Origin of the sequence: Pseudomonas fluorescens (genome assembly GCF_902498065.1) — a bacterium.
Classification (GTDB): Bacteria; Pseudomonadota; Gammaproteobacteria; order Pseudomonadales; family Pseudomonadaceae; genus Aquipseudomonas; species Aquipseudomonas fluorescens_BJ.
In genome coordinates this window covers 455160-512031 of record NZ_CABVIR010000003.1, presented here as the reverse complement: position 1 = coordinate 512031, position 56872 = coordinate 455160, and the positions used below count along the sequence as shown (strand labels likewise).

Below are 56872 nucleotides of genomic sequence, written 5' to 3'. Positions count from 1 at the left end.
GGTCGGACGACTGGTGGTGCTGCGTGCCTACCCGCGCTCGGAACTGGTGCGGATCATGGGCTTCATCACCATTCCCGGCCTGCTCGGCCCGTTGATCGGCCCGACCATGGGTGGCTGGATGGTCGAATACCTGACGTGGCACTGGATCTTCCTGATCAACCTGCCGGTCGGCGCCGTCGGTTGCTACGCGGTGTGGAAATTCATCCCCGACCTTCGCGGCACTGAACGCACGCGGTTCGATAGCCTCGGTTTCTTGCTGTTTGGCGCGGCGATGGTGCTGATCACCGTCGCCATGGAAGGCCTCGGCGAACTGCACCTGCCGCACCTGCGCGTGATGTTGCTGTTGTTCGGCGGCATGGCGTGCCTCGCGGCGTACTGGCTGCGCGCCGGGCACATCGATAATCCGCTGTTTGCACCGTCGCTGTTCAAGACCCGAACGTTTGCCGTGGGCATTCTCGGCAACCTGTTCGCCCGCCTGGGCAGCGGCGCCTTGCCGTTCCTGGTGCCGTTGCTGCTGCAAGTGGCGTTGGGCTACTCACCCTCTCAGGCGGGGATGAGCATGTTGCCGCTGGCCGCTGCGGCGATGGTTGCCAAGTCCGTGGCGCGGCCGCTGATCGAGCGCCTCGGTTATCGCATCGTGCTGACCGGCAACACATTGGCGCTGGGGTTGATGCTGGCAAGCATGGGGCTGGTCAGCGAGCAGACGCCCTATTGGCTGCTGCTGGGCATGCTGGCGGTTCTCGGCGCAATCAACTCCTTGCAGTTCACCGCGATGAACACCGTGACCCTGATCGACCTCGACGACGCCAGCGCCAGCAGCGGCAACAGCCTGCTGTCGGTGGTCGCGCAATTGTCCTTGAGCCTGGGCGTTGCGTGCGCCGGTGCGCTGCTTGGCGGGTTCACGGCAGAGGTCGGAAACGATGGCGTGGACACGGTGCTGGGCGCGTTCCAACTGACCTTCGTGACGGTCGGAATCATGGCGATGCTGGCTGCAACGATCTTCTCGCAGCTGTCAAAGGAAGACGGACGGCGTGTCAAACGTCCGGAAGAACACATCGAACCTTAGGGCCAATGGCCACGGGACTGATACACTGCGCGACATTTTGTTTTGCAGGCCCGTCCCGTGACCACCATCGCCACCGCTTTTAATACTTTGCCGCTGTCCGCTGCCATGCTGGCTAACCTCGACTCTTTGGGTTATGCCGAGATGACGCCGATCCAGGCGCAAAGCTTGCCGGTGATCCTGAAAGGGATGGACCTGATCGCCCAGGCCAAGACCGGCAGCGGCAAGACCGCGGCCTTCGGTATCGGCCTGCTGAACCCGATCAATCCGCGCTTCTTCGGTTGCCAGGCACTGGTCATCTGCCCGACTCGCGAGCTGGCGGACCAGGTCGCCAAGGAACTCCGTCGTCTGGCCCGCGCCGAAGACAACATCAAGATCCTGACCCTGTGCGGCGGCGTAGCGTTCGGCCCGCAGATCGGCTCGCTGGAGCACGGCGCGCATATCATCGTCGGCACGCCGGGTCGCATCCAACAGCACCTGCGCAAGGGCTCGCTGATCCTTCACGGCTTGAACACCCTGATTCTCGACGAAGCCGACCGTATGCTCGACATGGGTTTCTACGATTCCATCGAAGAAATCATTGCGCAGTGCCCGGAACGCCGCCAGACCCTGCTGTTCTCCGCCACGTACCCGGTGGGCATCAAGCAGTTGGCCTCCAAGTTCATGCGCAACCCGCAGCAAGTGAAAGCCGAGGCGTTCCACGACGACACGCAGATCGAGCAGCGCTTCTACGAGATTTCCCCGGAAGAGCGCATGGACGCCGTGGTCAAGGTCCTCGCACATCATCGTCCGGCATCCTGCGTGGCCTTCTGCTTCACCAAGCAGCAGGTTCAGGAAACCGTTGATCACCTGACCGCCAAAGGCATCTCCGCCGTCGGCCTGCACGGCGATCTGGAACAGCGTGATCGTGACCAGGTGCTGGCGATGTTCGCCAACCGCAGCACTTCGGTACTGGTCGCCACCGACGTCGCCGCTCGCGGTCTGGACATCGATGCGCTGGACATGGTGATCAACGTCGAACTGGCCCGTGATTCGGAAATCCACATTCACCGCGTTGGCCGTACCGGTCGTGCGGGTGAGAAAGGCATTGCAATCAGCCTGGTCGCCCCGTCCGAAGCGCACCGCGCCCAAGCCATCGAGCAACTGCAGAAGTCGCCGTTGAGCTGGGATCAGCTGGACAACCTCAAGTCCCAGGGCGGCGGTCCGTTGCTGCCGCAGATGAGCACGCTGGTTATCGGCGCCGGCCGTAAAGACAAGGTGCGTCCGGGTGACATCCTCGGTGCATTGACCGGCGATGCCGGCATTCCGGGTGCGCAGGTTGGCAAGATTGCGATTTTCGATTTCCAGGCGTACGTGGCCGTGGAACGCGGGATCGCCAAGCAAGCCTTGCAGCGCCTGAATGACGGCAAGATCAAAGGCCGTTCGCTGCGCGTTCGCATCCTCTAAGAACGCCGCGCCCCGTGTGGGAGCTGGCCTGCCAGCGATGGCATCGACTCGGTCTGACGGGTAAACCGAGTGGATGCCATCGCTGGCAGGCCAGCTCCCACATTTGATTGCATTCCAGATCAGCTCTTGTGTGAGGACACCGTTTTGCGCTCTACCGAAGTCGTGATCATTGGCGCTGGCGCCGCAGGGTTGATGTGTGCACTGACCGCCGCCGGGCGCGGGCGCAAGGTGATGTTGCTCGACCACGCGAACAAGGCCGGCAAGAAAATCCTGATGTCGGGCGGTGGCCGCTGCAATTTCACCAACATGTACACCGAACCGGGCAATTTCCTCTCGCAGAACGAACATTTCTGCAAATCCGCACTGGCGCGCTACACGCAGTGGGACTTCATTGGCATGGTCGCCAAGCACGGCGTGCCGTACCACGAGAAGAAACTCGGCCAACTGTTCTGCGATAACAAATCCAGCGACATCCTCGAGATGCTGCTCAGCGAATGCGCTCAGGTCGGTGTCAGCCTGCACCTGGACACCTCGATCCAGACCATCGAGAAGCTGGAGAGCGGTTACCTGCTGGATACCACGCTGGACCAGATCACCTGTGAATCCTTGGTGATCGCCACCGGCGGTCTGTCGATCCCGACCTTGGGCGCCACCGGTTTCGGTTATCAGGTCGCCAAGCAGTTTGGCCACGAACTGTTGCCAACCCGCGCCGGCCTGGTGCCGTTCACCATCACCGATCAGCTCAAGGAGCTTTGCACCGAGCTGTCCGGTACGTCGGTCGATTGCCTGGTGAGCTGCAACGACCAGAGTTTTCGCGAGAACATCCTGTTTACCCATCGCGGCCTCAGCGGCCCGGCGATTTTGCAGATTTCCTCGTTCTGGGAATCCGGCGACGCGGTAGAGATCAACCTGATGCCGGATCACGACGTGCCGAGCTGGCTGCAAGAGCAGCAAGCCGAACGTCCGAACAGCGAACTGAAAACCCTGCTTGGCGAGATCTTCACCAAGAAGATGGCCAACCTTTTGGCGGACAACTGGTTCGTCTCCAAACCGATGAAGCAATACACCCACGCGGAAATTGCCGACATCGCGGAGAAACTGGCGAGCTGGAAAGTGGTGCCGGCCGGAACCGAAGGCTATCGCACGGCGGAAGTGACCTTGGGCGGCGTCGATACCAACGAGGTGTCGTCCAAGACCATGGAGTCGCTGAAAAGCCCTGGTTTGTACTTCATCGGCGAAGTGCTGGATGTCACCGGGCATCTGGGTGGTTTCAACTTCCAGTGGGCCTGGGCATCGGGTTACGCCGCCGCGCAGTACGTCTGATACACACACATCAAAATGTGGGAGCCTGCTCGCGATAGCGGTGTGTCAGTCAACATAAATGCCATCTAATCCACCGCTATCGCGAGCAGGCTCGCGCCCACATTTTGATTTGTGTAGGTTTTGAAGGAACAGATTTTGCTGTCAGATGTGATCGGCGCCATTGCGTCGGCGTCATTACTGGCTCAATTTAGCGTCATTGCCTCGGAAGGCCTTCGCACTTCATGCCATCGACCCCTTTTCATCAGTCTCTGCGCCGTCTCTGGGCGCTGGATAAATTCAGTTACAGCGTGCGGGTGTTCATCGCCCTGACCGGCAGCATGGCGTTGTGTTGGTATCAGGATGAAATGGGGCTGCTGATCCCGTTGTTCCTGGGGATCATCGCCAGCGCCCTGGCCGAAACCGACGACAGTTGGCAGGGCCGCCTCAATTCACTGGCCGTGACGCTGGTGTGCTTCATCGTCGCGGCCCTGTCCGTCGAACTGCTCTTCCCCTACCCCATCCTCTTCATCATCGCTTTCGCGTTGGCAAGTTTCTGCCTGACCATGCTCGGTGCGCTCGGCGAACGTTATGGCGCGATTGCCTCGGCGACGTTGATTCTGTCGGTCTACACCATGATCGGCGTGGACCAGCGCGGCGGCGCGGTGACCGATTTCTGGCACGAACCGGTGCTGCTGGTGGCCGGCGCGGCGTGGTACGGCTTGCTCTCGGTGTTGTGGCAGGCGATGTTTTCCAATCAGCCGGTGCAGCAGAGCCTGGCGCGGCTATTCCGTGAATTGGGCTTTTACCTGAAGCTGAAGTCGTCGCTGTTCGAGCCGATCCGGCAGATGGACGTGGAAGCGCGGCGGCTGGAACTGGCCCAGCAGAACGGTCGGGTCGTCGCGGCCCTGAACGCCGCCAAGGAAATCATTCTGCACCGGGTCGGCAACGGTCGACCGGGCTCGAAAGTCAGCCGCTACCTGAAGCTCTACTTTCTCGCTCAGGACATCCACGAACGCGCCAGTTCCTCGCACTACCCGTACAACGCGCTGGCCGACGCCTTTTTCCACAGCGACGTGCTGTTCCGCTGTCAGCGCCTGCTACGCCAGCAGGGCAAGGCTTGCCGGGCGCTGGCGGAATCGATCCAGATGCGCCAGCCGTTCATCTATGACGCCAGTTTCGCCGAAGCCCTCAGCGACCTGCACGCGTCCCTTGAACATCTGCGCATCCAGAGCAATCCAGCCTGGCGCGGACTGCTGCGATCCTTGCGCGCACTGGCCGCCAACCTTGGCACGCTTGACCGCTTGCTCAGCGACGCGAGCAACCCCGACGCCCTCGCCGACGCCACCGACAGCAGCCTGCTCGACCGTTCGCCACGCAGCCTCAAGGATGTCTGGATTCGCTTGCGCACGCAGCTGACGCCGACCTCGCTGCTGTTCCGCCACGCCCTGCGCTTGCCCCTGGCGTTGAGCATCGGCTACGGCATGGTGCATTTGATTCACCCCTCGCAAGGTTACTGGATCATCCTCACCACGCTGTTCGTCTGCCAACCGAACTACGGCGCGACCCGCCGCAAGCTCGGTCAGCGGATCATCGGCACCGCCATCGGCCTGACCGTGGCGTGGGCGCTGTTCGATCTGTTCCCGAATCCGCTGATCCAGTCGTGTTTCGCCATCGCCGCCGGCGTGGTGTTCTTTATCAACCGCACCACCCGCTACACCCTGGCCACGGCCGCGATCACGCTGATGGTGCTGTTCTGCTTCAATCAGGTCGGCGATGGTTATGGGCTGTTCCTGCCGCGACTGTTCGATACCTTGCTCGGCAGCCTGATCGCCGGCCTGGCGGTGTTCCTGTTTCTGCCGGACTGGCAGGGCCGACGCCTGAACAAGGTGCTGGCCAACACCCTGACCTGCAACAGCATTTACCTGCGCCAGATCATGCAGCAATACGCTGCCGGCAAGAGCGACGACCTGGCTTATCGCCTGGCCCGACGCAACGCGCACAACGCCGATGCGGCGCTGTCGACGACGCTCGCCAACATGCTGATGGAGCCGGGGCATTTCCGTAAGGAAGCGGATGTCGGGTTCCGTTTCCTGGTGCTGTCGCACACCTTGCTCAGCTATTTGTCAGGACTGGGTGCACACCGTGAAACCCAGTTGCCGGCGGAGGTGCGCGAACACTTGATCGAAGGGGCCGGCGTGAAACTGGCGACCAGCATCGATGAGATCGCTCAAGGGTTGGCGAGCAAACTGCCGATTGCGATTCAGAGCGATGAAGAAGAGGCACTGGCCAATGAGCTGGAACAAATGCCGGACGAGATCGACGAGGGGCAGCGATTGGTGCAGACGCAGTTGGCGTTGATCTGCCGGCAGTTGGGGCCATTACGGACGTTGGCGGCGCATCTCATCAAGGACACCAGCGAGGATTGAAATCTGTGGTGGCTGGCGGGCCTCATCGCTGGCAAGCCGCCAGCTGCCACAGGGGCACATGTGCTGTGTCCGGAATTGCATGCACGCCATGAATCCATTGTGGGAGCCGGCCTGCCCGCGATGAGGCCATCAGCAACAGCGCAAAATCCGGATCAGCCCACTCACATCCCATGCTCCTTCATCAACCGCTCATAACTGCCATCCGCCTTCATCTCGGCAATCTCCCGATCAAAACCCGCCACGATCTGTTCGTGATGCGGATGTTTCAGGCTGACCAGAATGTGCAGGCTGTTCTCGCTCAACGGCTTGGGCAGGAATTCCACGGCATTGCGCACCTTGGCTGGCTCCCGAGCCAGGTAGTAACGCGCGACGTATTCGTCCTCCAGCGTCAGCTTGACCCGATCGGCAGCGAGCATGCGCACGGCCATGGCGAAACTGTGCACCGGGACTTTCTGTAGCGAGACGTCCTCATCGAACGCCGGTGAATAGGCGTAACCGCGCACCACTGCAATCGGGTAAGTGTGCAGTTGTTGCAGGTTGTTGTATTCGATTGGTGCGTCTTTGCGCTTGAGGAAACGCACGCGGTTGAGCAAGTACTCGCCGGAAAACTGGCCGAGCTTGGTGCGTTCTTCGGTATACCAGGCATTCACCAGCACATCGTAACGACCCTCGCCCACACCCAGCAGGGCGCGCGCCCAGGGCACCTGTTCAAAGTCACTGGCATAGCCGGCCCGCGCCAGCGCGGTACTGACGATGTCTGTGGCCAGCCCGCCGTTGACCAGTGTGGCGTCGGAAAAGGGTGGCCATGAATCGGCGACCAATCGCAGCTTTTCCGCTGCGGCACTCTGAGTCAGCAACAGCAATCCGATCAAGGCCAAAGCTCGATGCACTCGCGGCATGCTCGAAAATCCTTAGCGGGCGGCTGCCCGACGTTTCAGCCAAAACTCCCAGGCCCCGTACCGGCGAAACCCAAGTACTGACATTAGCTCATCAAAGCCACTGCGCAGCGCTTCATCCCAGATTACACAAAGAAGACAACGCCGCGCGAAATGAATGATGGCATTTTGGCCTTTCTCACAGACTCCCCAGCCTTACAGACATCTTCCGTCCAGGCGATTAGTATCGAATCGACTTGGTCAACGGAATGTGAAGATGACAATCGATTGGATCTGCAAGCACCACAGCGATCTGGGCAAAGAGCAGCTGTACGCCATTCTGCAGCTACGCGCAGAGGTCTTCGTTGTGGAGCAGAAATGCGTCTATCAGGACGTGGACGGCCAGGATCTGGAGGGTGACACCTGCCACTTGATGGCCTGGAACGGTGATCGGCTGGTGGCGTACCTGCGCTTGCTCGACCCGGAACTACAGGGCGGCGATGTAGTGATCGGCCGGGTACTTACTGCCCCGGAGGCGCGCGGCAAAGGGTTGGGTCATGAACTGATCGCCCAGGCGTTGAAGCAGGCGGAAAAACGCTGGCCTGAGGTGCCGGTTTATTTGTCGGCCCAGGCGCATTTGCAGGGGTATTACGGGCGGTACGGATTTGTCGTCGCGGGTGAGGAATACCTCGAGGATGGTATTCCGCATATCGGGATGCGTCGTCCTTGAGGGCCCTATCGCGGGCAAGCCAGCTCCTGCAGGATTTGCGTGGCCGCCGGATTTGCACACGGCGCATCCCTTGCAGGAGCGGGCTTGCCCGCGATGGCGTCATAACTGGCACCGCAAATTTCAGGGATACTCCAACACCGCTTTGATCTGCCGCAGATTGCGCTCGATCCACCCCCGATCAATCGCTCCCCACTCGCGAATCCGATAACGCCCGGCATGATTGCGCGCGCCCTCTTCCTGCTCGAACTCGCAAATAATGTCCAGATCCGCCAACGCCGCAATGGTGTCCTGCGCCGTGCGCCGGGGCATGCCGGTCGCTTCGGTCAATGCCGGAACGCTGCTGGCCAGCCCGCTGTCGATCAGGTACGCCACGTATAACCGGCGATAGAAGCTGCTTTTGGTCTTGCTCACGTCCATCCATACACTCCTTCGGCTACTGCATATCCCGCCACGTCAGGTACACCCGCAAATCGAATTCGACCTGGTGATACCCCGGCAACATGTGTTCGCACAATTTGTAGAACGCCTTGTTGTGATCCGATTCCTTGAAGTGCGCCAGCTCATGCACCACGATCATTTTCAGAAACTCGCAAGGCGCTTCCTTGAACAGCGAAGCCACGCGAATTTCCTTCTTGGCCTTGAGTTTGCCGCCCTGCACTCGCGAGATGGTGGTGTGCAGACCGAGGGCACGGTGGGTCAGGTCCAGACGGTTGTCGAACAACACTTTGTCGATGGCCGGGGCGTTACGCAGGTATTCCTGCTTGAGGTCGAGGGCAAAGGCATAGAGCGCCTTGTCACTCTGAACGTCGTGCTTTTGCGGGTATCGCTTATCCAGGTAATCGCCCAGCCGACCTTCGGTGATCAGCCCGCGCACCTGGTCCTGCAATTCAACGGGATAGGCCTGGAGGTATTTCAACGCAGTCATCGGAGCGGGCAACATCAATTATTGAAAGGCCGCCAGTGTAGCGAATTCAGTCGATCAACGCGCTCCAGTCGAACGGCTGCAAAAAGTCTGCGACGTCCTCAGCCATCATCGGCCGAGCGACCAGGAAACCTTGCACATACTCGCAACCATTGGCTTGCAGCCATTCATATTGCTCGACCGTCTCAACCCCTTCAGCGATCACCAGCATTCCGTATTGTTTGCACAGGTCGATCACACTGCGCACCAGTGCCGCATCCCGTGAAGACGCTGGCAAGCGAGCGATGAGATGGCGATCAAGCTTGAGCGTGTCCAGCTCCAGGTCCCGCAGATGTGACAACGAGCACGGCCCGGAACCGAAATCGTCCAGCGCCACCCGCACCCCCAGATTACGCAGCAGGCGTAGTTGTTTGCGGGTTTCCTCGGGGTTATGCATCAAGGCCTCTTCCGTGACCTCGACTTCCAGATGCCGCGCCTGCAAGCCATGGCGCTCCAGCACCTGACGCAACTCGGTGACCAGGTTGGGCATGCCGAACTGTGTACTGCTCAAACTGACGCCCAGCACCAAGTCCTCGGCAAACAAGGTTTCCCAGGCTTTGCGTTGCCCGGCGCCGCGATGATAAATCCAGCTGCCCAGACGACTGATCAACCGCGCCTCTTCCAGCAACGGCAAAAACAGCCCGGGCGGCACGTCGCCGACACTTGGATGCTGCCAGCGCAGCAGTGCCTCGAACCCGCGAATCTGCCCTCCGGCAATGGCTACCTGCGGCTGATACACCAGATTGAAATCGCGGTTTTCGATGGCGGTGCGCACACTTTCTTCGAGCATCAACCGTGAACGCGCCCGGCCGTTCATTTCATGGTCATAGAAGCGATATTGCTGACGCCCGGCACGCTTGGCTTCGTACATCGCGATGTCGGACGCTCGCAGCAAACCATCGAGATTAGCCCCGCAATCCGGAAACGTGGCAATTCCGATACTGGCGCCAAGGGCGATGTCCAGACCCTCAATCTGCTGACAGATCGACACCCGTTCAATCAGCTTCTCGGCAATCTTCGCCGCTTGCTCGGGAAACTCCAGATCGAGCAGCGCCGTGAACTCATCGCCGCCCATGCGCGCCAGAATGTCGAACGGCCGCAAACACGCCTTCAACTGCTCGGAGACCCAGCGCAACACGCGGTCGCCGGCATCGTGGCCGAGGGAATCGTTGACCCGCTTGAACCCGTCGAGATCGAGGTACAACAACACCCACGCGCTGTCGGAACGTTCGCCGCGCAGCAGCAGGTTCTCCACGGTCTGATAAAACCCCCGGCGGTTGAGCAACCCGGTCAAAGGGTCGGTCACCGCCTGGAATTCCAGTTGCTGATGCAGGTGGCGCACCACCGACATGTCCAGCACCGTCACCACCATCGCACATTGTTCGGTGGGCAGCGGTGCGCAAGACAGCGCCACGGGCACCTGCTGGCCGGGAGCCGTACGCAACAGCGCATCATGCAGGCGCAAGGTTTCGCCGCGCTTGTAGCCGGCGAGTAGCTCGGAATCGGCCCAGATCGGTATATGTGGCTTTTGCAGGTAATCCAGAAACTCTTTGCCTTGCAGGTCTTGCAGTTTGGCATTGAGCAGCCGCGACATCGCCGGGTTGGCAAAGCGGATCAGCCCGTCCTCGCCGACGACCAGGATGCCTTCGGCGGCGTTATCCAGCACCGACGCATTAAAGGCGCGCGCGACCTCCAGATCGTGGCTCAGACGCTGCAACGCCCGACGATTGCGCTGATGCTCGAGCAGTGCCTGGACTTTGGGCTTGAGAATTTGCGGATCGAACGGTTTGAACAGGTAATCCACCGCACCGCTGGCATAGCCCTTGATCACGGCGTCCTGGGACTGTTCATTGGCGGTAAGGAAAATGATCGGCGTCAGGCAGGTGCGCTGGCTGCCGCGCATCAGGCGCGCGACTTCAAAGCCGTCCATGCCCGGCATCTGCACATCCAGCAGCACCAGGTCGATATCGTGCTCGAGTAAAAGGCTGAGGGCTTCGAAACCGGACGCAGCAGTGATGACCTGCCAGTCCTGGCGCTGCAGCAACGCGCGCATGCTGATCAGGTTTTCAGGGTAATCATCGACGATTAAAAGGGTTGAGCTGCCTTCGGCTGGCGGGGGTTGCGCGCATTCCATGCTGCTTCTCTATGTCGGGGCGTCAGGCCGGTTTCTCGTGAAAACCGGACAAGTAACAAGCCTTCACTCTAGACCGGGATCTGCAAAAGCAGAAGGTGTCAGTACGCCATCATTTAACCAAAGGGTTCATTTGCCGACTAACGGTCGCCTCTACAGCCCGCTAAAACCGGGAAAGATGGCCTTTTAACAGGATTTTGACGTCATCCATCTGTCAGACAGACGTTAACAAAATGGCCTTCTACGCTTATAAAGACCGCCCTCCAAGGCGCGTGCTAGAGCTTCTGGTACGTCCGTGCTGCAAAAATCCGTGGAAGCTTTGCCTATGATCGATCTCGCATCCTGGAACCTCAGTGTTCCCGTCGGCAACCCGCCGTACACCGTTGAAACAGCCAAACTGGTGAATGGTTTCAAGGATCAATACTTCAATTCCGACACCGGCACCCTGTTTTTCTGGTCCCCAGTGACCGGTACGAAAACCGAAAACGCGAAATATCCGCGCACCGAACTGCGGGAAACCTACAGTAACGGCACCCTGAAAAACTGGTATTACCCGGACGCCGACAATTCCTTGCGTGCCACCCTGGCGGTGAACCAGGTGCCGAGCTCGGGCAAAATCGTCATTGGCCAGATCCACGCCTATGAAAGCCAGAAGCCCATGGTCAAGGTCGAGTACCAGTACAAGACCAGCAGCAAGACCGGCAACATCGTCGCCAAAGTGCGCATGCACCCTGATGATGATGAAGGCCGGGTGATCACCATCGCCACCGGCGTGAAGCTGGACCACGAATTTTCCTACCTCATCCACCTGAGCCCCGGCGGGGCGCTGGGCATCAGTGCCGCCGGTTACCAATGGGACACCAACATCAGCGCGACGTGGCGGGTCAAACCGCTGTACTTCAAGGCCGGGGTGTATGTGCAGGACAACACCGGGTACACCAGTGAAGGCGGGAAAGTGACGTTCAGCAAGCTGGATATTGATCACGATAAATAGCATCACCCACAAAAAACCCGCCTGTCTCGGCGGGTTTTTTGTGCAACTCAAACGCTGAAGGCTTAGTTGACCTTGGCGTTCAACTCACCTTTCAGATAACGCTGATACATCGCTTCCAGCGAGATCGGCTTGATCTTCGAAGCGTTGCCGGCGGTACCGAAGGCTTCGTAGCGAGCGATACACACATCACGCATCGCCGTTACAGTCGCGCCGAAGAACTTACGCGGGTCGAACTCGCTCGGGTTAGTGGCCATCAGGCGACGCATCGCACCGGTGGATGCCAAGCGCAGGTCGGTGTCGATATTGACCTTGCGCACGCCGTGCTTGATGCCTTCGACGATTTCTTCAACCGGCACACCGTAGGTTTCTTTGATGTCGCCGCCGTACTGGTTGATGATCGCCAGCCAGTCTTGCGGAACCGAAGACGAACCGTGCATCACCAGATGGGTATTCGGGATGCGCTTGTGGATCTCTTTGATGCGGTCGATGGCCAGCACGTCGCCGGTAGGCGGCTTGGTGAACTTGTACGCGCCGTGGCTGGTGCCGATGGCGATGGCCAGGGCGTCGACCTGGGTGCGCTTGACGAAGTCAGCGGCTTCTTCCGGGTCGGTCAGCATCTGGCTGTGATCCAGAACGCCTTCGGCGCCGATGCCGTCTTCTTCACCGGCCATGCCGGTTTCCAGCGAACCCAGGCAGCCCAGCTCGCCTTCTACCGAGACGCCGCAAGCGTGCGCCAAGGCCACGGTTTGTTGGGTAACGCGGATGTTGTAGTCGTAGTCGGTCGGGGTCTTGCCGTCTTCGCCCAGGGAACCGTCCATCATGACCGAGCTGAAGCCCAGTTGGATGGAGCGCTGGCAGACGTCAGGGCTGGTGCCGTGGTCCTGGTGCATGCACACCGGGATGTGCGGGAATTCTTCGATTGCCGCGAGGATCAGGTGACGCAGGAACGGCGCGCCGGCGTATTTGCGAGCACCGGCCGAAGCCTGGACGATCACCGGGGAGTCAGTCTTGTCAGCGGCTTCCATGATGGCGCGCATCTGCTCAAGGTTGTTGACGTTGAAGGCTGGAACGCCGTAACCGAATTCGGCTGCGTGGTCCAACATCTGGCGCATGCTGATAAGTGCCATTGTGTGTGTCTCTCCCGGTTTGGGTCGTTAATCGTGCCAGCCTGCCGGAGCGGCGGCGGCTATTCAAGTTATTGCAGATCGGGGGTTAGGCCCGGGCTGCGAATTCGGTGTTGCCTGAATCTGAGAACTGCCCGGAACCCTTGTGGGAGCGAGCCTGCTCGCGATAGCGATCTTGCAGTCACCAGTGCAGCGGCTGTGAGACTGCTATCGCGAGCAGGCTCGCTCCCACATTAGGACCGTGGCGTGTCAATTACTGCGCTTTACAACCGCGGCCGATCAAATCGTTGGTGGCTACCCAGTAAACCAGGCCTTCCTCACCTTTTATGTGAAGCGCCAGCATGTCGTTGCTGTACAGCGAACCTTCGGCGCCCGGCTCGAGCTTCAAGCGATAGACCTGATCGGCCCCGCCGAGGCGCACGTCGACGGCCTTGCGGGTGTCGTCGGTGTAGCGCCAAACCACTTTGGCCTGACTGTCGCAGGTCCAGGTGATCCAGCTGTCCGTCGATTCGGCCGGCTTGAACAGGTTGAAATTCGAGCAACCTGCCAGCAGAGCCAGCGCCGTAATGGCGATAAAACCTTTCATCCGTGTTCCTCGACCGACGGCGCACGCTGTCAGCCCTGAGTAAGGAGTCAGACCCGTCAAGGGCAACCACGTTCCTTGGCGGGGGTCTGTGTTTCGTATTTGTCCAGTCCATCAGGCCCGGAACGCTTGTTGAGCACCGGATTGGTTTCCGCTTGCCAGTCAGCCTGGTAGCAGCCTTTCTCCACCGACTGCGGCGCAGGGTCCGGCTTGGCTTTCGGGTTACTCCCGCAAGCGGCCAGGGACCCCGCAACGATCAACAGCGCTAGCGTCTTGACCATGTGAACACTCCCTTGCCTGGCCAAATCAGCGACCTCAGGCCTTGGCCCGACTTTCCAGGACTTCAACCGCCGGCAACACCTTACCTTCGACGAATTCTAGGAATGCGCCGCCACCGGTAGAAATGTAGGAGATCTGATCCGCAACGCCATATTTGTCGATGGCCGCCAGGGTGTCGCCGCCGCCCGCGATGGAGAACGCCGAGCTTTCGGCAATGGCCTGGGCCAGCACTTTGGTGCCGTTACCGAACTGGTCGAATTCGAACACGCCGACCGGGCCGTTCCACAGGATGGTCTTGGACGACTTCAGCAGCTCGGCGAAATTCGCCGCAGTCTGCGGGCCGATGTCCAGGATCATGTCGTCTGCCGCGACGTCGGCGATCAGCTTGACGGTCGCAGTGGCGCTTTCAGCGAATTCCTTGGCAACGACAACGTCCACCGGCAGAGGCACGCTGACTTTCGCAGCGATTTCGCGGGCGGTGTCCAGCAGGTCCGGCTCGTACAGGGATTTACCGACTGGATGACCGGCAGCGGCCAGGAAGGTGTTGGCAATGCCGCCGCCGACGATCAGCTGATTGCAGATCTGGCTCAGGCTGTTCAGCACGTCGAGTTTGGTCGAGACCTTGGAACCGGCAACGATGGCCGCCATTGGCTGGGCCGGGGCGCCGAGGGCTTTGCCCAGTGCGTCCAGTTCAGCGGCCAGCAGCGGGCCAGCGGCGGCGACTTTGGCGAACTTGGCGACGCCATGGGTCGAACCCTCGGCGCGGTGCGCGGTGCCGAAGGCGTCCATCACGAACACGTCGCACAGGGCGGCGTATTGCTGGGCCAGTTCGTCAGCGTTCTTTTTCTCGCCTTTGTTGAAGCGCACGTTTTCGAACAGGACGATGTCGCCGGCCTTCACGTCAACGCCGCCCAGGTAATCGGCCACCAGCGGCACTTCACGGCCCAGAGCCTTGCTCAGGTAGTCGGCGACTGGCTTGAGGCTGTTCTCGGCCGAGAACTCGCCTTCGGTCGGGCGGCCAAGGTGCGAGCAGACCATCACGGCCGCGCCTTTTTCCAGGGCCAGCTTGATGGTCGGCAGCGAGGCCAGGATTCGCGCATCGCTGGTGACAACACCGTCCTTGACTGGGACGTTGAGGTCTTCGCGGATCAGTACGCGCTTACCTTGCAGATCGAGGTCGGTCATCTTCAACACGGTCATGGGTCGCATTTCCTACTGTTTTGGAGAGGCAGCTGTTTGCAGATAGTGTTCTGCAACGTCCAGCATTCGGTTGGCAAAACCCCATTCGTTGTCGAACCAGGCCAGGATGTTCACCAGCCGCGGGCCGGAAACTCGAGTCTGACTGGCATCGACGATCGCCGAATGTGGATCATGGTTGAAATCGCAACTGGCGTGAGGCAACTCGGTGTAGGCCAGCAGGCCTTTGAGCGGGCCGCTGGTGGCAGCCTCGCGCAGAATCCGGTTGACCTCGGTGGCGTCGGTGTCGCTCACGGTCTGCATCGTAATGTCGAGGCAAGACACGTTAACCGTCGGCACCCGCACGGCTTTGGCCTGAATTCTCCCGGCAAGTTCCGGCAACAGGCGCTCGATGCCACGCGCCAGACCAGTGGACACCGGAATCACCGATTGAAACGCCGAACGCGTGCGGCGCAGGTCTTCGTGATGATAGGCGTCAATGACAGGCTGATCGTTCATCGCCGAGTGGATGGTGGTGATCGACACGTATTCCAGACCAATGGCCTGATCCAGCAGGCGCAACAGCGGCACGCCGCAGTTGGTGGTGCAGGACGCATTCGACACCAGCAACTCGTCGCCGGTCAGGCAATCCTGGTTAACGCCGTAGACGATGGTGGCGTCGACATCCGCCTCGCTGGCCATCGGCTGGGAAAACAACACGCGCGGCGCACCGGCGTCGAGGAAGCGCTGGCCATCTTCGCGGGTGTGGTAAGCGCCGGAGCACTCCAGCACCAGATCGACGCCAAGCGACGCCCAATCGATGCCTTCGGGGGTGGCACTGCGCAGGACCTTCACGCAGTCGCCATTAATATGCAGACAATCGCCGTCGACCTTCACTTCGCCGGGAAAGCGCCCGTGCGTGGAGTCGAAGCGTGTCAGGTATTCGATGCTGGCCATGTCGGCGAGATCGTTGATCGCGACAATTTCAAACCCGGCCGCCGAGCCTCGCTCAAACAACGCACGCAAGACGCAACGACCAATCCGGCCGTAGCCGTTGAGTGCAACTTTGTAGGGACGCGGTTGAGGCATGGGGTTCTCGATTACCGTGGTGAATCCATTATTGCAGCGCTGCCTGAACTACCGCTATCGCGGGCAAGCCCGCTCCCACAGGGATCTACATCATCCGTGTGGGAGCGGGCTTGCCCGCGATGGCGTCAGTTCAGACGACACATTTTCCGGATCAGTCTTCCAGCAGCTCTTCAGCCTGACCCAGGATGTTCTCCAGGGTGAAGCCGAATTCTTCGAACAAGGCTGGCGCAGGCGCCGACTCGCCGTAGGTGGTCATGCCGATCACGCGGCCTTCCAGGCCCACGTACTTGTACCAGTAGTCCGCGTGAGCGGCTTCGATGGCGATACGGGCGCTGACTTGCAACGGCAGAACCGCTTGCTTGTAACCGGCGTCCTGAGCATCGAACACGCTGGTGCAAGGCATCGAAACAACGCGCACCTTGCGACCTTGCTCGGTCAGCTTGTCATAAGCCTGAACCGCCAGACCGACTTCCGAACCGGTGGAGATCAGGATCAGCTCAGGCTCGCCTTCACAGTCCTTCAACACATAACCGCCACGGGCGATGTCAGCGATCTGCAGCGCGCTGCGCTCCTGATGCTGCAGGTTCTGACGCGAGAAGATCAGCGCCGAAGGGCCGTCCTTGCGCTCGATGGCTTCTTTCCAGCAAACCGCCGATTCAACGGCATCGGCTGGACGCCAGGTGTCGAGGTTCGGCGTGCTGCGCAGGCTGGTCAGTTGTTCGATCGGCTGGTGAGTCGGGCCGTCTTCGCCCAGGCCGATGGAATCGTGGGTGTAGACGAACACCACGCGTTTCTTCATCAACGAGGCCATGCGCACAGCGTTGCGTGCATATTCCATGAACATCAGGAAGGTCGCGCCGTAAGGCACCAGGCCGCCGTGCAGGGACACGCCGTTCATGATCGCGCTCATGCCGAACTCGCGAACGCCGTAGTACACGTAGTTGCCGCTGGCGTCTTCGGCGGTGACACCTTTGCAACCTTTCCACAGGGTCAGGTTGGAGCCGGCCAGGTCAGCGGAGCCGCCGAGGAATTCCGGCAACAGTGGGCCGAACGCATTCAGGGCGTTCTGGCTGGCTTTACGGCTGGCGATGGTTTCGCCCTTGGCCGCGACTTCAGCAATATAAGCCGAGGCTTTTTCAGCGAAGTCAGCCGGCAGTTCGCCGCTCAGACGACGGACCAGTTCGTTGGCCAGCTCAGGGAAAGCCGCGGAGTAGTCAGCGAAACGCTGATCCCACTCGGCTTCGGCCGCACGGCCGGCTTCCTTGGCGTCCCATTCGGCGTAGATGTCGGCCGGGATTTCGAACGGGCCGTGGTTCCACTTCAGCGCAGCACGGGTCAGTGCGATTTCCGCGTCACCCAATGGAGCGCCGTGGCAATCCTCTTTACCTTGCTTGTTCGGCGAACCGAAACCGATGGTGGTCTTGCAGCAGATCAGGGTCGGCTGTTCGCTTTTGCGAGCCGTCTCGATGGCAATCTTGATCTCTTCAGGATCATGACCGTCGACGTTGCGGATCACCTGCCAGTTGTAGGCTTCGAAACGCTTAGGGGTGTCATCGGTGAACCAGCCTTCGACTTCGCCGTCGATGGAGATGCCGTTGTCATCGTAGAAGGCGATCAGTTTGCCCAGACCCAAAGTACCGGCCAGAGAGCCGACTTCGTGGGAAATGCCTTCCATCATGCAGCCATCACCCAGGAACACGTAGGTGTGGTGATCGACAACGTTGTGGCCCGGACGGTTGAACTGCGCCGCCAGGACTTTTTCTGCCAGGGCAAAACCAACCGCGTTGGCCAGACCCTGGCCCAGTGGACCGGTGGTGGTCTCGACGCCAGGGGTGTAGCCGAATTCCGGGTGACCCGGGGTGCGGCTGTGCAGCTGGCGGAAGTTTTTCAGGTCATCGATCGACAGGTCGTAGCCGGTCAGGTGCAGCAGCGAGTAGATCAGCATCGAGCCATGGCCGTTGGACAGCACGAAGCGGTCACGGTCGGCGAACGATGGATTGCTCGGGTTGTGCTTCAGGTAGTCACGCCAAAGTACTTCGGCGATATCCGCCATACCCATCGGGGCACCGGGATGGCCGCTGTTGGCTTTTTGCACGGCATCCATGCTGAGGGCACGAATGGCGTTGGCACGCTCACGACGGCTGGGCATCGCTGATCTCCTAGGGTTTGAATAAAACGAAACGGAAAAAAGGCGAGCATTTTCCCTCACCGACCCGCCTCGGGGCAATGACAGATAGTCATTCGAAGGCGTTTTTCCGGTGGATAAAGGCGCATTCGCCTGGTGAAACCTTTCCGCTGACGATTTGTAGAGTGACCCTTTCCCCGAGAAGTGCCATCTATCGAGCAATATCAAAACTTTTTGATATTGCTCTTGCAGTCATTTCTGACCGTCACTAGACTGCTGGCCTTATGAATTTACGCGTGCCTTCCATTCAACATGACGATTGCGATGAGCTGGCAGCCTTGTGCAAGGCTGGCGGCGATCCTCTGCGTCTGAATGTATTGCGCGCGCTGGCCAACGACTCGTTTGGCGTACTGGAGCTGGCGCAGATTTTCGGCATCGGTCAGTCCGGGATGAGTCACCACCTCAAGGTGCTGGCCCAGGCGGAGCTGGTAGCGACCCGCCGCGAAGGCAATGCGATTTTCTACCGTCGCGCCCTGCCCCACACCGAGCTGCTGGGTGGCCAGCTGCATGCCGCGCTGCTCGATGAAGTGGACAACCTGACCCTGCCTGCCGATGTGCAGTCGCGGATCGGTCAGGTCCACGGGCAACGAGCAGCGGCCAGCCAGGACTTTTTCTCACGGGTCGCGGAGAAGTTTCGCGCCCAGCAAGACCTGATTGCCGGCCTGCCGCAGTACCGTGAAAGCGTGGTGACGCTGCTCGACAAGCTGGGCTTCAGTGAAGGTGCCACAGCCATCGAAGTCGGCCCCGGCGACGGCGCTTTTCTGCCGGAACTGGCGCGCCGCTTCACGCACGTCACGGCGCTGGACAATAGCCAGGCGATGCTCGAACTGGCGCGTCAGGTCTGTGATCGTGAATCCCTGACTAACGTCAGCCTGCAACTGGCCGATGCATTGAACGGTGTAAGCCTTCAGGCCGATTGCGTTGTACTGAACATGGTGCTGCACCATTTTGCCGCGCCGGCCGATGCCCTCAAGCACATGGCCGGTTTGCTGCAACCAGGCGGTAGCCTGCTTGTGACAGAGTTATGTAGCCACAACCAGAGTTGGGCCAGGGAGGCCTGCGGTGATCTCTGGTTGGGGTTTGAACAGGACGATCTGGCCCGTTGGGCCACCGCTGCGGGACTCGTTCCCGGGGAAAGCCTCTATGTAGGCTTACGTAATGGTTTCCAGATTCAGGTCCGCCATTTTCAGCGACCGGCTGGCGACACTCACCATCGGTAAATTCAGGAAAAAATCGAGATGAGCGAATACTCCCTCTTCACCTCCGAGTCCGTGTCCGAAGGGCACCCGGACAAAATCGCCGACCAGATTTCCGATGCGGTGCTGGACGCCATCATTGCTGAAGACAAGTTCGCCCGTGTGGCGTGCGAGACGCTGGTAAAAACCGGCGTGGCAATCATCGCAGGTGAAGTCACCACGTCGGCCTGGGTCGACCTGGAAGAAATCGTCCGTAACGTCATTCTGGACATCGGCTACAACAGCTCCGATGTCGGCTTCGACGGCGCAACATGCGGTGTGATGAACATCATCGGCAAGCAATCCCCTGACATCAACCAGGGTGTTGACCGTGCCAAGCCTGAAGATCAGGGCGCCGGCGACCAGGGCCTGATGTTCGGCTACGCCAGCAACGAAACCGACGTGCTGATGCCAGCACCGATCACCTTCTCGCACCAACTGGTGCAGCGTCAGGCCGAAGCCCGTAAATCCGGCCTGCTGCCTTGGCTGCGCCCGGACGCCAAGTCGCAAGTGACTTGCCGTTACGAAGGCGGCAAGGTTGTGGGTATCGACGCTGTTGTACTGTCGACCCAGCACAACCCTGAAGTGTCGTACAAAGACCTGCGCGAAGGCGTGATGGAGCTGATCGTCAAGCACGTGCTGCCTGCCGAACTGCTGACCAAAGACACCCAGTTCCACATCAACCCGACCGGCCAGTTCATCATCGGTGGCCCGGTAGGTGACTGCGGTCTGACTGGTCGCAAGATCATCGTCGACAGCTACGGCGGCATGGCCCGTCACGGCGGCGGCGCGTTCTCCGGCAAGGATCCATCGAAGGTTGACCGTTCGGCTGCCTACGCCGGTCGTTACGTGGCGAAGAACATCGTCGCTGCCGGCCTGGCCGAGCGTTGCGAGATTCAGGTTTCCTACGCGATCGGTGTTGCTCAACCGACTTCGATCTCGTTGAACACCTTCGGCACCGGCAAAATCAGCGACGACAAAATCGTCAAACTGGTTCGCGAAGTGTTCGACCTGCGTCCATACGCAATCACCACCATGCTCGACCTGCTGCACCCGATGTACCAGGAAACCGCAGCGTACGGCCACTTCGGCCGCACCCCGGCGACCAAAACCGTGGGCGAAGACACCTTCACCACGTTCACCTGGGAAAAAACCGACCGCGCCGACGACCTGCGTCTGGCTGCCGGCCTGTAAGACTTCCCCGGCGGTACCAAAAGCCCCGCACGGTTCGCCGTGCGGGGCTTTTTATTGTCTTTCGCTTGGGACTCTGTCGGCGATGAGGCCAACCCAGTCACCCGGAAACACAAGGCAAAACACCCACCCTTCCCGCCTGACAATAAGTGACTAGCCTTCAAGTATTCCAATTGAGCAAGGACGCTCAGCATGCTTCTGCGCCTGTTTACTATTTTCGCCCTGACCTTGCTCTGCTCGATCTCAAACGCAGCCGATTGCCCCGACTGGTCACCCGTACGGGCGCTGGACGAAATCACCGCCCTGCAAAAACAAATCGACATTTGGGACGACAGCTATCACCGCCGCGGCCACTCATTAATCACCGACGAACTCTACGATCAGTCCCGTGCACGGCTGACCGAATGGCGAAAGTGTTTTGACCTGGATCTGGCCCCCGAACCCTTGCGTACCGCTGGCGGCAAGGTCACTCACCCTGTCGCCCACACCGGCCTGGAAAAAGTTCGGGATAGGCATGCGGTCGAAAACTGGCTGCGCAGCCGCGAGGACATCTGGATACAACCCAAGGTCGACGGCGTAGCCGTGACGCTGATCTATCGCAATGGCGTGCTGCATCAGGCGATCAGTCGCGGTGACGGCGTGAATGGGCAAGACTGGACGACCTCGGCGCGACTGATCCCCGCCATCCCCCTACAACTGGCGCAACCCGTGGATTTGCTCGTGCAAGGCGAACTCTACTGGCGCCTGATCGACCATGTACAAGCCAAGGCCGGAAGCCTCAATGCGCGCGCCACCGTGGCCGGTTTGATGGCGCGCAAGGAAGTCAGCCCTGAGCAGGCCGCCGGTATCGGCTTGTTTATCTGGGAATGGCCACAAGGCCCGGCCGGTTTGCCCGCTCGCATCGCCGCGCTGGATGCGCTGGGTTTGCCGAGCATCGCGCCTTACAGTCAGCCGGTGCAGACGTTTGCCGATGCCGAACACTGGCGCGATCACTGGTATCGCTCGCCCCTGCCCTTTGCCAGTGACGGTGTCGTCCTGCGCCAGAGCCAACGCCCTTCGGCCGAACGCTGGCAAGTGAAAACACCCTACTGGGCGGTCGCCTGGAAATACCCCTTCGCCCAGGCATTGGCTGAAGTGCGCAAAGTCGACTTCAAGGTCGGTCGCACCGGACGAATCACCCCCGTGCTGGACCTGAAACCGGTGACGCTCGATGACCGGCAGATCAAGCGTGTCAGCGTCAGCTCCCTGCGCCGCTGGGTGGACCTGGACATCCGGCCCGGGGACCAGGTGTCCATCAGCCTTGCGGGGCTGACCATTCCCCGGCTCGATGGCGTCGTTTTGCGAGCCACCGAACGCCCGGCGTTGAACGCGCCGCTGCCAGCCGACTTCCATCATTTGAGTTGTTGGCAACCGACGCCCGGCTGCGAAAGCCAATTTCTCGCGCGACTGACCTGGCTCAGCGGCAAGCAAGGGTTGGCCTTGCCTCATGTTGGCCCAGGAACATGGGAGAAACTTTTCGAAACAGGCCACCTGAATGGCCTGCTGGATTGGTTGACCCTCGACGCTCAAGAGCTTGCTAACATTAACGGCTTCGGCGAGAACAGCAGTACGCGCCTTCTAAACAGTTTCAACAGCGCCCGCCAACGCCCTTTTTCTCGCTGGCTCAAAGCCCTGGGTTTACCACCGACCGGTCAGGCCCGCCTCGCCGGCTCCTGGCAGGAACTGGCACAACGAAACACCGAACAATGGCAGGCCGAAGCTGGCATCGGTCCGGGACGCGCGGCGCAATTGAGCGCATTTTTCCGCGACCCGCAGGTCCTGGCCTTGAGCGACACATTACGTGCGGCGGGGATCGACGGTTTTTAGCGACCGCAGATGCTCGCCCACCTGGGAACCCAAAGTTGCCGATGGGCTCAAACGCCCATCGCCCTATCGACCCGATTGCACCTGACCTTGCACATGGAGCTTTTATGAAATTTCTTTCACCGCTCGCCCTGCTGGCCCTTTGCGGTGTGATGGCCGCTCCACTGATGGCCGCCGAAGAGGCCCCGGGGCTGACCGGTTGTGCCGCCAAGAAGCAAGGCATCATCAACCAGATCGAGCTGGCCAAATCCCACGGCAATGCCGATCAGCAGGCGGGCCTGGAAACAGCACTGAGCGAAGTCACCGCGCATTGCACCGATGCTTCGTTGAAGAAGGAGCGGGAAAACAAGGCCCTCGACGCCAAGCATGAAGTGAGCAAACGCCAGGCCGATCTCGACAAAGCCATGAAGAAAGGCGATCCCGAGAAGATCAACAAGCGCAAAGACAAACTGGCCGAGTCGCGCAAGGAACTGCAGGACGCGCTGGATGAGCTGGATAAGTAAAAGCGAAAATGATCAAAGATTTTCTGCTGCTCTTGCTCGCGAAGATGTCAGAGGGAACACCGCCAATCAATGATCCCGAAACTCTTTATGGCACGCACTGCAGGCATCCTCGACCTTCTGCACCGCCGGCCCAAGATTGCTGGCCTTGTAAGGCTGAACCTTGCTGGCAATCACCAATTCACCGGTGGCGGCTTCAAGAGTGCGGGCCATTTCCTGAAAGCGTGCCTGTTTCTGCCAGACATCGCCCTTGGCGCTGGTGTGATCTTCTTCGCGCACCTGCGGAAAATGCTTCCACGGCTCATGGGACAGAGCATCGAGCTTCACCGCGCCGTCAGCGAATTTCGGGCCGTCGAATGGAATGCGACCACGCAACATGCCGCCCAGGTCTTCGCCGGTCTTGAGCATTTGTTTGAAGATGGCCTTGCGCTGACCCAGTGGCGAATTCGGATCGACACCGCCGCAGGCGGACAAGGTCAGGCAGGCCAGCAATACAATAGAAAGTCTTTTGAGGGTCATGGTGGCTTCAGATCACGGAAAACGGCGGCCAGTATCCTCGCGTGATCGGCAAAGACCAATAGCCCTATTATCAATACGGGTTGTTTGAGCGCATGGAGCACTCACGCAACCGACAAAGGAATTACTCCATGAACAGCCGTTTCAAGGCATGGCGTCATCGCCTCGCCTGGACCCTCCCGATAGTGGCCGTGCTCGCAGGCTGCACTGGCGGTGACAACAACACACCGAAAACCCACGCGCTGGCGACTTATTCCAGCGCCACCTGGGAGGCCCTGCCGACAGTCTCCGATAACGACCTGGTCGCCGGTTTCGGCTCATGGCGCAGCGCCTGCACCCGACTCAAGGCAGACCCGGTCTGGGGCTCGACCTGCGCCGCTGCCGCCAACGTGCCGCAAACCGCCAATGACATTCGCGGCTTCCTCAAACAGAACCTCGACGTCTACGGCCTGCGCGCCGCCAACGATAACCCCAACGGCTTGATCACCGGCTACTACGAACCGGTCTACCCCGGCAGCCTGACCCAGACTGCCGTGGCGAACATCCCGGTGTACGGGGTTCCAGAAGACATGATCATCGTCTCCCTGGACAGCATCTACCCGGAGCTCAAAGGCAAACGCCTGCGCGGACGGCTTGAAGGCCGCGTGCTCAAACCTTACGACGATGCAGCAACGATCGAGACCAAAGGCGTCAAGGCACCGGTTGTGGCATGGCTGACCGACCCGATGAACCTGCAATTCCTGCAAATCCAGGGCTCGGGTCGCATTCAACTCGACGACGGTCGTCAGTTGCGAATCGCGTACGCCGACCAGAACGGCCATCCGTATCGCCCCATCGGCCGCTGGCTGGTGGAGCAAGGCGAACTGAAGAAAGAAGACGTGACCATGGGCGCAATCAGCAACTGGGCCAAGGCCAATCCGGCACGCATTCCGCAATTGCTTGGCAGCAACCCGAGCTATGTGTTCTTCACCCGCAACCCGGACAGCAATGAAGGCCCTCGTGGCTCGCTGAACGTGCCGCTGACTGCAGGTTACAGCGCGGCAGTGGATCGCAAAGTGATTCCGCTGGGCAGTCTGTTGTGGTTATCCACGACGCGGCCGGACGGCACCGCACTGGTACGCCCGGTGGCAGCTCAAGACACTGGCGGCGCGATTGCTGGCGAAGTCCGTGCGGACTTGTTCTGGGGCACCGGCGAAGCAGCCGGGCAATTGGCAGGTGACATGAAACAGCAGGGGCAGATCTGGATGCTCTGGCCCAAAGGCGCGGCGTTGCCGCAAGTGCCTCAGGTGGCTGATGCGGTTAAAGCCAATCCTTGAGTTCTGCTTCGGCTGATAGATAGTAATCGCGGGCAAGCCCGCTCCCACAGATTAGTTGTCTAACCACTCTATCGTGATCGACATAAATCCCTGTTGGAGCGGGCTTGCCCGCGATGAGGCCAGCAAAAACGCCCGGTTGTTATCAGACAGAAACCACAAAGAAACTGACGATCAACCCAATCCCCACAAACCACACCAGCGACCGCAGAATCGCCCAGTCCGCCAGGTAGCAAATGATGTACAGCAGACGGCTGGTGATGAACAACACCGACAGCACATTGATCGTCACCAGCTCGGCGTTGCCGGCCAGGTGGGCCACGATCACCGCCGCCGCGAACGCCGGGGTCACTTCGAAACTGTTCAATTGCGCCGCATATGCGCGCCGGCCAAAACCATTCAGTGACTCGAGAAAATCTCGGGGGTCATGATTGTCTTTCAGTCCAAAACGGCCACTGGCCTTGGCAATACCCACGCAGAGATAGGGCAGAAAAAACGCGATCAAAATGCACCACAGAGCAACCGTCATAAAGCAGTCCTTTCTTCAGTTTTAAAATGTTGAGCACCCGTCAAAACTTCATCACCAACATGCCGATCAACACCAGCCCACAGGCTAAGAGCCGTGGCCGACCGAAAGGTTCTTTCAGGTAGCGCATACCGAACAGCACCACCAGAATCACGCTGATCTCGCGCAAGGCCGCCGCCTCGGCAATCGACCCCAGTTGCATCGCCCACAGCACCAGAGCGTAGCTGAACAGCACGCAAAACCCGACCGCCAACCCCAAGCGCCACTGTTCACGCCAGAACAGCATGAACGCCGGTCGCTTGCGCACCAACGCGAGCAAGGGAAACGGCCAGGCGCTGAACAACGTCACCCAGACCAGGTAATCCAGCGGATGCGACCAGCGCCGCAACGCCTGGCCATCGATAAAGGTGTAGCAGCCAATACACAGGCCAATCAGCGCCACCACCGGCAGCATCGACCATGGCAAGCGCGCACCGCCACCGCCCTGCCACAGCAGGCACAACATACCGAAGGGGATGAGTAGAATTCCAAAGATCTGCTGATTCGTCAGCACCTCCCCGGCAAAGATCAGCGTCAGGGCCAGCACCACTAACGGCGACAAGCCACGCATCAGCGGGTACACCAGACCGAGATCACCGACCCGATAGGCCTGAATCAGCAGATAACGATAGAGCAATTCGAACGCTGCCGATGCGAGAATCCATGGCCAGATTTCAATGGGTGGCAACGCCACGAACGGCAGCATCAGCGCGACAAAAAGCATCGCCACGCTGTCCATGCAGGCCACGACCAACAACCGTTCCGCACTGAATTTGATCAGGGTGTTCCACGCCGCGTGCAACAGCGCCGCCACCAACACCAACGCCGTCGCAAGCACGGCACACTCCTTTTTTATTGATTCCCCTCCCGCGTAGGAGCGAAGGGGAGAATTGATTCGCCATATGTCAGCAGCTGTTTATACTGCAAGCGACCACGCCGCACTCAGTTGCGCACAGACTAATTCCAATAATTCCTGCCATGGCCCGCTCTCCTTCGAGAACGGTCGTCGGCCCGCGTATGCCTGATCACAGCGTCAAGACTACCGACAGAGACCTTGCGCATGCCACTCGCTTTGCTTGCCCTCGCTGTTGCCGCGTTCGGCATCGGCACCACTGAATTCGTCATCATGGGCTTGCTGCCCGACGTCGCTCGCGACCTTGCCGTGAGCATTCCCCACGCCGGTCTGTTGATTACCGGTTACGCCCTGGGCGTGGTGTTCGGCGCGCCGATCCTCGCCATCGGCACCGCCAATATGCCGCGCAAAGCCACACTGCTGGGCATGACGCTGATGTTCATCCTCGGCAACGTGCTGTGCGCGTTGGCGCCAAACTACGCCACGCTGATGGCCGCGCGAGTCGTCACCGCGTTGTGCCACGGAGCGTTCTTCGGCATTGGTTCGGTGGTCGCGGCCGGCCTGGTCGCGCCGAACAAGCGGGCGCAGGCGATTGCCATGATGTTCACCGGCCTGACCCTGGCCAACGTGCTCGGCGTGCCATTGGGCACTGCGCTCGGCCAGTACGCGGGTTGGCGCTCGACGTTCTGGGCGGTGTCGGTGATCGGTGTGATCGCCGCGATTGCGCAGTGGGCCTGGTTGCCGAAAGACATCGCCATGGACAAGGCCAATCTCGCCAGCGAGTTCAAGGTGCTGGGCAAGGTCAACGTGCTGTTGGCTTTGGGCATGAGCGTGCTGGCGTCGACCAGCCTGTTCAGCGTGTTCACCTACATCGCGCCCATTCTTCAAGACATCACTGGGGTCAGCCCGCACGGTGTGACGATTATGCTGCTGTTGTTCGGCGCGGGCTTGACGGCGGGCAGCATGCTCGGCGGCCGTCTGGCCGACAGTCGTCTGCTGCCTTCGCTGGTGGGCATGGCGCTGGCGGTGGTGGTCGTGCTGGCCGCCTTCACGCAGACCAGTCACTCGGTGATTCCGGCGGCGATCACGCTGGTGTTGTGGGGGATCTTTGCCTTCGCCCTGTGCCCGATCCTGCAATTGCTGATCATCGATCAGGCGCATGAAGCACCCAATCTGGGTTCAACGTTGAACCAGAGCGCATTCAATCTCGGTAACGCTGCAGGCGCCTGGATGGGTGGCCTGGTCGTTGCCAGCGGCGCGGACCTGGCAGACTTGCCGTGGACCGGCGCACTGGTCAGTGGCTTGACGGTGCTGACTGCAGTTTTCTTCATTTACCTGCAACGTCGCGGTGCGACTGCGGTCAATGTGTCCGGCTGAATAATTGCGTCACCGCTATCGCGAGCAAGCTCGCTCCTGCAGGGATCTCCAGTACGACCGGGATCAAATGTGGGCGCGGGCTTACTCGCGAAAAAACTGACTCGCTGCACCTGCCCAAACCTGTTTTCCAACCAAGGACCCCGGATGCTTGAACTTGTCGCTGCCTTTATCTGCCTCACCACCCTCCTCACCTACGTGAATTTCCGCTTCATCGGCCTGCCCCCGACCATCGGCGTCATGGTCACCGCGCTGATGTTTTCCTTGTTGCTGCAAGGGTTGAGTTTCCTCGGTTACCCCGGCCTCGAAGAGCATGTGCAACAGCTGATCGGCCAGATCGATTTCGGTGATCTGCTGATGAACTGGATGCTGTCCTTTCTGCTGTTTGCCGGCGCGCTGCACGTCAATCTCAATGACCTGCGCAGCTATCGCTGGCCCATCGGCCTGCTGGCAACGTTTGGCGTATTAATCGCCACCGCCGTGATCGGCAGCCTCGCGTATTACATCTTTGCTCTGTTCGGCTGGCACGTGAGTTTTCTGTATTGCCTGCTGTTCGGCGCGTTGATTTCCCCAACTGACCCGATCGCGGTGCTCGGCGTGCTGCGGACTGCCAACGCGTCCAAGCCGCTGAAAACCACCATCGTTGGCGAATCGCTGTTCAACGATGGCACCGCAGTGGTGGTGTTCACCGTGCTGCTGGGTATCGCGCAACTCGGCGAAACCCCGACCGTAGGCGCCACCGCCATGCTGTTCGCGCATGAAGCGATTGGCGGCGTGTTGTTTGGTGGGCTGATCGGTTATCTGGTGTACCTGATGATCAAGAGCATCGAGCAGCATCAGATCGAAGTAATGCTGACCCTGGCGCTGGTGATCGGCGGCTCGGCCATGGCGTCAGAACTGCATGTTTCCGCACCGATCGCGATGGTGGTCGCCGGCCTGATCATCGGCAATCTGGGGCGCAATCTCGCAATGAACGACATGACCCGAAAGTACCTGGATGGTTTCTGGGAGCTGCTCGACGACATGCTCAACGCCCTGTTGTTTGCCCTGATCGGCATGGAGCTGTTGCTGCTGCCGTTCAACTGGCTGCACGTGCTGGCAGCCAGTTTGCTGGCCCTGGCGATTCTGCTCTCGCGCCTGTTGACCGTGGCACCGGCTATCCTGCTGCTGCGGCGCTGGCGCACAGTGCCGCGCGGGACAATCCGGATTCTGACCTGGGGAGGCTTGCGCGGTGGTGTTTCGGTGGCGCTCGCCCTGGCGCTGCCGTTAGGCCCGGAGCGTGATTTACTGCTGAGCATCACCTACATCGTGGTGTTGTCGTCGATCCTGTTGCAGGGCTTGAGCATCGGCAAACTGGTCAAGCACGTGACTCGCGATGAGCCTGCGCCAGCGGCACAGGCCGGGCATCACTGATTACTTTTTGACCTGCTGCGGGTCGGGCTTCCCCCGATCCGCAGACTGCTTCGGCGGCCCGCTTTCGCTGCGAATTTGCGCATGACTCAACAGCGCAAAGATAAAACTGCCACCGATGATGTTCCCCGCCAGCGTCGGCCCGGCGAACACCAGCCAGAAATCCTTCCACGGCAACTCGCCGGCAAACACCAGATACGACACCTCGGCCGAACCGACGACGATGTGGGTGAAATCCCCCAGCGCCATGAGGTAGGTGATGAGGATGATGATCCACATCTTGGCGCTCTCCATGGACGGAATCATCCAGACCATGGTTGCGATCATCCAGCCCGACACGATGCCCTTGGCGAACATCTTGCTCGCGTCGTTCTCCATGACCTTGCGCCCGATGTCGAGGAAGGCCAGGTCGGTCTTGGTGTCGAAAATCGGCAGATGCAACATCACATACGCAACCAGCAAGGTGCCACAGAGGTTACCCACCAGCACCACCGACCACAGCCGCAACAAGCGGCCGAAATTGTTCAGGGTGGGTTTGGTCATGACCGGCAGCACCGCCGTCAGGGTGTTCTCGGTGAACAATTGCTGACGGGCGAGGATGACCGCAAGGAACCCGGCGCAATAACCGAAACTGGCGATCACCTTGAAGTGTTCACCGTCCGGCAGGCGCGAGTTGAGCAACCCCATGGCCATCAGCGACAGGCCCATGGTCAGGCCGGCGGCGAGTGCCGACCACCACAACGCGGCGACACTGCGCTCAAGCTCCTGATCGCCCTGGGTGCGGATGATTTCGTGCAGTACAGCCGCACGCGGTGGCTGGTTTTTTTCGACGTCGTGCTGTTCTTCAACCGAAAGGTTCGGGGTCTTGCCGTCTTTTTGCGTGTCCATAGAGCTCCGGAACCGGTGGCGTGTCATGTAAGTACGACACGCGGGGTTCGGCGCTGTTCAGTGGTCCCACAAATGAAACCGCTCCTACGGGGCAGGTGTCATTGTTGAATGCCGTCGTCCTGGAACTGGTCTTTGACGTATTTGATCTCGGTTCGGCCGTGCGGCGCGGGCAAGCCGTCTTCACCGAGGTTGACGAAGACCATCTTTTCAACCGTCAGGATACTTTTGCGGGTGATCTTGTTGCGCACCTCGCAAGTCAGGGTGATCGAGGTGCGGCCGAACTCGGTGGCGGTGATGCCCAGTTCGATGATGTCGCCCTGGCGCGAGGCACTGACGAAGTTGATTTCGGAAATGTACTTGGTAACCACGCGCTGATTGCCCAACTGGACGATGGCGTAGATCGCCGCTTCTTCGTCGATCCAGCGCAACAGACTGCCGCCGAACAGTGTGCCGTTGGGGTTGAGGTCTTCGGGTTTTACCCATTTGCGGGTGTGGAAATTCATGTTCACTCCTGAGCGTCTTGCCGAATGATGGGCGCCATCATGGCAGAGCCCGGACTAGAGCTCTATTAAGCATCGACTATGGTCCCGATTACCGTTCGGACATTGACTGACAGAAAGGCTTTGGAAGATCAGCATAGCCCGCTATAATCGCCCCCGTTTCAAAACGGTAACGTTCCATTGATACCGTTTTCCCGCCACCTGTCCGAGGGGCGCTGCAGCAGGTTCGACCTGTCAGGCTCGGATGGGGCGTTGCCTGGTCTCATTGACCAGACACTAAACGCACAACGGCGCCCATTCGCATACATTACGAATGGAGGCTCTTCATGAGCGCTGTTATCACGCCTGCAGATTTTAACGATTACAAAGTCGCCGACATGTCCCTGGCTGCCTGGGGCCGTCGCGAAACCATCATCGCCGAATCCGAAATGCCAGCCCTGATGGGTCTGCGCCGCAAGTACGCCGGTGAGCAGCCGCTCAAAGGCGCGAAAATTCTCGGCTGCATTCACATGACCATTCAGACTGCCGTGCTGATCGAAACCCTGGTTGCCCTGGGTGCCGAAGTGCGTTGGTCGTCGTGCAACATTTTCTCGACTCAAGACCAGGCCGCTGCTGCTATCGCCGCTGCCGGTATCGCGGTCTACGCCTGGAAAGGCGAAACCGAAGAAGAGTACGAGTGGTGCCTGGAGCAAACCATCCTGAAAGATGGCGCGCCTTGGGATGCCAACATGATCCTCGACGACGGCGGCGACCTGACCGAGCTGCTGCACAAGAAGTACCCGGCGATCCTCGACCGCGTCCACGGCGTGACCGAAGAAACCACCACTGGCGTTCACCGCCTGCTGGACATGCTGGCCAAGGGCGAGCTGAAAATCCCGGCCATCAACGTCAACGACTCGGTGACCAAGAGCAAGAACGACAACAAGTACGGCTGCCGTCACAGCCTGAACGACGCGATCAAGCGCGGTACCGACCACCTGCTGTCCGGCAAGCAAGCGCTGGTCATCGGTTACGGTGACGTGGGCAAGGGTTCGGCCCAGTCCCTGCGTCAGGAAGGCATGATCGTTAAAGTCTCCGAAGTCGACCCGATCTGCGCCATGCAAGCCTGCATGGACGGCTACGAGCTGGTTTCGCCGTTCATCGACGGCATCAACAACGGTACCGAAGCATCTATCGACAAAGCGCTGCTGGGCAAGATCGACCTGATCGTGACCACCACCGGCAACGTCAATGTTTGCGACGCGAACATGCTCAAAGCCCTGAAGAAGCGCGCTGTTGTCTGCAACATCGGCCACTTCGACAACGAAATCGACACCGCTTTCATGCGCAAAAACTGGGCATGGGAAGAAGTGAAGCCACAGGTTCACAAAATCCACCGTACTGGTCCTGGCGCATTCGATGCCCAGAACGACGACTACCTGATCCTGCTGGCCGAAGGCCGTCTGGTTAACCTGGGTAACGCCACCGGTCACCCGAGCCGCATCATGGACGGTTCGTTCGCCAACCAGGTTCTGGCCCAGATCTTCCTGTTCGGCCAGAAGTACGCCGACCTGTCGCCAGCCCAGAAAGCCGAGCGCCTGACCGTTGAAGTACTGCCGAAGAAACTCGACGAAGAAGTGGCCCTGGAAATGGTTCGCGGTTTCGGCGGCGTTGTGACTCAACTGACCAAGACTCAGGCCGACTACATCGGCGTGACCGTCGAAGGTCCGTTCAAGCCACACGCTTACCGCTACTGATCGGTCCTGCTGCCTGCTCTCCCTGTGGGAGCGGGCTTGCCCGCGATAGCGATCCGTCAGTCAACACTGATACTCGATGTGCTGGCCCCATCGCGAGCAAGCTCGCTCCCCATGGGAAGTGCAAGCCTCACAGGCTTACGCGTTTTAAAGGATATGACCATGTCCCAAGACCGTCGCTACAGCTTCGAGTTCTTCCCTACGAAGACCGACGCTGGGCATGAAAAGCTGCTCGCCACTGCTCGTCAGCTGGCAACGTACAACCCCGATTTCTTCTCCTGCACCTATGGCGCTGGCGGCTCGACCCGTGATCGAACCCTCAACACCGTGTTGCAACTTGAAAACGAAGTCAAAGTCCCAGCCGCACCGCATCTGTCCTGCGTGGGCGACAGCAAGGACGACTTGCGCGGCCTGCTGGCGCAATACAAGGCTGCCGGCATCAAGCGCATTGTTGCACTGCGCGGTGACCTGCCTTCGGGCATGGGCATGGCCAGCGGCGAAATGCGCCACGCCAACGATCTGGTCGAATTCATTCGTGAAGAGACCGGTGATCATTTCCACATCGAAGTCGCCGCTTACCCGGAGATGCATCCGCAAGCACGCAACTTCGAAGACGATCTGACCAACTTCGTGCGCAAAGCCAACGCTGGCGCCAACAGTGCGATCACCCAGTACTTCTTCAACGCCGACAGCTATTTCTACTTCGTCGAGCGTGTACGGGCGATGGGCGTGAACATCCCGATCGTGCCGGGCATCATGCCGATCACCAACTACAGCAAGCTCGCGCGCTTCTCCGATGCCTGCGGTGCGGAAATCCCGCGCTGGATCCGCAAGCAACTGGAAGCCTACGGCGACGACACCCAGAGCATTCAAGGCTTTGGTGAGCAAGTCATTACCGAGATGTGCGAACGCCTGCTGCAAGGTGGCGCGCCAGGTCTGCACTTCTACACACTGAACCAGGCTGAAGCGAGTCTGGCGGTGTGGAACAACCTGAAGTTACCGCGTTAACAGACGTTTAAAGCAAGATCAAAAGATCGCAGCTTCGGCAGCGCCTGCATCGGGATGTGTAATCCTTGTAGGCCCTGCCAAAGCTGCGATTTTTTGCTTTTAACGCACTTTTATTGTGAAGCAATACACGGAGATAGAGCTTCTGGAGCGGGTTTCTGGCTCTTTACGGTTTCTCGTCGTAATCTCAAGCCATGCCTTTGATCGCCCAGCTACTCACCGTGTTTCTTTTCACTTGCCTGAGCTTCGCCGCTCGGGGCGAGAAGCTGCGCATTGTCACTGAACCGTGGGCGCCTTATGTCTATGAGGAAAACGGCCAATCACTGGGCCTGGACTACGAAACCACGGCCATCGTCTTCAAGCGGCTGGGGATCGAAGTCGAGTGGCAGTTCCTGCCGTGGAAACGCTGCCTGTCGATGCTAGAAACCGGCCAGGCCGATGGTGCGCTGGACATTTTCCATAGCGATGAGCGCGATGCGACCCTGCTCTACCCCAGCGAACCGCTGTCGGAAGTCCAGTTCGTGATGTTCTATGCCAACGAACGCCCGCATCCGTTTCGCACCCTCGACGACCTGAAAGGCCTGACAATCGGCACCTCGCCGGGCTATCTGTACAGCCCGGACTTCAGCGAATCGACCCTGTTCACACGCGAACCCGCGCCTACCCATGAAGCCAACTTCGGCAAACTGGTGCGCGGCAGGATCGACCTGCTGATCACCGACCGCCGGGTGGGCCAGCATTTGCTCGACGAGTTGGACATCCGCGACAAGATCAGCGAAAACCCGATTGTCATCAGCCAGCAGAGCCAGTTCCTGGCGGTGCGCCGCAACGCGGGCATGGACTTGCTGGTGCAGCGCTTCGGCGCCGAGCTCAAACGTTTCAAGCGCGAACCCGCGTACGCCGAACTGAGCGCCCGTTATGGTGCCGACCCGGCTGCCAGCACAAAAACTGCCGCGGCCACCGCCGCCCACGAAAAAACCGTTGAGCAGCAGGAAAGCGGCGCGCAGTGATTGCTCTGTTATACTCCGGCCTTCCCGCCAGGCTCACGCCCGGACGCTCGGACTTGTTCAAGGCATCTCGACCCCGCTACAGCGCAGCTTTTCAGCCCGCGCGAGCGCTCCAGACGAGCTTTCAAGGCCCAGCAGGACCGGACGGGATTGCGTTCTTCTTAAACGCCATTCGCGCCAGGCAAGACTCCCATTGGGCCAAGCCCTAACTAAAACAGGATTACTCATGTCCTTTGCTTCCCTCGGTCTCTCCGAGGCTTTAGTCCGCGCCATCGAGGCAGCGGGCTATACCGAGCCTACTCCGGTGCAACAGCGGGCCATTCCCGCCGTGTTGCAAGGTCGCGACCTCATGGTTGCGGCTCAGACAGGTACTGGTAAAACCGGCGGCTTCGCCCTTCCGATTCTGGAGCGGTTGTTCCCCAACGGTCACCCGGACAAATCCCAGCGTCACGGCCCGCGCCAACCGCGCGTATTGGTCCTGACCCCTACCCGCGAACTCGCGGCCCAGGTCCACGAGAGCTTCAAGGTCTATGCCCGTGACCTGAAGTTCGTCAGTGCCTGCATCTTCGGCGGCGTCGGCATGAACCCACAGGTTCAGGCCATGTCCCGTGGCGTTGACGTGCTGGTGGCCTGCCCTGGCCGCCTGCTCGACCTCGCCGGCCAAGGCAGCGTCGATTTGTCCCACGTGGAAATCCTCGTGCTGGACGAAGCTGACCGCATGCTCGACATGGGCTTCGTCCATGACGTGAAAAAGGTTCTGGCGCGTCTGCCGAGCAAACGTCAAAACCTGCTGTTTTCGGCGACGTTCTCCAAGGACATCACCGACCTCGCCGGCAAACTGCTGCACAACCCGGAACGCATCGAAGTCACGCCGCCGAACACCACGGTCGAGCGCATCGAGCAACGCGTCTTCCGCCTGCCGGCCAACCACAAGCGTTCGCTGTTGGCACACTTGATCACCGCAGGCGCCTGGGAACAGGTGCTGGTGTTCACCCGTACCAAGCACGGCGCCAACCGTCTGGCCGAATACCTGGATAAACACGGTCTCAGCGCCGTCGCCATCCACGGCAACAAGAGCCAGAACGCACGCACCAAAGCCCTGGCCGACTTCAAGGCCGGCGAAGTGCGCATCCTGGTTGCTACCGACATCGCCGCTCGCGGCCTCGATATCGACCAGTTGCCACACGTGGTCAACTTCGAACTGCCGAACGTCGACGAAGATTACGTGCACCGTATCGGCCGTACTGGCCGTGCCGGTCGTTCGGGCGAGGCGATCTCGCTGGTGGCCCCGGACGAAGAAAAACTGCTGAAAAGCATCGAACGCATGACCAAGCAGAAAATCGCCGACGGCGACCTGATGGGCTTCGATTCCAGCGCCGTAGAAGCCGAGAAGCCAGAAGTCCGCGAGCGTCCGGATGTGCGTAACCCGCGCAACCCACGTGGCCCGCGCGGCGACGGTCCAAACGGCAGCGGCGGTGGCGGCGGTCGTAAAGACAAGGGCAAGGACAAGGGCGGCAAGGAAAAACCGGCGGCCAGCGGCCGTGGCGAGCGCCCGGCACGTGAGCAGAAGCCACGCGAAGGCACCCCGGCGCGCGAGCAACAGCGCCCGGCGCCACGCGCTGCCGCTGATCGCGCTCCGGACGAGTTCCTGGACGACGATATCGATAACTTCGGTAACCGCGTCGACTACGTGCCTCAAGCCAAACCGGCCCAGGGTCGTGGCCGCCGTCCGGGCGCTCCGGCACAAGGCGCAGCGGCTGGCGCAGGCGCACCACGCACCGGCGGCAAGCCTCAGGGTCGCCAAAGCGGTCCGCGCAGCAGCGACGGTGCCACCACCGGCACACCGCCGGCCAAGCGCAGCGGTCCACGCAACGGCGCGCCACGTGACGGTCAGGCCCGTCGCGAAGAAGGTCGCAACCGCCGCCCGGCCCGTACCGACGACCAGCCTCGTTCGGAACCGGCTGTGCAGAACCCGCGCGGCCCGGCGCCGAAGATCATTCACAAGGAGTCGAAAACCGATCGTTTCCCGACTCCCGAGCAACTTGATCAATTGCCAGGCCGTCCGCGCGGCGAAAAACCAGCGTTGCTGACTCGCAACCGCTGATTTAACGCTGCCATGAAAAATGCCCCTGATCTCGCGATCCGGGGCATTTTTTTTGCCAGAGGCAAAACCCTGTGGGAGCGGGCTTGCCCGCGATGGCGTCAGTCCCGCAAAAATATGTTGCCTGACCCACCGCTATCGCGGGCAAGCCCGCTCCCACAGTGGATTTCATCGCCTGTGCAGATTGCACCAGGCCATAAAAAACGCCCCCGATCGCGAGATCGGGGGCGTTTTTGTGTCAGGCGCGAAAGTTACTTCGCTTTGACACCTTCAAACGAAACGTACAGCTCGACCGCGTCGGACGCTGGGCCCAGGTCTTTCTGCTTGCCGAAGTCGGAACGCTTGATGCTGGTGGTGCCTTCGAAGCCGGCACGGTAGCCGCCCCATGGATCCTTGCCTTCACCCAGGAAGGTGGCCTTGACCACGACTGGCTTGGTTACGCCTGCGATGGTCAGATCACCCGCCACGTCGGCAGTGTTTTTGCCGGTGGATTTGACACTGGTGGAAACGAAGGTGGCCTTGGCGAATTTGGCCGCATTCAGGAAGTCACCACTGGCGATGTGCTTGTCGCGCTCGGCATGGTTGGTGAATACGCTGGCGGTATTCACATTGAACTCGATCTTGCTGGCTTCAGGCTTGGCAGCGTCGAAGCTGAACTTGCCGTCGATGTCCTTGAAAGTACCGGTGATGAAGCTGTAGCCCAGGTGGCTGATCTTGAAGTCAACGAAGGCGTGCTGGCCTTCCTTGTCGACAACGTAGTCAGCTGCCATCACGTTGGCGGACAGCAGAGCGGAGCCGATTGCCAGAGCGGCGAGGGTCTTTTTCAACATGCTTTCTATTCCTTTGGAGTCGAGGTTGAACATCAGGCTTTGCGCCCCAGCATTCGCGTCAGGGTCGCATCACGATCGATAAAGTGGTGTTTCAATGCTGCCAACGCATGGAGGCCGGAAAAAATTACCAGCGCCCACGCCAGGTAGAAATGAATCACACCGGCGGTGTCTGCCTGGTCCGGTAGTCCGGATACCAGTGCAGGAACTTCAAACAGGCCAAACACCGGAATCCCGACACCGTCTGCGGTGGAAATCAGGTAACCGGCAATCATCACAGCAAACAGTCCGAGGTACAGAAACGAATGGCCAAACTTCGCGCCCATGCGCGTCAGCCGGCTATAGCTTTCCAGTGTTGGCGGCGGTGGGCTGATAAAACGCCACAACACCCGAAGAACCATCACGGCCAACAACACCAGGCCAATGCTTTTATGCAGGTCAGGCGCGTCTTTGCGCCAAGTGCTGTAGTAGTCGAGATCGACCATCCACAAGCCCAACGCAAACAGACCGAAGACCGCCAGCGCCACGCCCCAATGCATGAAGATACTGACCCAACCGTAGCGGGAAGAAGAGTTACGTAGCGGCATGCCCAAATCCTGTGAGAATTGCGACCAAGACTATCGAGTTATCTATCGATTTAAAGCGGAAAATTTCGCTTTGAAATATCGAGAAATACGATCAAGAGTCTGAAATCGGTGAGTTAAGGAAAGATTAAAGAACAATGTGTGAAAAAAAATGACCTCCAAATCAAGAACACCTACGCCATGAGATTTATTCAGTTCTTTTCCTCAGGCATAAAAAAACGCGGCATTTGCGCCGCGTTTCTTTAATCCAGACGTTTACTGCGCTTTGGTATCCGCCGCCGGAGCCGCAGCAGGTTTGGCTGCTGGTTTCTTCGCCGGTTCAGCTTTCTTCGCAGGCGCCTTGGCTGGCGCTTTTTTGGCTTCGGTTTTGGCAGCAGGCTTTTTCACCGGTGCTTTGGCCGCAGCCTTCTTGGCGGGCTCGGCTTTCACCGGTGCCGCCGGCTTCGGCGCTTCCACTGGCGCAGGGGCCGGGGTTGGCACTGGAGCGGGTGCCTGTGCTGGCGGTGTGACTGGCTCTGGTGCCTTCACGGGCTCCGGCTTCTTGTCGTCGTCCGAGGAACCACCGAACAGGTTGGTAAAGAAGTTGCCCTTCTTCGCCGCGACTGCACCGGCGGCAACAGCTGTCGCTGCCGGAACAACTTTCGCCGGTTCAAACGACTTGCCTGCCGCCAGGTCTTCAACCTGACTGGCCGCACGCTGACCGGTGCGCAGTGCGCCTTCCAGAGTGCCTGGGTACAACGTGTCGGTATGTTCGCCAGCGAACGCTACGCGTTGCAGCGGACGCTCCCACAAGCGCCAGTACTTGCTGATCTGGCCCGGACCGAAGGCCAGGTAAGCGCCGCCCATCGAAGGGTCGGTGCTGTAGCGACGGATTTCATAACCGGTGAACGCACCGCGCGCCTGTGGATAAAACGCGTGCAGACGAATCAGCACCTGATCGACCATCTGCTTGTCGCCGAAAACCTGCATCACCCGCGCGTTGTCGCCGGACAGGTTGATCACCACGTTGGCGCCGCCCTTAAGCGCCGGCTCGACCCACAACATACCCAGGCCAGTGTTGCTGTAGATCTCGCCGGACATGCGCGCCTTGCTTTCCCACACCGGCGTCTTGAACTTCAGCATGATCTGGTCGCGCCAACCGTAGTTGGTGCCTTTGATCGCGCCCAGGTGCTGGGCATCCAGCGCCGGGGTCATCGCGATTTTGTTCAGTGCGCGCAACGGCACCGCTACCACGACGTAGTCAGCCTGATAGCCGACGCTGCCGACTTTGACGGTCACGCCGTCCTTGTCCTGGGTGATGGCCGAGACCGGGGAACTGGTCTTGATGGTTTTCAGCTGTTTGACAAAGGCTTGTGCCAACACCGGGCTGCCGCCGAGCAGGCGCGAAGCGCGCAGGTCACGGTCGGACACGCCACGGTAAACCCGGCTCTGTTGTGCGTAGTACAGCAACGACAGGCGTGAAGGTTCGTCGTAACGGGTACGAATTTGCTGATTGATCAATTGGCGGGCCGTGGCGGGCAACGTCAAACGGTCGAGCCAGTTGGAGACGTTGATCTGATCCAGGGCATGCAGCGTGCTGTTCGCCGCCGGGTTCTGCGGGTCTTCGATCGAGCGCGCCAGATCGTCCAGAGTTTTTTCGTAACGCTTGAGCGCGTCAGCGGTGGCCGGCTCCTTGGTCGCCAGATCAGCAGCGGTGTAATACACGCCGTCGATCAGGTAACTCGGCGTGCGCACGAATTCAGGGGCCGGCGTGGTGCTCAGCTTGAACGTCGAGACGTACTTGTTCAGCACCGGCTGGGTCTTGTCGTTGCCGATCCACTCACTGGTGGCCATACCGGAACGACCGCCCAGGCTCGGCTTGGCTTCCAGCAGGGTCACCTGCCAGCCTTTGTTCTGCAGTTCGTACGCCGCCGTCAGGCCCGAGAGCCCGCCGCCGATCACGATCGCCGTTTTATCCTTGGCCAGCGCAGACACGCTGAACAGCCCTAACATCACCAGCGCACAGGCGCGCAGCCAACCAGCAGACATTCAGCGAACTCCGGAAATACACGAGGAAAAAGCAGTTTTACGAGTCAGTCGACTCAAAGAACCGCGAAGAATACGTCAGCCATCAAAGGCCCGCCAGCAACGTCTATCGCCCTATACAAAGTAGCTCATTCGACACAATGGGTTGTCCCGATGCCACGCATTGCATAGGCTTGCGCGATTGTAGGTTCGCGCCTGTCGCGGACCGCCTCGAGGAGACTGAACATGGGCCTGAATAATCAGTGGATGCAACGCGATCTCGCGGTGTTGTGGCATCCCTGCACCCAGATGAAAGACCACGAACAGTTGCCGCTGATCCCGATCAAGCGCGGCGAAGGCGTGTGGCTGGAAGACTTCGAAGGCAAACGCTACCTCGACGCGGTCAGCTCCTGGTGGGTCAACGTGTTCGGCCACGCCAACCCGCGTATCAATCAGCGCATCAAGGATCAGGTCGATCAGCTGGAGCACGTGATCCTCGCCGGTTTCAGCCATCAGCCGGTGATCGAGTTGTCCGAGCGCCTGGTGAAGATGACGCCGGAAGGGCTGACCCGATGCTTCTACGCCGATAACGGTTCGTCCTGCATCGAAGTCGCACTGAAAATGAGCTTTCACTACTGGCTCAACCGCGGCCAGCCGAACAAGAAGCGCTTTGTCACCCTGACCAACAGCTATCACGGCGAAACCATGGCGGCGATGTCGGTGGGCGACGTGCCGCTGTTCACCGAGACCTACAAGGCGTTGCTGCTGGACACCATCAAGGTGCCAAGCCCCGATTGCTACCTGCGCCCTGAGGGCATGAGCTGGGAAGCGCATTCGCGCAACATGTTTGCCGCGATGGAGCAGACGCTGGCGGAGAATCACGACACTGTCGCGGCGGTGATCGTCGAGCCGTTGATCCAGGGCGCCGGCGGCATGCGCATGTATCACCCGGTTTATTTGAAGCTGCTGCGTGAAGCTTGCGACCGTTACGGCGTGCACCTGATCCACGACGAAATCGCCGTCGGCTTCGGCCGCACCGGAACCATGTTCGCCTGCGAACAGGCCGGCATCCGCCCGGACTTCCTCTGCCTGTCCAAGGCCCTGACTGGCGGTTACCTGCCGCTGGCGGCCTGCGTGACCACGGAAGATGTCTACAGCGCGTTCTACGACGACTACCCGACCTTGCGTGCCTTCCTGCACTCGCACAGCTACACCGGCAACCCGCTGGCGTGCGCGGCCGCCTTGGCGACGCTGGATATCTTCGAAGAAGACAACGTCATCGAGAACAACAAAGCGTTGGCCCAGCGCATGGCCTCCTCCACCGCGCACCTGGTCGATCATCCAAACGTCTCGGAAGTGCGTCAGACCGGTATGGTATTGGCCATCGAGATGGTCAAGGACAAGGCCACCAAAGAGGCCTACCCGTGGCAGGAACGTCGAGGCTTGAAGGTGTTCCAGCATGCGCTGGAGCGTGGTGCTTTGCTTCGCCCGTTGGGCAGCGTGGTGTATTTCCTGCCGCCCTACGTGATCACCCCGGAGCAGATCGACTTTCTGGCGGAAGTGGCCACTGAAGGAATCGACATTGCAACCCGCAATAGCGTGAGCGTCTCGGTGCCGAAAGACTTCCATCCCGGGTTCCGCGATCCGGGCTGATTGATTTCACTCAAGCGTCTGTGGTGCCTGCGCTGCCGCCATCGCGGGCAAGCCCGGCTCCCACAGTGACGGCGTACACCCTGGGGGAGCGGGCTTGCCCGCGATAGGGGCGCCAAGACCTACACATGAATTACAGAGACCCAGCATGAGACTGTCCCGCTTCTTTATCGACGCCCCCCTGAGCACCGGCGAGCACGAGTTGCCCGAGGCCCAGGCCCATTACATCAGCCGCGTGCTGCGCATGGCCGAGGGTGATGCATTGCAACTGTTCGACGGCTCGGGCCATGAGTTTCGCGCCACGCTGATGGAAGTCGGCAAGAAGCGCGTCGTGGTGCAGATCGATGAAAGCTTCGCTGGTCAGATCGAATCACCGCTTGCGATCCATCTCGGCCAGGGTCTGTCCCGTGGCGAGCGGATGGACTGGGCGATCCAGAAAGCCACCGAGCTGGGCGTCACCGAAATCACCCCGATCTTCAGCGACCGCTGCGAAGTCCGGCTGAAGGACGAGCGTGCCGACAAACGCCTGATGCACTGGCGCCAGGTGGCGATCAGCGCGTGCGAGCAATGCGGGCGTTCACGGGTGCCGGTGATTCATCCGCCGGTGTTGCTGGCGGACTGGTTGAAGCAGACTCAAGCAGAATTGAAGTTGGTGCTGCATCCAGTGGCCGAACCATTGGTGAGCCATGCGAAACCGGCGACGCTGGCGTTTTTGATCGGCCCGGAGGGTGGGTTGTCCGATGCGGAAGTGGATCAGGCCAAAGGGGCTGGTTTTCACGCCGCACGGCTTGGGCCACGGGTATTGCGCACAGAGACCGCGCCGGTGGTAGCGCTGGCCGTAGCCCAGCAACTATGGGGCGATTTCTAGGGCCTCTTCGCGGGCAAGTCGAATCGTCGCACCGCCGCTCCAACAGGAGACCGCTACTGATCGTCCCCACGTTCTGCGTGGGAACGATCAGTCAGGCGTTATTGCACCGGATCACTCACTGGCTTGGCGATGATTGCCTTCAGTTCGCTGGTCATCGGGAATTCCAGGTTCAGGCCTTTAGGCGGAATCGGTTGCTGGAACCATCGCTGATAGATGGCATTGATCTCGCCCGAACTGTACAAATCGGCAAGGGTCGAGTTCACCAATTCCAGAAACTGCGGGTCGCCCTTGCGCACCATGCAGCTGTAGATTTCCCGCGATTGCTCCTCGCCCACCACCACCCAGTTATGCGGGTCGCGAGCCTTGGCGCGTTCGCCGTAGAGCAGCGCGTCATCCATATAGAACGCCGCCGCCCGACCCGACTGCAGCATCTGGAACGCTTCGCCGTGGTCCTTGGCGCTGATCACGAACATATCGATCTTGTTATCGACGTTATAGCTCTTCAGAAACCGTTCATTAGTGGTGCCGGCGGTGGTCACGACGTTCTTGCCGCGCAGGTCGGCGAAGCTTTTGATGCCGCTGTCCTTCGCCGTGAGCAATTGCCCTTTCACGTAGATAAACCCGTAGGAAAACGCCACTTGCTGCATACGCTCGGCCGTCACGCCGGTGGAGCCGCACTCAAGGTCGACCGTGCCGTTCTGCACCAGCGGAATGCGCGTTTGCGAGGTCACCAGGTTGTACTTCACCTGCAGATCCGGCAGTTCAAGCTTTTGCTTGATGCGCTCGACAATCTTGCTCGCCAGGTCCACCGAATAACCCATCGGCTGCCCCGTGTGATCACCCACGTAGGAGAACGGCACCGACGCGTCGCGATAGCCCAGCGTGATGCTCTTGGCATTGGCGACCTTGTTCAGCGTGCCGGTCAGTGGCGCTTCGTTGGCCTGGACCTGGCTGGCGAGCAGCAGGCCGAGGGTGCAGCCGATCAACGTGATTTTTTGCATTGTTATTCTCCGTTGTGGGTCAGTTTATGAGCGGCGGGCGGCGATCACGGTGATCTCCACCAGAACCTCTGGACGGGCCAGTTGCGCCTGCAACGTGGTGCGGGTCGGCGCCTTGCCCGGCGACAACCATTGCGACCAGACCTCGTTCATGGCGGCGAAATCACGGCCAATGTCGTTCAGGTAAATGGTCGCGTTGAGCAGATGTTCCTTGTCGCTGCCAGCCTCGGCCAACAACGCGTCGATCTTCGCCAGCACCTCGGCGGTTTGGCCGGTGACGTCGGGGCTGTCACCCGGAACCTGTCCCGAGAGAAACACCAGATCGCCAAAGGTCACCGCGCCAGAAAGCCGGCTGTTGCTGTTGATACGGTTAATGCTCATCAGTTTTTCCTTTTCAAGTCAGGCGACGCGGGGGGCGAGGCCCTGCATTTCAATCGACGGTGCGCGCCGGGCGATCAACTCGCTGAGCAACCGGGCGCTGCCACAGGCCAGGGTAAAACCCAGCGCACCATGGCCGAGGTTGAGCCACACGTTGCGATACGCCGTGGCCCCGATCAACGGCACGCCGCTGGGGGTGGCCGGGCGCATGCCGGCCCATTCGATGGCGGCGTCGTAATCGCCGGCATTGGGCAAGGTTTCCTGCGCCTGACGCTTGATCAGCGCCAGACGTTTGGGGTCGAGGGCCGGGTCGAAACCGACAATGTCGACCATCGCCGCCACGCGCAATTGGTCACCGAGACGGGCGTAAACGATCTTGCGGTTGTAATCGGTGATGCTCAGCTCCGGCGCGCGATGTTCGGCGCGGATGGGCAAGGTCAGGCTGTAGCCCTTGAGCGGATACAGCGGCAGGTTCATGCCGGGCAGCGCCAGCGCCGGACTGCGATGGCCGGCGGCAATCACCAGTTGCTCGACCGGCAGCACTTGCGTACCCATTTCGACGGCCTGCACCGCGCCGTCCGCGTGGCGAATGCCGGTGACCTTTCGCCCGAGCAGAAACTCGCAACGACCCGAGGCCTTGAGGCGAGCCAGCAGTTGCTGGCAGAAAGCATGGCAATCAGCGACTTCTTCGTCGGGGGTATAAATCGCGCCCACAAACGGCGCCTCGGCCAGTGCTGGCTCAAGCTGTGCGCATTCGGCCCGCGACAGAACGTGCTGCTGTTGCGGATCGGCGAGGCCGTGACGAGCGTGTTCGAAACTCGCGGCTTCACGAAACGTCACCAGTTTGCCGTTGCGCCGCCAGTCGAAACCGTCGAGACGGTCTTCGTCGCGCCAGCCTTGCAGCGTGGACTGGCTCAGCAGCGCCAGACGCAGCAGGTGCGCGCCATTGCGTTGATTCACCGAACGACGGCAAGCTGCCAGGAAGGACGCCATCCAGCGCCATTGCGCCGGGTCCAGGCGCGGGCGCAGCTTCAACGGCGAGTCACCGCGCAGCATCCAGCCAAGCGCCTGCAACGGTACGCCGGCATCGGCCAGCGGCGCGACGTAACGGTAGGACAACTGGCCGCCGTTGGCGAAACTGGTCTCGCTGCCCAGCGAGTCCCGGGCCTCGATCAGCGTCACGTCGATGCCGTCACGAACCAGCGCGTAAGCCGTCGTCAGCCCGATGACGCCACCACCGATGATGCAAACCCGCTGAGCCATGTCTGTCCTTAACCGTTGTTGAAACAGGCTTCAGGTTAGGACCAGGTGACAGTCGTTGAACAATGCATAAAGATGCCTGACCCATAAACAAAGGTTATGGACTTGCCATGCGACTGCGACACATCGAGATTTTCCAGGCCATTCGCCAAACCGGTTCGGTCAGTGGCGCCGCGCAGCTGCTGCACGTGTCGCAGCCGGCGGTGAGCAAAGTGCTGCAACACGCCGAGCAGCAACTGGGCTTTCCGTTATTCCTGCGGGTGCGCGGCAAATTGCAGGCGACGCCCGAAGCGCTGGAACTTGAGCGCGAAGTCGACAAGGTCACCGAAAGCCTGCAAGGCGTGCGACGTCTGGCCCAGAGCCTGCGGCGCGAGCCGGGTCACAGCGTACGGATCGGCGCAATCCCGGCGCTGGCCCTGTCGCTGCTGCCGCCGGCCATCAACGAGTGGACGCAACGCTATCCGGACATCGTCTGCGAGCTGTCCAGCGCCCACAGCCGTGAGCTGATGCAGAATTTGTTGATGCGCGAAGTGGATGTCGCGCTGACCTTGCAGCCGCCGGATCATCCGGGCCTGAAGGCGCAGACCTTGGCCTGCGGGGTTTTGGTGGCGCTGGCGCCGTTGGGCTATTGGACCGACGACGCCTTGAGCCAACCGTTACCGTTGAGCGAACTGGCCGGTGCGCCGCTGATCGGTCTGTCCAGCGCCGACCCGCTGGCCGCCAGGCTCGACAGCTACCTTGAGGCGGTCGAACCGCCGCCACGGGTGCGCATCGCCGTGCAGACCTATTCGCTGGCGCGGGCGATGGTTGAATCCGGTGCCGGGCTGGCGGTGATCGATCCGTTTACCGCGCTCGGCGCGTCCCCCGCCGCCACGGCGATCCGGCCTCTGGCGCCAGCCTTACCGATCACGTTATATGCGGTCACCCGCGCCGACGAACCGCCACCCCATACCTTGAGCGACTTGTTGCAGGTATTCAGCCGACGGGCGCAGGCGCAACTGGATCGCTTGATCCCTTAAAAGCCTTAAAGGACATAAAACATAATTGCCACAAAGTGCAGCAAACTCCCGGCAATCACGAACAGATGCCAGATCCCGTGGGCATGGCGTAAACGACTATCCAGCGCAAAAAAGACAATACCCACGGTGTACAGCACGCCGCCCGACGCCAGCCAGGCGAAACCTGTACTGCCCAGCGCCGCCAGCAGCGGCTTGACCGCCACCAGCACGATCCAGCCCATCACCGCGTAAATCACGAGCGACAGGATCCGCGCTTCCGAACGCGGCTTGATCTCTTGCAGGATACCGATCAGCGCCAGCCCCCAGACAATCCCGAACAACGTCCAGCCCCAAGGCCCGCGCAGGGTCACCAGACAGAACGGCGTGTAGCTGCCGGCGATCAACAGGTAGATCGAAAAGTGATCGACCTTCTGCATGATCGCTTTCTTGCGCCCGCGCACGCTGTGGTAAACGGTCGACGCGCTGTAGAGCACCATCAACGTGAAACCGTAAATCGCCACGCTGACGATCTTCCACGGGCTGCCGTCCATGCCGGCGATCACCAGCATCCACACCACCCCGACCGTTGCCGCCACCGCCCCGACCAAATGCGTCCAGGCGTTCAATCTTTCCCCGTGATACATGTATTGCTCACCTCGAAATCCAATACAACATCGCGCAAGGCTCAGGCTTCAAGCGTAAAAGCGCAATGCTTACAAAACCACTCTCCGCGCAGAAAGGGTTCCGGTTAAAGCCGCTCCTGGCGCTCAAACAACCACGTCGCAGGAAACGGGTGAGCCCGGTACAACTCGATCAACCTCCGTCGGTCGCGGTGAAACCATTCATTTACCCAATACTGGTATTGCTGCTGGACGCTCATCTCATGCCAAGGCGAACTGCGCGTTTGAATCACCGCATGCGCGGCCATCATTCCTGACATCAGTGCCTTCAACACGCCCTGTGACGCCGCCGGATCCAGCACAAATGCCGCATCTCCCGCGATAAAAAATCCGCTTCCTGCCACCTGCTGGCCAACACGCCAGGTCACGTCAGCCCCGCGGACCGGTCCGGATTGTGTCAGGTGTTTGAACATGGCAGGTGGAATGCCTTGCGACGTGTTTCCAGGGAGAAAACACAGGCGGGTCCAGTGGTAAGCGTGTTCGCCGATCTTCGCCGTCCAGTACCATCCAAAGGGGTCTGCATCTATCCCGCAAAAAATGTTGTCGTCAGGGCACACACCGACGGCATATCCATAGCGGGCGATCAGATGTGGCGAAAATCTGCGCCATCGAAGTTTCAACTGACGTGACAACCAACTGCTGGCGCCACTGGCGTCGATCAAATGGGGAGCAATGAAATCACCTTGTGCGGTTTGCACCCCGCATACCCTCTGCGAGTCCTTGATTACCGTGAGCACACGGCAAGGCTGCACCACCCTGACACCTGACTCGACGGCCCGACAAAGCAGCAGACTATCCAGCGCATCTCGGGGAATTTGAAAGCCCCGGCTCGGGCCCGTCACGCCTTGACCAAAGGCACTGAACTGGCGTGCTCCCCCCCATTGCACCCAATGGCCTGTATGACGTAAAAACCCGGCCGCCTGCACCGCAGCGGCCACACCCAACTGCTGCAGCAAAGGTTCAACACCCGGTTGCAGCGTCTCACCCGGACGCTTGCGAGGGAGAACCGCCTGCTCCAACAGCACCACTCGCAATCCCTGTTGCGCACACAAGATGGCTGCCGCCGTGCCCGCTGGCCCGGCGCCAATGACGATCACGTCCTGGTCAGTCAAAAGAACGACTCAGCCAACCCTTGTTGTCTCTATTGATCAAAAGGCTGTCAGCCCCGATAAACAGCTCAACCATTTCCAAAATTTCAACGTGGCGCAACCGAAAACTGGAGGGTGTCGAAACGGTGCCGTGTCGATAAACAACGAAAAAGTCCACCTCGCCTTCCAACTGCGCCCCTGCCTCAGACTCTGCCAGAGACAGGACCGAATCAGGTCTCACCACACGAATGAAGGACAGCACCGCCCACCGTCCCTGTAGCTCACGAGTGGGGGCGCCGATGGCGATGTAAGCCAAATGCATGGCCAGAATCCGATGTTGATAATCCTCTCGGGAAATCTGCCCGGTGACCGACAGCGACAAGCGCCCGGCCAGCGCATTACTCGTGTAATCGCTGTATTCATAGGCGGTGTATTCGACCGTCAGGCGCCCGTTTACCGTCACCAGACGTGGGCCGGTTTCGCCATCCCACGACGTTTCGCCGGTCTGACCATTTTCAGAGTCTCGCAAGGGTATGACTGTCGGTTTTGAAAGCGCGGGTTCAAAGGTACGAGCACTGTCGGGGGTCACGGCGGGCCAATAGGCGCCCGCCGCCGAACAGATTCTCACGTCTTCTGAAAATGGGCTGCCAAGGTTGAAAGAGCAGATAAACGTTGGCCGAAACCCGCCGTTGCTGGCAATTTCCCAACCTGGGCTGAAGGTGCCCGCAGCACTGTCGGGCAGCCAGGACGTACGCTCTGCCCGTATAGAAGACCCCTTTACTGTGGCGCCTACAGCCGGCAAAAGCTGAGAGACCAGCGCAGTAATGCCTTTATCTTCCTCGACAAAGTGCCCCTCTGGCAGCAGCGGATTGCCTGCCAGCCTCCGTTCAGACAAAGCCTGCAACGTGACGTACCAGATTGGCTCGGGAAACTCCTGCTGTTGTGCCCATTCAATCAGCGCCGCTTGCCCACAGCTCGGGTAAAAATCAGGTGCGGATAATATTGAGCAGGCGGCTACGGTGATCGGGATGTGAGTGCTCAGCGCCGGGCAAACGGGCTTGACCCAGCCGTCAGCGGTGAAGTCTATGAAGTGCAGTGCCCGGTAGTTACCGGCCCTGACAATTGCCTCTACATCCGGCTCATTGTTCAAGTCACGGATTGAGCCATCGTCCTGTAACTGATGGCGCTTATTGATGATGTAACCCTCAAAATTTGCGTTGGGCGGGACACGAAAAGAAACGGATCGCCCCTGAAACAGGGCAGGTTCGACCAGCCGGGCCTTTGGTACCGGCACATTCAAGCCGCTGCCATGCACCGCGCTGTCAGCCCACTCGGCGAGGCCTTCAGTCAGCACAAAGGGGGCTTGCGAAATGTCGGGCTCAAACCAGTCCGCTTCGTTTCCTAGCCTGAGGTGGAACTGCCGCAATTTGTCATTGACGTGCAATGCCTCGAGCTTCAAATCCAGATCGAGACCAGCGATGCACTCCGAGCCATCGAAAAGCTTGTGCAGCGGAAACCAGAAGTCCCGATTTTCATCACCCTCGACCCACCCGTGACCTACCCCGCCCTTTTGCTGCACGGCCACATAGGCGCTGAAGCGAGCCGGCATGACCCGCATGGCATGCAGGTCATTCTGAACAATGGGGCTGAAGCCTCGCAGTCGAGCGTCGTACAGCACAGGCGCGGTGCCGACACGTGCAATGCCGGTGCGGGAAAAACACAGGTCTGCATGCTTGCGATGCGTCGTGTCCGGTTGCGGTCGGTACTCAAGGGCAAACACCACCACTCCCAAACTCGCCTCCGCGCCAGCCAGCGCCTGAAGTTGCGCCAGGGTCGGGGGGCAGACGCCGTACACATAGTTGAGCACGGCCTCCAATTCTGCCCCCGTCGCGAAATCATGGAGCGGGTTTGCCCCGGCGTCCTCAGTCACAGTGGGCGACGCCAACGCGTGATACAGCAGGCTGCGTGAAGGATGGCCCGCCTCAACCCCACGACTGCCTTGCAACGAAAAGTCCTCAAAACCCTTGATTGTGCGGTTAATCGACAGGGCTTTATTTAATTCATCGGCCAACGGCCTTGCTTCGATATCCAGCCCATGGAGTTTCAGCAGATCACGCCAGCCGGCAGGCGCCAAACGCTCGCAGGCTCGTTGAACTTCATCGATAAGGGCCATACGCACTCCTCGAGCGGGATCCATTCCTGACCCAGCATGCCTCTTTTACTGGGCCTGCACACCTGTAAGAAATACCAGTTCTGTTGTCTGGATAGACTCTTCTTATCAGGCGTGATCGTTGAGAATTGGGCACAATCGAGCCATTCGACCAAGAGTCACGCCCATGCTGATCGACGAAGAATTGACCCTGAAAAAACTCGAGGTGTTCCTCGCCTTCATGCGCACCGGCAATCTGGCCCGCGCCGCTGCCGAGTTGCAAACCAGTAACGTCAGCGTGCACCGCGCCATTCATTCCCTGGAAAGCGCCCTGCGCTGCCCGTTGTTCAAACACGAAGGCCGCAACCTGACGCCGCTGGAAAGCGCTTATGTGCTGGAAGAACGAGCGCAGAAACTGATTCAGGACGTGGTCGAAACCGTGCGCCTGACCCGCGAAGCCGCCGGGTTCTCGGCTGAGCGCTTCAAGCTCGGGTCGTTGTATTCGCTGACGGTGAAGACCGTGCCGCAACTGATCATGGGCTTGAAAATCCGCCGCAGCGAACTCAACATCGACTTGATCCTCGGTTCGAATTTCGACCTGTTGTACAAGCTCAAGAACATGGAAGTCGACGCGATCCTGGTGTCTTTGGACGACAGCGTGAACGACCCGGATTGCGAGCAGATTGCGTTGTTCTCCGATGACATCTTCCTGGCGACACCGGCGGATTCCAGGTTTGCCCAGCGCACTGAAGTCGATCTGGCTGAGGTCCGCGACGAGACATTCATCACCCTGACCCAAGGCTTCGCCACGCATCAGGATGGCAATCGGGTGTTCAAACAGGCGGGTTTCGAGCCGAAGGTGGCGATGCAGGTCAACGACATCTTCACCCTGTTGAGCATGGTCAGCTCGGGGGTGGGTTATGCGTTGCTGCCGGGGCGGATTGCAGCGGTGTATGAGAACCGGGTGAAGCTGATTCCGTTGCAGGAAAAGTATCGGTTGCAGCAGCACATCGGCGTGGTGTTCTTGAAGGCGAAGGAGCGCGATCCGAACTTGCTGGCGTTGCTGGCGGAGTGTCGGATGTATGCCAATCGCCAGGTTTGAGAGCTCGTTGGCCCCAATCGCCAGCAGGCTGGCTCCCACAGTGAGAATGCAAACACTATTCCCCTGTGGGAGCCGGCCTGCTGGCGATGGCGTCAACCGAGACAACTCAGAATCTGAAGTCAGCCCACAATCCCGCGAACAATGAAGTACAACAACGAAGGCCCAAGCAGGCACCCAAGCCCGGTGTGGAACGTCGCCGTCAACGCGCCGTAAGGCACCAACCGCCGATCCGTCGCCGCCAACCCGGCGGTCACACCGCTGACGGTGCCGGCCAACCCGCCAAACACCATCGCCGAGCGCGGGTTATCCAGCGCGCTGTGTCTCTTTATTGGGTGTTACACGGCAACAAAAAAAATTTTAACCTCTCCTTCAAAAAGATAGAAATAATTAACGCGCTGTTTTCTAAAAATAAAATTCAAACGTTAACTCACGCTTCGCACCGAAGCGACAGACCTAAATACCAATATCAACAAATCACTTGTAGGAAGATTCCCTCTAAGTAGGATGCGGCCTACAAAATCACAAATATCGTAGGAAATTTCAGAATTTTTTGTTTTTTACTTGACTGCAATCTAATTCGATACTTTTATAATCCCGTCACAGTTAGCTATCAATCAGTGGCAGGAGATTAGACACTCAGCTGTACACAGTTGTATATCTGCCGAGCTCTAACTTCAACGGTGACAGGAGCTATTCTGTGACTTAGCTGTCACATTCCAGAAGGAGAAAGGTATGAATGACGAAATAATTTCTGATGAAAACCAGTTAGATGAATTAGCTTCCGATGTTGAGGTTATGACTCCTGTTCCAGATGGAACGTATGACATGGTTGCTGGAAAAACAGCGCCAGAGTTCTGAGAAAACAAACAGGGCATCGTTATCGATGCCCACTCTAAAATTAAAGGCTGCCAATATATGAGAGCTACAACTAATAAAGGTGTTTTATGCTTAACAGAACTCGGACATTGTTTTTTTCACAACGGCACACACCTCCTGAAAATTCCGAAAAAAAAGTTTATTGAAGCACTGGCTTCTTATGAAAAATCTTTAGCGCTAACAGAGCGGCATCCAGCTTTTTTCAATATGTCTGAAGCCAAAGAGGCAAGGAGTGCGTATGAACGAAGCGTGCTGGAATTCACTAAACAATGACGGTGACATTTATGATCCTACTCGGTTAGCGTTAGTTTCGCTACCATACGGCGAAGGTCCGCAAAAAGTAATGCCTCTGGGGCTGCAGAACATATCAGCCTACGTAAAAAAACATGTAGCACATGTAAAATGCAAAATATTTGATTATTCAGATTTATACACCTCAGACACTCACGAACTAAAAGACTTGATAGACTGGCAACCTGCACTGGTAGGAATATCTATTTACAGCAGCCATGTTCAAGCAGCGATTGCTTGGGGGCAGTTAATTAAAAGCGCGCTACCTGAGACAGTTTTATTCTGCGGCGGCCCACATATAAGCCTTGCAGCGAAAGACTTTTTACGTGTATCAAACGGTATTTTTGAACTCGCACTTTATGGTGAGGGAGAACACTCAACAACCAGACTACTAAACTTATTCAATAAATCGCGCAAGGAAGCTCCACCCTCCTCACCCACAAAAAACACTAATAAAAACCCCACACCAAAACAGGTATTTATAGACAACCACTTACAAGACATACCAAATGCAGTTTGGATCTCCGCAACCGGGGAAACGCACGAAACCTATAAACAGAAGATACAACTACCCGCAACCGAGTGGGAAAATCCATTATTGGATTATTGTTCGGAACGCTTACAAAATCTCTACTTCACGGACAGAAGAGATGGTAAAAAAAGAAGATCAATAGCACTCACCAGTAGTCGTGGTTGCCCTTTAGCATGCTCATTCTGCGCTATCGTTGCGGCAGATAAAGATGGTCCTAAGTGGCGTGCCGTCGATGCGAGCACTCTTGTTAATTGGATTGCAGAGGCTCACAAACAATACTCTTTTGAACATGTTTACATGATGGATGCTAATTTTTTTGTACGAAAAGACAGAGTACTGGAATTCTCTGAAAAACTCTACAAGCTGTTCGGTGGCGAGGTTACATGGAGCAGTTCTTCTACAGTAGGATACCTGCTTAAGTTACGCGCTGAATTGCCAAAATTGGTTGCGCAAGGGTTGAGATTGGTCGAAATGGGTATTGAGTCTGGCTCGCAAACTCAGCTCGACTATATGAACAAGAGAGTCACAGTAAAGGATAATATAGACGCAATTAGGGCCTTACAGATCAATGGTATTGACGTCGGCCTCGATTTTATCATGTTCTATCATGACCAACAAAAAAGAGAAATCATAGAAAATTTAAGCTTTCTGCTCAAATCCGGAATGACTGAGCATGAATCTTTTGATCATTACTTCAACATCATGATGATATATCCAGGCACGCCTGTTAGATACAATCTTGAAAGAAAAATTGGCTTTAAGTTTGACTTGATCGACTTACCTAACAGCAGACAGCTAATAGAAAATCAAGAGGTGAAAGAAATCTACGACGCCTATATCGATTATTTTGCAAAGCCTCTCCTAAATTCTCTAGAGGAGGCAATTTCTATAAATATAGAAAAAATCTCACAAAGCACCTCGCTAGGAGAAATTGCACACCTATCCTTGCTCAATATTTACCTTAGACATATGCCATTCAAAATTTTGTGGGGACTCTGTCAGCGGACGGGAGAGCGGACGGTGATATTTACAGGAAAAGAGTTCCTAACTTATACCTCCATCATAAAAAAAACCTTGCACGGCAAAGAACCAAATAAGTCGCCAAAACCAGTCGCTTTAGAAACGTTTACGCTTGGTGTTGGCGGTAGAAAGGGTGAATTAATCGGAAAGTCCTCATAATTATCGTTCGAGCGGGTGAATTTTATGGACGTCAATTCGATAAGCCTAGGCGTGAGTGGCGATATAAATAAGCTAAAACAATTCATTTGTTTACGTACAAGCACCACTAGCGTTTACCGTGGCGCACCGATAAAGCACTTCAGCTTGGGCGTGCGCCCCTGGGATAGGTTGGAGAACTCAATTATTGATTTTTGCGCAACTGCTGATTTCACTATTTCTGTACACCCAGTAGATATAAACTTCTCTGGAGTGATCGACATCGCAGAATTAGCAAATCTAAAAAAAATAATTGATACTCTCCCGGTAAGTTACATCGAAGAAGACATAGGCATATGGAGAAATGGCAATCTTTTTCTAGGCGCCCATCAAACCAATCCACCCTTAAACAATGAAACATTACAAACAACAATAATCAATGCCAATATGGTAAAGAACTTTCTTGAACTACCCATATTTTTAGAGAACCCTCCCGTATACAGCGAGTTCGGAAGCATACCGTTTTGGGACTTCTATTTAGAGCTATGCAATCAGTCTGGTTGCTCCATGGCCTTTGATATTGGACACTACTTGGGCTATAGCAAAAGCAAAGATCTTGCTTTTGCTATACCTGACGCCAAACATGAAATATGGAGCTTCATAAAGACGTTACATATTTCGGGAATAAAATCCTGGATGTGGAATGGTATTCCCGTGTGGCTCGACCAACACTCAGACCCCTTCAATAATGAACTGATGGAAGCTTTTAGAGCAACCGTCACCCAGGCTTATAATACAGAAAATATTTTGCTGGAAATGGAGGGCTCATCCATTGAAGTTGAGCATCGCAACATTGACCTCGTAAAAAAATCGCTCGCAGAGATATCAGAAGATGATAATAAAAAAAACTGATGCCATCGGCTTAATTTTCGCTGAAATATATAAATTTAAAAATATTTTCACTTCCCCAACCTCTGCATGCGATAAGCATTTCACATTTGAATGCGTCAGACGATATCTAGACATATCCAGGCATTTAAATAGAAGATGGCCTTATACGATTAGATACCTACAATCAATTTACGGAGATAATATTTTAACTAACGTATTTGAGCAATTTGATACGACCGGGAGCAACTACAAAAACCTCAATGACGCAGCCTGTGGTATTTTTTTTAACAATACCGCTAAGAACTCACATATTGATTTCGAACTATTACTTTACGAAGACTTTAGAAATGGAAGAGACATAAGTGCGTCATACACCACAACGCAACCTTTAGAGAAATCAACACTAATCCCCTACGACCTTGAATCAATATATACGACACTTATGTTTTACGGTCGGGCTTACGCCCCGTCAGCCCTATATGTAAACCTTACTTTAGAGCCCGGAAAAACCTATAGAGTCAACTCATGAAAAGTGCGCAGACACTCATCGCGAGATCAGATGCCTTGTATGGTGGCGTTGCAATGGGAGCAACAATTATCGAACTCGCCCTAATTGCAAGCAATCCAAATTTAGGTCAGTTCTCTTTGGAATTCTCGCTTGTAACGCAGTTAATCATCTCCTTGGTTGTAGAGTTTTACCTTGGGCACTACTTTGTTTGTAGACTAGGCATCGCCAATACCACCATCTATGGTTTTATATTCAAGTTGGCATGCGCTATTTTCCTGACATTGGGATTCTGTGCCGCATTGCTTGAGTATTGGTACACCGGCTGGAGTTTAATCCTTATCGCTTTCGTATGCGACTCAGCAGGAACAGGCTGTCTAAAAACATCATTCCGGCCTGCTTACAATGCCTTGCATATAAAAATGACTGGCAAGACTGCTGATTACGTAAAAGCATTCAGTCATCTACTATACATTCGAATTGGCACTCCTTTTACTTTATTACTGACAGCCTCACTTATCATAAATTACACCTCTTATTTATATGCCACAATATCAATAATGTCGACACTACTACTACTCAGATCAGCTCAAATATACATATCAAACACTCATCTTCGCCCCACCATTATCAGAAAAATTACTTTAATTCATTCAAGCCGGCATGCATATCTTAAGCACTTCGCTATTGCCGCCAAATTTCCGGTGCAAATAACTGGCTATGTCGCAGGAAACGTATTTGAATCTCTGATACTTATGTATGCAATAGGTTTGCTCTATCGGCACAGCGACCTTTTGGGCTTAGCACAGCAATTCTCTTGGTTAGGAAGCTCAGCGATCGCTTACATGGTCTTTTTGGCATCTACTGTACTAGGGAGACTTGTGATATCCAACTTTACCATCAGCAAATCCAGCGCCACACTCGCAACCTCCTGTTTGATTGCGACAATCATCACATCTCTAATGCTGGCACTGACCAACCAGGACATTACGTTTTTTTTATCGCTAGCTTTTTTCTGTCTATTAGGCGTGGTGATAGGAACAATATTTACCCGACTAACATCAAATGAAGTTCTCCATAACGCAAACGATAGCGATGCAGTATCTTTTTTTCTTGTCAGCGAACTTGCCACAACATCAACCATCATCCTTATCATCACGGCGAGCAGCTTAATTTTTAAGCCTGAAAGGATAATTGAAGGTCTAAGTTATGGCCTGGTCGCACTCATGATTGCATATTGCCTAGCCACAATTATTATTCGAGCCACAACAAAGACTTCCAAATGACATCAAGTAAACATCCCAACGTCCCCATAAAGTTTCTGTCACGCCAATCTGAACCGTCTCCACATTTCACCGGGCTGCTCATGAAACCCGGTAAATGTGGAGGCATCCATTAACAAATTCGGAACTACCCAACAATCCCGCGAACAATGAAGTACAGCAACGAAGGCCCAAGCAGGCACCCAAGCCCGGTATGAAACGTCGCGGTCAACGCGCCATAAGGCACCAACCGCCGATCCGTCGCCGCCAACCCGGCCGTCACACCGCTGACGGTGCCGGCCAACCCACCAAACACCATCGCCGAACGCGGGTTATCCAGCCCCATCCAGCGTGCG

51 protein-coding genes, 1 pseudogene and 1 riboswitch (2 of these 53 only partly in view) are annotated in these 56872 nt (G+C 58.3%); of the genes and pseudogenes, 26 read left to right on the top strand and 26 right to left on the bottom strand.

Translation table 11 applies throughout. The annotated features are described in order from the left end of the window. The 4 genes from mdtD to yccS all read left to right on the top strand — a co-directional run. Window positions 1-1066: the 3' portion of a multidrug transporter subunit MdtD gene (gene mdtD, locus F8N43_RS15145; protein ID WP_150633750.1), read on the top strand. It extends 362 nt beyond the left edge of the window; only the last 1066 of its 1428 coding nucleotides appear in the window; its start codon lies off the left edge, out of view; it ends in the stop codon at window positions 1064-1066. A gap of 105 nt (window positions 1067-1171) precedes the next feature. Further along, window positions 1172-2509, top strand: a complete 1338-nt coding sequence (dbpA, locus tag F8N43_RS15140; protein WP_263596744.1) for an ATP-dependent RNA helicase DbpA — start codon at window positions 1172-1174, stop codon at window positions 2507-2509. Window positions 2510-2653: 144 nt separating this feature from the next. Beyond that, complete coding sequence (locus tag F8N43_RS15135; RefSeq protein ID WP_150633748.1) at window positions 2654-3832, top strand: NAD(P)/FAD-dependent oxidoreductase; 1179 nt, start codon at window positions 2654-2656, stop codon at window positions 3830-3832. A 221-nt stretch (window positions 3833-4053) separates the two neighbouring features. After that, entirely contained in the window at window positions 4054-6237 is a 2184-nt protein-coding gene (yccS, locus tag F8N43_RS15130; protein WP_150633747.1) for a YccS family putative transporter, read from the top strand. 161 nt (window positions 6238-6398) lie between these two features. Here the strand turns inward: yccS and F8N43_RS15125 are convergent, their stop codons facing one another. Next, entirely contained in the window at window positions 6399-7136 is a 738-nt protein-coding gene (locus tag F8N43_RS15125; RefSeq protein WP_150639084.1) for a substrate-binding periplasmic protein, read from the bottom strand. Between the two features lie 253 nt (window positions 7137-7389). On the opposite strand from F8N43_RS15125, the gene F8N43_RS15120 reads away from it, so the two are divergent. Continuing rightward, the gene (locus F8N43_RS15120; RefSeq protein ID WP_150653977.1) at window positions 7390-7842 is read left to right on the top strand and encodes a GNAT family N-acetyltransferase; all 453 of its coding nucleotides are present in this window, start codon (window positions 7390-7392) and stop codon (window positions 7840-7842) included. Window positions 7843-7962: 120 nt separating this feature from the next. Here F8N43_RS15120 and F8N43_RS15115 read toward each other — a convergent pair whose 3' ends face one another. The 3 genes from F8N43_RS15115 to F8N43_RS15105 are packed head-to-tail and all read right to left on the bottom strand — an operon-like array spanning window position 7963 to window position 10937. Then, window positions 7963-8259, bottom strand: coding sequence for a winged helix-turn-helix domain-containing protein (locus F8N43_RS15115; RefSeq protein ID WP_010466964.1), 297 nt, complete (start codon window positions 8257-8259; stop codon window positions 7963-7965). A 16-nt stretch (window positions 8260-8275) separates the two neighbouring features. After that, window positions 8276-8767, bottom strand: coding sequence for a YgjP-like metallopeptidase domain-containing protein (locus tag F8N43_RS15110; protein WP_150633744.1), 492 nt, complete (start codon window positions 8765-8767; stop codon window positions 8276-8278). 46 nt (window positions 8768-8813) lie between these two features. Beyond that, complete coding sequence (locus F8N43_RS15105; protein ID WP_150633743.1) at window positions 8814-10937, bottom strand: putative bifunctional diguanylate cyclase/phosphodiesterase; 2124 nt, start codon at window positions 10935-10937, stop codon at window positions 8814-8816. 322 nt (window positions 10938-11259) lie between these two features. On the opposite strand from F8N43_RS15105, the gene F8N43_RS15100 reads away from it, so the two are divergent. Further along, the gene (locus F8N43_RS15100) at window positions 11260-11928 is read left to right on the top strand and encodes a polysaccharide lyase family 7 protein (RefSeq protein ID WP_150633742.1); all 669 of its coding nucleotides are present in this window, start codon (window positions 11260-11262) and stop codon (window positions 11926-11928) included. A 62-nt stretch (window positions 11929-11990) separates the two neighbouring features. On the opposite strand, the gene fba is transcribed toward F8N43_RS15100, so the two are convergent. The 6 genes from fba to tkt form a co-directional block, all read right to left on the bottom strand. Beyond that, a complete protein-coding gene (fba, locus tag F8N43_RS15095; RefSeq protein ID WP_046045276.1) occupies window positions 11991-13055 on the bottom strand; it encodes a class II fructose-bisphosphate aldolase in 1065 nt (354 codons plus the stop codon). Between the two features lie 250 nt (window positions 13056-13305). After that, the gene (locus F8N43_RS15090; RefSeq protein ID WP_150633741.1) at window positions 13306-13638 is read right to left on the bottom strand and encodes an MliC family protein; all 333 of its coding nucleotides are present in this window, start codon (window positions 13636-13638) and stop codon (window positions 13306-13308) included. Between the two features lie 56 nt (window positions 13639-13694). Further along, entirely contained in the window at window positions 13695-13916 is a 222-nt protein-coding gene (locus F8N43_RS15085) for a hypothetical protein (RefSeq protein ID WP_150633740.1), read from the bottom strand. A gap of 34 nt (window positions 13917-13950) precedes the next feature. Further along, the gene (locus F8N43_RS15080) at window positions 13951-15114 is read right to left on the bottom strand and encodes a phosphoglycerate kinase (protein ID WP_150633739.1); all 1164 of its coding nucleotides are present in this window, start codon (window positions 15112-15114) and stop codon (window positions 13951-13953) included. A 12-nt stretch (window positions 15115-15126) separates the two neighbouring features. Then, complete coding sequence (epd, locus tag F8N43_RS15075; protein ID WP_150639079.1) at window positions 15127-16179, bottom strand: erythrose-4-phosphate dehydrogenase; 1053 nt, start codon at window positions 16177-16179, stop codon at window positions 15127-15129. 151 nt (window positions 16180-16330) lie between these two features. Further along, complete coding sequence (tkt, locus tag F8N43_RS15070) at window positions 16331-18328, bottom strand: transketolase (protein WP_150633737.1); 1998 nt, start codon at window positions 18326-18328, stop codon at window positions 16331-16333. Window positions 18329-18588: 260 nt separating this feature from the next. Between tkt and F8N43_RS15065 the strand changes: the two genes are divergently transcribed. From F8N43_RS15065 to F8N43_RS15050, 4 genes are all read left to right on the top strand, one after another. After that, the gene (locus F8N43_RS15065; RefSeq protein ID WP_150633736.1) at window positions 18589-19584 is read left to right on the top strand and encodes an ArsR/SmtB family transcription factor; all 996 of its coding nucleotides are present in this window, start codon (window positions 18589-18591) and stop codon (window positions 19582-19584) included. Between the two features lie 18 nt (window positions 19585-19602). Beyond that, entirely contained in the window at window positions 19603-20793 is a 1191-nt protein-coding gene (gene metK, locus F8N43_RS15060; RefSeq protein WP_123434685.1) for a methionine adenosyltransferase, read from the top strand. A 189-nt stretch (window positions 20794-20982) separates the two neighbouring features. Beyond that, the gene (gene ligB, locus F8N43_RS15055) at window positions 20983-22656 is read left to right on the top strand and encodes an NAD-dependent DNA ligase LigB (RefSeq protein WP_150653976.1); all 1674 of its coding nucleotides are present in this window, start codon (window positions 20983-20985) and stop codon (window positions 22654-22656) included. Between the two features lie 104 nt (window positions 22657-22760). Next, a complete protein-coding gene (locus F8N43_RS15050; protein WP_150639077.1) occupies window positions 22761-23156 on the top strand; it encodes a DUF1090 domain-containing protein in 396 nt (131 codons plus the stop codon). 66 nt (window positions 23157-23222) lie between these two features. On the opposite strand, the gene F8N43_RS15045 is transcribed toward F8N43_RS15050, so the two are convergent. Beyond that, window positions 23223-23672, bottom strand: a complete 450-nt coding sequence (locus F8N43_RS15045) for a c-type cytochrome (RefSeq protein ID WP_150633733.1) — start codon at window positions 23670-23672, stop codon at window positions 23223-23225. Window positions 23673-23800: 128 nt separating this feature from the next. Here F8N43_RS15045 and F8N43_RS15040 point away from each other — a divergent pair, with 128 nt between their 5' ends. Then, complete coding sequence (locus F8N43_RS15040) at window positions 23801-24985, top strand: murein transglycosylase A (RefSeq protein WP_150639076.1); 1185 nt, start codon at window positions 23801-23803, stop codon at window positions 24983-24985. Window positions 24986-25127: 142 nt separating this feature from the next. Here the strand turns inward: F8N43_RS15040 and F8N43_RS15035 are convergent, their stop codons facing one another. Continuing rightward, window positions 25128-25511: an MAPEG family protein gene (locus F8N43_RS15035; RefSeq protein WP_150633731.1), complete on the bottom strand. Its 384-nt coding sequence runs from the start codon at window positions 25509-25511 to the stop codon at window positions 25128-25130. Window positions 25512-25551: 40 nt separating this feature from the next. Continuing rightward, on the bottom strand, window positions 25552-26385 hold the full coding sequence (locus tag F8N43_RS15030) for an EamA family transporter (RefSeq protein ID WP_150653975.1): 834 nt from the start codon (window positions 26383-26385) through the stop codon (window positions 25552-25554). Window positions 26386-26607: 222 nt separating this feature from the next. On the opposite strand from F8N43_RS15030, the gene F8N43_RS15025 reads away from it, so the two are divergent. Together F8N43_RS15025 and F8N43_RS15020 are read left to right on the top strand one after the other, a co-directional pair. Then, a complete protein-coding gene (locus F8N43_RS15025; protein ID WP_150633729.1) occupies window positions 26608-27777 on the top strand; it encodes an MFS transporter in 1170 nt (389 codons plus the stop codon). Between the two features lie 144 nt (window positions 27778-27921). Further along, complete coding sequence (locus F8N43_RS15020) at window positions 27922-29187, top strand: cation:proton antiporter (protein ID WP_150639075.1); 1266 nt, start codon at window positions 27922-27924, stop codon at window positions 29185-29187. On the opposite strand, the gene F8N43_RS15015 is transcribed toward F8N43_RS15020, so the two are convergent. Both F8N43_RS15015 and F8N43_RS15010 read right to left on the bottom strand, forming a co-directional pair. Continuing rightward, window positions 29188-30072 carry a formate/nitrite transporter family protein gene (locus F8N43_RS15015; RefSeq protein ID WP_150633727.1) on the bottom strand — a complete coding sequence of 295 codons (885 nt, stop codon included), beginning with the start codon at window positions 30070-30072 and terminating at the stop codon, window positions 29188-29190. A gap of 98 nt (window positions 30073-30170) precedes the next feature. Further along, window positions 30171-30575: an acyl-CoA thioesterase gene (locus tag F8N43_RS15010; RefSeq protein WP_150633726.1), complete on the bottom strand. Its 405-nt coding sequence runs from the start codon at window positions 30573-30575 to the stop codon at window positions 30171-30173. Between the two features lie 198 nt (window positions 30576-30773). After that, window positions 30774-30875: riboswitch (S-adenosyl-L-homocysteine riboswitch) on the top strand. 23 nt (window positions 30876-30898) lie between these two features. Between F8N43_RS15010 and ahcY the strand changes: the two genes are divergently transcribed. The 4 genes from ahcY to F8N43_RS14990 all read left to right on the top strand — a co-directional run bounded on the left by ahcY (window position 30899) and on the right by F8N43_RS14990 (window position 36421). Next, window positions 30899-32308, top strand: coding sequence for an adenosylhomocysteinase (gene ahcY, locus F8N43_RS15005; protein ID WP_077747242.1), 1410 nt, complete (start codon window positions 30899-30901; stop codon window positions 32306-32308). Window positions 32309-32467: 159 nt separating this feature from the next. Continuing rightward, window positions 32468-33313, top strand: a complete 846-nt coding sequence (gene metF, locus F8N43_RS15000; protein ID WP_150633725.1) for a methylenetetrahydrofolate reductase [NAD(P)H] — start codon at window positions 32468-32470, stop codon at window positions 33311-33313. A 191-nt stretch (window positions 33314-33504) separates the two neighbouring features. Next, window positions 33505-34320, top strand: coding sequence for a substrate-binding periplasmic protein (locus F8N43_RS14995; protein ID WP_150633724.1), 816 nt, complete (start codon window positions 33505-33507; stop codon window positions 34318-34320). A gap of 223 nt (window positions 34321-34543) precedes the next feature. After that, entirely contained in the window at window positions 34544-36421 is a 1878-nt protein-coding gene (locus tag F8N43_RS14990; RefSeq protein ID WP_150653974.1) for a DEAD/DEAH box helicase, read from the top strand. Window positions 36422-36669: 248 nt separating this feature from the next. Here the strand turns inward: F8N43_RS14990 and F8N43_RS14985 are convergent, their stop codons facing one another. The 3 genes from F8N43_RS14985 to F8N43_RS14975 form a co-directional block, all read right to left on the bottom strand. Further along, window positions 36670-37281 carry a YceI family protein gene (locus F8N43_RS14985; protein ID WP_150632811.1) on the bottom strand — a complete coding sequence of 204 codons (612 nt, stop codon included), beginning with the start codon at window positions 37279-37281 and terminating at the stop codon, window positions 36670-36672. Further along, entirely contained in the window at window positions 37281-37832 is a 552-nt protein-coding gene (locus tag F8N43_RS14980) for a cytochrome b (RefSeq protein WP_150637952.1), read from the bottom strand. The genes F8N43_RS14985 and F8N43_RS14980 overlap by 1 nt, the downstream gene beginning before the upstream one ends. Window positions 37833-38084: 252 nt before the next feature. Then, entirely contained in the window at window positions 38085-39857 is a 1773-nt protein-coding gene (locus F8N43_RS14975; protein WP_150637954.1) for a flavin monoamine oxidase family protein, read from the bottom strand. A 222-nt stretch (window positions 39858-40079) separates the two neighbouring features. On the opposite strand from F8N43_RS14975, the gene F8N43_RS14970 reads away from it, so the two are divergent. Next, window positions 40080-41486 (top strand): adenosylmethionine--8-amino-7-oxononanoate transaminase, encoded by a 1407-nt coding sequence (locus tag F8N43_RS14970; protein WP_150637957.1) that lies wholly within the window; start codon window positions 40080-40082, stop codon window positions 41484-41486. Between the two features lie 145 nt (window positions 41487-41631). Further along, complete coding sequence (locus F8N43_RS14965; protein ID WP_150632807.1) at window positions 41632-42351, top strand: 16S rRNA (uracil(1498)-N(3))-methyltransferase; 720 nt, start codon at window positions 41632-41634, stop codon at window positions 42349-42351. Between the two features lie 98 nt (window positions 42352-42449). Here the strand turns inward: F8N43_RS14965 and F8N43_RS14960 are convergent, their stop codons facing one another. From F8N43_RS14960 to F8N43_RS14950, 3 genes are read right to left on the bottom strand one after another with little or no spacing between them, the layout of a single operon-like run. Next, window positions 42450-43352, bottom strand: coding sequence for a transporter substrate-binding domain-containing protein (locus F8N43_RS14960; RefSeq protein ID WP_150632806.1), 903 nt, complete (start codon window positions 43350-43352; stop codon window positions 42450-42452). 24 nt (window positions 43353-43376) lie between these two features. Then, a complete protein-coding gene (locus F8N43_RS14955) occupies window positions 43377-43730 on the bottom strand; it encodes a RidA family protein (RefSeq protein ID WP_150637959.1) in 354 nt (117 codons plus the stop codon). Window positions 43731-43748: 18 nt separating this feature from the next. Beyond that, the gene (locus F8N43_RS14950; RefSeq protein WP_150653973.1) at window positions 43749-44990 is read right to left on the bottom strand and encodes a D-amino acid dehydrogenase; all 1242 of its coding nucleotides are present in this window, start codon (window positions 44988-44990) and stop codon (window positions 43749-43751) included. Between the two features lie 107 nt (window positions 44991-45097). On the opposite strand from F8N43_RS14950, the gene F8N43_RS14945 reads away from it, so the two are divergent. After that, window positions 45098-46006, top strand: a complete 909-nt coding sequence (locus F8N43_RS14945; RefSeq protein WP_150653972.1) for a LysR family transcriptional regulator — start codon at window positions 45098-45100, stop codon at window positions 46004-46006. A 5-nt stretch (window positions 46007-46011) separates the two neighbouring features. On the opposite strand, the gene trhA is transcribed toward F8N43_RS14945, so the two are convergent. The 3 genes from trhA to F8N43_RS14930 form a co-directional block, all read right to left on the bottom strand. Beyond that, window positions 46012-46629 (bottom strand): PAQR family membrane homeostasis protein TrhA, encoded by a 618-nt coding sequence (gene trhA, locus F8N43_RS14940; protein ID WP_150632802.1) that lies wholly within the window; start codon window positions 46627-46629, stop codon window positions 46012-46014. A gap of 104 nt (window positions 46630-46733) precedes the next feature. After that, window positions 46734-47777, bottom strand: a complete 1044-nt coding sequence (locus F8N43_RS14935) for an NAD(P)/FAD-dependent oxidoreductase (protein WP_150653971.1) — start codon at window positions 47775-47777, stop codon at window positions 46734-46736. Next, on the bottom strand, window positions 47770-49926 hold the full coding sequence (locus tag F8N43_RS14930) for a hypothetical protein (RefSeq protein ID WP_150653970.1): 2157 nt from the start codon (window positions 49924-49926) through the stop codon (window positions 47770-47772). The genes F8N43_RS14935 and F8N43_RS14930 overlap by 8 nt, the downstream gene beginning before the upstream one ends. Window positions 49927-50089: 163 nt before the next feature. Here F8N43_RS14930 and F8N43_RS14925 point away from each other — a divergent pair, with 163 nt between their 5' ends. Then, on the top strand, window positions 50090-51004 hold the full coding sequence (locus F8N43_RS14925) for a LysR substrate-binding domain-containing protein (RefSeq protein WP_150632799.1): 915 nt from the start codon (window positions 50090-50092) through the stop codon (window positions 51002-51004). A gap of 119 nt (window positions 51005-51123) precedes the next feature. On the opposite strand, the pseudogene F8N43_RS14920 reads toward F8N43_RS14925, so the two are convergent. Further along, window positions 51124-51327, bottom strand: a pseudogene (locus F8N43_RS14920) (malonate transporter subunit MadM); the annotation flags it as partial. Between the two features lie 409 nt (window positions 51328-51736). Here F8N43_RS14920 and F8N43_RS29725 point away from each other — a divergent pair. The 5 genes from F8N43_RS29725 to F8N43_RS14900 all read left to right on the top strand — a co-directional run bounded on the left by F8N43_RS29725 (window position 51737) and on the right by F8N43_RS14900 (window position 56540). Beyond that, window positions 51737-51862, top strand: coding sequence for a hypothetical protein (locus F8N43_RS29725; protein ID WP_263596742.1), 126 nt, complete (start codon window positions 51737-51739; stop codon window positions 51860-51862). Window positions 51863-51919: 57 nt separating this feature from the next. Further along, window positions 51920-52153: a hypothetical protein gene (locus tag F8N43_RS14915; protein WP_150653969.1), complete on the top strand. Its 234-nt coding sequence runs from the start codon at window positions 51920-51922 to the stop codon at window positions 52151-52153. Then, window positions 52119-53882, top strand: a complete 1764-nt coding sequence (locus F8N43_RS14910; RefSeq protein ID WP_150637971.1) for a B12-binding domain-containing radical SAM protein — start codon at window positions 52119-52121, stop codon at window positions 53880-53882. The genes F8N43_RS14915 and F8N43_RS14910 overlap by 35 nt, the downstream gene beginning before the upstream one ends. Before the next feature lie 24 nt (window positions 53883-53906). Further along, a complete protein-coding gene (locus F8N43_RS14905) occupies window positions 53907-54770 on the top strand; it encodes a DUF692 family multinuclear iron-containing protein (protein ID WP_150653968.1) in 864 nt (287 codons plus the stop codon). Window positions 54771-55274: 504 nt separating this feature from the next. Beyond that, window positions 55275-56540, top strand: coding sequence for a hypothetical protein (locus tag F8N43_RS14900; RefSeq protein ID WP_150653967.1), 1266 nt, complete (start codon window positions 55275-55277; stop codon window positions 56538-56540). A 124-nt stretch (window positions 56541-56664) separates the two neighbouring features. Here the strand turns inward: F8N43_RS14900 and madM are convergent, their stop codons facing one another. After that, a protein-coding gene (gene madM / locus F8N43_RS14895; RefSeq protein ID WP_150632798.1) for a malonate transporter subunit MadM crosses the window boundary here: on the bottom strand, window positions 56665-56872 show its 3' portion. The gene runs 557 nt beyond the window's last position; the window shows 208 of its 765 coding nt (coding positions 558-765); its start codon lies off the right edge, out of view; the stop codon is at window positions 56665-56667.

What these genes read in the sequence shown, in the direction of transcription:
- dbpA (WP_263596744.1), top strand. Translation starts at nt 1,172, where the DNA reads ATGCTGGCTAACCTCGACTCTTTGGGTTATGCCGAGATGACGCCGATC.
- yccS (WP_150633747.1), top strand. Translation starts at nt 4,054, where the DNA reads ATGCCATCGACCCCTTTTCATCAGTCTCTGCGCCGTCTCTGGGCGCTG.
- F8N43_RS15125 (WP_150639084.1), bottom strand. Translation starts at nt 7,136, where the DNA reads ATGCCGCGAGTGCATCGAGCTTTGGCCTTGATCGGATTGCTGTTGCTG.
- F8N43_RS15120 (WP_150653977.1), top strand. Translation starts at nt 7,390, where the DNA reads ATGACAATCGATTGGATCTGCAAGCACCACAGCGATCTGGGCAAAGAG.
- F8N43_RS15115 (WP_010466964.1), bottom strand. Translation starts at nt 8,259, where the DNA reads ATGGACGTGAGCAAGACCAAAAGCAGCTTCTATCGCCGGTTATACGTG.
- F8N43_RS15110 (WP_150633744.1), bottom strand. Translation starts at nt 8,767, where the DNA reads ATGACTGCGTTGAAATACCTCCAGGCCTATCCCGTTGAATTGCAGGAC.
- F8N43_RS15105 (WP_150633743.1), bottom strand. Translation starts at nt 10,937, where the DNA reads ATGGAATGCGCGCAACCCCCGCCAGCCGAAGGCAGCTCAACCCTTTTA.
- F8N43_RS15100 (WP_150633742.1), top strand. Translation starts at nt 11,260, where the DNA reads ATGATCGATCTCGCATCCTGGAACCTCAGTGTTCCCGTCGGCAACCCG.
- fba (WP_046045276.1), bottom strand. Translation starts at nt 13,055, where the DNA reads ATGGCACTTATCAGCATGCGCCAGATGTTGGACCACGCAGCCGAATTC.
- F8N43_RS15090 (WP_150633741.1), bottom strand. Translation starts at nt 13,638, where the DNA reads ATGAAAGGTTTTATCGCCATTACGGCGCTGGCTCTGCTGGCAGGTTGC.
- F8N43_RS15085 (WP_150633740.1), bottom strand. Translation starts at nt 13,916, where the DNA reads ATGGTCAAGACGCTAGCGCTGTTGATCGTTGCGGGGTCCCTGGCCGCT.
- F8N43_RS15080 (WP_150633739.1), bottom strand. Translation starts at nt 15,114, where the DNA reads ATGACCGTGTTGAAGATGACCGACCTCGATCTGCAAGGTAAGCGCGTA.
- epd (WP_150639079.1), bottom strand. Translation starts at nt 16,179, where the DNA reads ATGCCTCAACCGCGTCCCTACAAAGTTGCACTCAACGGCTACGGCCGG.
- tkt (WP_150633737.1), bottom strand. Translation starts at nt 18,328, where the DNA reads ATGCCCAGCCGTCGTGAGCGTGCCAACGCCATTCGTGCCCTCAGCATG.
- F8N43_RS15065 (WP_150633736.1), top strand. Translation starts at nt 18,589, where the DNA reads ATGAATTTACGCGTGCCTTCCATTCAACATGACGATTGCGATGAGCTG.
- metK (WP_123434685.1), top strand. Translation starts at nt 19,603, where the DNA reads ATGAGCGAATACTCCCTCTTCACCTCCGAGTCCGTGTCCGAAGGGCAC.
- ligB (WP_150653976.1), top strand. Translation starts at nt 20,983, where the DNA reads ATGCTTCTGCGCCTGTTTACTATTTTCGCCCTGACCTTGCTCTGCTCG.
- F8N43_RS15050 (WP_150639077.1), top strand. Translation starts at nt 22,761, where the DNA reads ATGAAATTTCTTTCACCGCTCGCCCTGCTGGCCCTTTGCGGTGTGATG.
- F8N43_RS15045 (WP_150633733.1), bottom strand. Translation starts at nt 23,672, where the DNA reads ATGACCCTCAAAAGACTTTCTATTGTATTGCTGGCCTGCCTGACCTTG.
- F8N43_RS15040 (WP_150639076.1), top strand. Translation starts at nt 23,801, where the DNA reads ATGAACAGCCGTTTCAAGGCATGGCGTCATCGCCTCGCCTGGACCCTC.
- F8N43_RS15035 (WP_150633731.1), bottom strand. Translation starts at nt 25,511, where the DNA reads ATGACGGTTGCTCTGTGGTGCATTTTGATCGCGTTTTTTCTGCCCTAT.
- F8N43_RS15025 (WP_150633729.1), top strand. Translation starts at nt 26,608, where the DNA reads ATGCCACTCGCTTTGCTTGCCCTCGCTGTTGCCGCGTTCGGCATCGGC.
- F8N43_RS15020 (WP_150639075.1), top strand. Translation starts at nt 27,922, where the DNA reads ATGCTTGAACTTGTCGCTGCCTTTATCTGCCTCACCACCCTCCTCACC.
- F8N43_RS15015 (WP_150633727.1), bottom strand. Translation starts at nt 30,072, where the DNA reads ATGGACACGCAAAAAGACGGCAAGACCCCGAACCTTTCGGTTGAAGAA.
- F8N43_RS15010 (WP_150633726.1), bottom strand. Translation starts at nt 30,575, where the DNA reads ATGAATTTCCACACCCGCAAATGGGTAAAACCCGAAGACCTCAACCCC.
- ahcY (WP_077747242.1), top strand. Translation starts at nt 30,899, where the DNA reads ATGAGCGCTGTTATCACGCCTGCAGATTTTAACGATTACAAAGTCGCC.
- metF (WP_150633725.1), top strand. Translation starts at nt 32,468, where the DNA reads ATGTCCCAAGACCGTCGCTACAGCTTCGAGTTCTTCCCTACGAAGACC.
- F8N43_RS14995 (WP_150633724.1), top strand. Translation starts at nt 33,505, where the DNA reads ATGCCTTTGATCGCCCAGCTACTCACCGTGTTTCTTTTCACTTGCCTG.
- F8N43_RS14990 (WP_150653974.1), top strand. Translation starts at nt 34,544, where the DNA reads ATGTCCTTTGCTTCCCTCGGTCTCTCCGAGGCTTTAGTCCGCGCCATC.
- F8N43_RS14985 (WP_150632811.1), bottom strand. Translation starts at nt 37,281, where the DNA reads ATGTTCAACCTCGACTCCAAAGGAATAGAAAGCATGTTGAAAAAGACC.
- F8N43_RS14980 (WP_150637952.1), bottom strand. Translation starts at nt 37,832, where the DNA reads ATGCCGCTACGTAACTCTTCTTCCCGCTACGGTTGGGTCAGTATCTTC.
- F8N43_RS14975 (WP_150637954.1), bottom strand. Translation starts at nt 39,857, where the DNA reads ATGTCTGCTGGTTGGCTGCGCGCCTGTGCGCTGGTGATGTTAGGGCTG.
- F8N43_RS14970 (WP_150637957.1), top strand. Translation starts at nt 40,080, where the DNA reads ATGGGCCTGAATAATCAGTGGATGCAACGCGATCTCGCGGTGTTGTGG.
- F8N43_RS14965 (WP_150632807.1), top strand. Translation starts at nt 41,632, where the DNA reads ATGAGACTGTCCCGCTTCTTTATCGACGCCCCCCTGAGCACCGGCGAG.
- F8N43_RS14960 (WP_150632806.1), bottom strand. Translation starts at nt 43,352, where the DNA reads ATGCAAAAAATCACGTTGATCGGCTGCACCCTCGGCCTGCTGCTCGCC.
- F8N43_RS14955 (WP_150637959.1), bottom strand. Translation starts at nt 43,730, where the DNA reads ATGAGCATTAACCGTATCAACAGCAACAGCCGGCTTTCTGGCGCGGTG.
- F8N43_RS14950 (WP_150653973.1), bottom strand. Translation starts at nt 44,990, where the DNA reads ATGGCTCAGCGGGTTTGCATCATCGGTGGTGGCGTCATCGGGCTGACG.
- F8N43_RS14945 (WP_150653972.1), top strand. Translation starts at nt 45,098, where the DNA reads ATGCGACTGCGACACATCGAGATTTTCCAGGCCATTCGCCAAACCGGT.
- trhA (WP_150632802.1), bottom strand. Translation starts at nt 46,629, where the DNA reads ATGTATCACGGGGAAAGATTGAACGCCTGGACGCATTTGGTCGGGGCG.
- F8N43_RS14930 (WP_150653970.1), bottom strand. Translation starts at nt 49,926, where the DNA reads ATGGCCCTTATCGATGAAGTTCAACGAGCCTGCGAGCGTTTGGCGCCT.
- F8N43_RS14925 (WP_150632799.1), top strand. Translation starts at nt 50,090, where the DNA reads ATGCTGATCGACGAAGAATTGACCCTGAAAAAACTCGAGGTGTTCCTC.
- F8N43_RS29725 (WP_263596742.1), top strand. Translation starts at nt 51,737, where the DNA reads ATGAATGACGAAATAATTTCTGATGAAAACCAGTTAGATGAATTAGCT.
- F8N43_RS14915 (WP_150653969.1), top strand. Translation starts at nt 51,920, where the DNA reads ATGAGAGCTACAACTAATAAAGGTGTTTTATGCTTAACAGAACTCGGA.
- F8N43_RS14910 (WP_150637971.1), top strand. Translation starts at nt 52,119, where the DNA reads ATGAACGAAGCGTGCTGGAATTCACTAAACAATGACGGTGACATTTAT.
- F8N43_RS14905 (WP_150653968.1), top strand. Translation starts at nt 53,907, where the DNA reads ATGGACGTCAATTCGATAAGCCTAGGCGTGAGTGGCGATATAAATAAG.
- F8N43_RS14900 (WP_150653967.1), top strand. Translation starts at nt 55,275, where the DNA reads ATGAAAAGTGCGCAGACACTCATCGCGAGATCAGATGCCTTGTATGGT.